General features: G+C 57.6%; 45 protein-coding genes and 2 tRNA genes (2 of these 47 only partly in view). 21 read left to right on the forward strand and 26 right to left on the reverse strand.

Going from position 1 to position 57,671, the window contains the following annotated elements; all coding sequences use genetic code 11:
* The 3 genes in view from HDF09_RS00500 to HDF09_RS00510 are tightly spaced (each overlapping or abutting the next) and all read left to right on the forward strand, a layout consistent with a single transcriptional unit that may run on beyond the window.
* Positions 1 to 227 carry the final stretch of a DoxX family protein gene (locus HDF09_RS00500; protein ID WP_183760238.1) on the forward strand. The gene continues 247 nt to the left of window position 1, outside the view, so 227 of the gene's 474 nt are visible here — the last part of the coding sequence; its start codon lies off the left edge, out of view; the stop codon is at positions 225 to 227.
* Positions 224 to 847, forward strand: coding sequence for a sigma-70 family RNA polymerase sigma factor (locus HDF09_RS00505; RefSeq protein WP_183760240.1), 624 nt, complete (start codon positions 224 to 226; stop codon positions 845 to 847). Before HDF09_RS00500 ends, HDF09_RS00505 begins: the two co-directional genes overlap by 4 nt.
* The gene (locus HDF09_RS00510) at positions 838 to 1,116 is read left to right on the forward strand and encodes an anti-sigma factor family protein (RefSeq protein ID WP_183760242.1); all 279 of its coding nucleotides are present in this window, start codon (positions 838 to 840) and stop codon (positions 1,114 to 1,116) included. Before HDF09_RS00505 ends, HDF09_RS00510 begins: the two co-directional genes overlap by 10 nt.
* On the opposite strand, the gene HDF09_RS00515 is transcribed toward HDF09_RS00510, so the two are convergent.
* Together HDF09_RS00515 and HDF09_RS00520 are read right to left on the reverse strand one after the other, a co-directional pair.
* The gene (locus HDF09_RS00515) at positions 1,113 to 1,577 is read right to left on the reverse strand and encodes a hypothetical protein (RefSeq protein ID WP_260180838.1); all 465 of its coding nucleotides are present in this window, start codon (positions 1,575 to 1,577) and stop codon (positions 1,113 to 1,115) included. The two genes, HDF09_RS00510 and HDF09_RS00515, sit on opposite strands and share 4 nt — an antisense overlap.
* Positions 1,578 to 1,666: 89 nt before the next feature.
* Positions 1,667 to 2,419: a 4'-phosphopantetheinyl transferase family protein gene (locus tag HDF09_RS00520; RefSeq protein ID WP_183760244.1), complete on the reverse strand. Its 753-nt coding sequence runs from the start codon at positions 2,417 to 2,419 to the stop codon at positions 1,667 to 1,669.
* Between the two features lie 409 nt (positions 2,420 to 2,828).
* On the opposite strand from HDF09_RS00520, the gene HDF09_RS00525 reads away from it, so the two are divergent.
* The 3 genes from HDF09_RS00525 to HDF09_RS00535 are packed head-to-tail and all read left to right on the forward strand — an operon-like array spanning position 2,829 to position 15,507.
* Positions 2,829 to 4,799 carry an amino acid adenylation domain-containing protein gene (locus tag HDF09_RS00525; protein ID WP_183760246.1) on the forward strand — a complete coding sequence of 657 codons (1,971 nt, stop codon included), beginning with the start codon at positions 2,829 to 2,831 and terminating at the stop codon, positions 4,797 to 4,799.
* Positions 4,796 to 12,895: a hybrid non-ribosomal peptide synthetase/type I polyketide synthase gene (locus HDF09_RS00530; RefSeq protein WP_183760248.1), complete on the forward strand. Its 8,100-nt coding sequence runs from the start codon at positions 4,796 to 4,798 to the stop codon at positions 12,893 to 12,895. Before HDF09_RS00525 ends, HDF09_RS00530 begins: the two co-directional genes overlap by 4 nt.
* A complete protein-coding gene (locus HDF09_RS00535; RefSeq protein WP_183760250.1) occupies positions 12,892 to 15,507 on the forward strand; it encodes a condensation domain-containing protein in 2,616 nt (871 codons plus the stop codon). Before HDF09_RS00530 ends, HDF09_RS00535 begins: the two co-directional genes overlap by 4 nt.
* 22 nt (positions 15,508 to 15,529) lie before the next feature.
* Here the strand turns inward: HDF09_RS00535 and HDF09_RS00540 are convergent, their stop codons facing one another.
* From HDF09_RS00540 to HDF09_RS20575, 4 genes are all read right to left on the reverse strand, one after another.
* On the reverse strand, positions 15,530 to 17,005 hold the full coding sequence (locus tag HDF09_RS00540) for an alpha/beta hydrolase family protein (protein WP_183760252.1): 1,476 nt from the start codon (positions 17,003 to 17,005) through the stop codon (positions 15,530 to 15,532).
* Positions 17,006 to 17,255: 250 nt separating this feature from the next.
* A complete protein-coding gene (locus HDF09_RS00545; RefSeq protein ID WP_183760254.1) occupies positions 17,256 to 18,359 on the reverse strand; it encodes a transcriptional regulator in 1,104 nt (367 codons plus the stop codon).
* Positions 18,360 to 18,835: 476 nt separating this feature from the next.
* Positions 18,836 to 19,036: a hypothetical protein gene (locus HDF09_RS20570; RefSeq protein WP_260180839.1), complete on the reverse strand. Its 201-nt coding sequence runs from the start codon at positions 19,034 to 19,036 to the stop codon at positions 18,836 to 18,838.
* Between the two features lie 38 nt (positions 19,037 to 19,074).
* Positions 19,075 to 19,341 (reverse strand): TetR/AcrR family transcriptional regulator, encoded by a 267-nt coding sequence (locus tag HDF09_RS20575; RefSeq protein WP_260180840.1) that lies wholly within the window; start codon positions 19,339 to 19,341, stop codon positions 19,075 to 19,077.
* 181 nt (positions 19,342 to 19,522) lie between these two features.
* Between HDF09_RS20575 and HDF09_RS00555 the strand changes: the two genes are divergently transcribed.
* From HDF09_RS00555 to HDF09_RS00570, 4 genes are all read left to right on the forward strand, one after another.
* Positions 19,523 to 20,626, forward strand: a complete 1,104-nt coding sequence (locus HDF09_RS00555; RefSeq protein ID WP_183760256.1) for an alkene reductase — start codon at positions 19,523 to 19,525, stop codon at positions 20,624 to 20,626.
* Positions 20,627 to 20,645: 19 nt separating this feature from the next.
* Positions 20,646 to 21,047, forward strand: coding sequence for a nuclear transport factor 2 family protein (locus HDF09_RS00560; protein ID WP_183760258.1), 402 nt, complete (start codon positions 20,646 to 20,648; stop codon positions 21,045 to 21,047).
* A gap of 46 nt (positions 21,048 to 21,093) precedes the next feature.
* Positions 21,094 to 21,855 (forward strand): SDR family oxidoreductase, encoded by a 762-nt coding sequence (locus HDF09_RS00565; protein ID WP_183760260.1) that lies wholly within the window; start codon positions 21,094 to 21,096, stop codon positions 21,853 to 21,855.
* Positions 21,856 to 21,917: 62 nt separating this feature from the next.
* Entirely contained in the window at positions 21,918 to 22,655 is a 738-nt protein-coding gene (locus HDF09_RS00570) for an SDR family oxidoreductase (RefSeq protein ID WP_183760262.1), read from the forward strand.
* A gap of 424 nt (positions 22,656 to 23,079) precedes the next feature.
* On the opposite strand, the gene HDF09_RS00575 is transcribed toward HDF09_RS00570, so the two are convergent.
* From HDF09_RS00575 to HDF09_RS00590, 4 genes are all read right to left on the reverse strand, one after another.
* Positions 23,080 to 23,156, reverse strand: a tRNA-Asp gene (locus HDF09_RS00575).
* Positions 23,157 to 23,335: 179 nt separating this feature from the next.
* Positions 23,336 to 23,704 carry a metal-sensitive transcriptional regulator gene (locus HDF09_RS21465; RefSeq protein WP_183760264.1) on the reverse strand — a complete coding sequence of 123 codons (369 nt, stop codon included), beginning with the start codon at positions 23,702 to 23,704 and terminating at the stop codon, positions 23,336 to 23,338.
* A gap of 8 nt (positions 23,705 to 23,712) precedes the next feature.
* A complete protein-coding gene (locus HDF09_RS00585) occupies positions 23,713 to 26,160 on the reverse strand; it encodes a heavy metal translocating P-type ATPase (RefSeq protein ID WP_183760266.1) in 2,448 nt (815 codons plus the stop codon).
* Positions 26,161 to 26,174: 14 nt separating this feature from the next.
* A complete protein-coding gene (locus tag HDF09_RS00590; protein WP_183760268.1) occupies positions 26,175 to 26,387 on the reverse strand; it encodes a heavy-metal-associated domain-containing protein in 213 nt (70 codons plus the stop codon).
* A 154-nt stretch (positions 26,388 to 26,541) separates the two neighbouring features.
* Here HDF09_RS00590 and HDF09_RS00595 point away from each other — a divergent pair.
* Positions 26,542 to 26,618 (forward strand) — tRNA-Val (locus tag HDF09_RS00595).
* Between the two features lie 472 nt (positions 26,619 to 27,090).
* On the opposite strand, the gene HDF09_RS00600 is transcribed toward HDF09_RS00595, so the two are convergent.
* The 3 genes from HDF09_RS00600 to HDF09_RS00610 form a co-directional block, all read right to left on the reverse strand.
* Complete coding sequence (locus HDF09_RS00600; RefSeq protein WP_183760270.1) at positions 27,091 to 27,837, reverse strand: copper homeostasis protein CutC; 747 nt, start codon at positions 27,835 to 27,837, stop codon at positions 27,091 to 27,093.
* A 214-nt stretch (positions 27,838 to 28,051) separates the two neighbouring features.
* Positions 28,052 to 28,987, reverse strand: coding sequence for an N-acetylglucosamine kinase (locus HDF09_RS00605; protein ID WP_183760271.1), 936 nt, complete (start codon positions 28,985 to 28,987; stop codon positions 28,052 to 28,054).
* 203 nt (positions 28,988 to 29,190) lie between these two features.
* On the reverse strand, positions 29,191 to 32,643 hold the full coding sequence (locus HDF09_RS00610; protein ID WP_183760273.1) for a TonB-dependent receptor: 3,453 nt from the start codon (positions 32,641 to 32,643) through the stop codon (positions 29,191 to 29,193).
* A gap of 252 nt (positions 32,644 to 32,895) precedes the next feature.
* On the opposite strand from HDF09_RS00610, the gene HDF09_RS00615 reads away from it, so the two are divergent.
* The 3 genes from HDF09_RS00615 (at position 32,896) to HDF09_RS00625 (ending at position 35,214) form a co-directional block, all read left to right on the forward strand.
* Positions 32,896 to 33,681, forward strand: a complete 786-nt coding sequence (locus HDF09_RS00615) for a DeoR/GlpR family DNA-binding transcription regulator (protein WP_183760276.1) — start codon at positions 32,896 to 32,898, stop codon at positions 33,679 to 33,681.
* A gap of 192 nt (positions 33,682 to 33,873) precedes the next feature.
* Positions 33,874 to 34,107, forward strand: coding sequence for a TonB family protein (locus HDF09_RS00620; protein ID WP_183760278.1), 234 nt, complete (start codon positions 33,874 to 33,876; stop codon positions 34,105 to 34,107).
* Positions 34,108 to 34,239: 132 nt separating this feature from the next.
* The gene (locus tag HDF09_RS00625) at positions 34,240 to 35,214 is read left to right on the forward strand and encodes a glycosyltransferase family 2 protein (protein WP_183760280.1); all 975 of its coding nucleotides are present in this window, start codon (positions 34,240 to 34,242) and stop codon (positions 35,212 to 35,214) included.
* Positions 35,215 to 35,248: 34 nt separating this feature from the next.
* Here the strand turns inward: HDF09_RS00625 and HDF09_RS00630 are convergent, their stop codons facing one another.
* The 5 genes from HDF09_RS00630 to HDF09_RS00650 form a co-directional block, all read right to left on the reverse strand.
* Positions 35,249 to 36,394 carry an acyltransferase family protein gene (locus tag HDF09_RS00630; RefSeq protein ID WP_183760282.1) on the reverse strand — a complete coding sequence of 382 codons (1,146 nt, stop codon included), beginning with the start codon at positions 36,392 to 36,394 and terminating at the stop codon, positions 35,249 to 35,251.
* 88 nt (positions 36,395 to 36,482) lie between these two features.
* Complete coding sequence (locus tag HDF09_RS00635) at positions 36,483 to 36,926, reverse strand: hypothetical protein (protein ID WP_183760284.1); 444 nt, start codon at positions 36,924 to 36,926, stop codon at positions 36,483 to 36,485.
* A gap of 243 nt (positions 36,927 to 37,169) precedes the next feature.
* Positions 37,170 to 38,027, reverse strand: a complete 858-nt coding sequence (gene bla / locus HDF09_RS00640; RefSeq protein WP_183760286.1) for a subclass B3 metallo-beta-lactamase — start codon at positions 38,025 to 38,027, stop codon at positions 37,170 to 37,172.
* Positions 38,028 to 38,123: 96 nt separating this feature from the next.
* A complete protein-coding gene (locus HDF09_RS00645; RefSeq protein ID WP_183763011.1) occupies positions 38,124 to 39,161 on the reverse strand; it encodes an LLM class flavin-dependent oxidoreductase in 1,038 nt (345 codons plus the stop codon).
* Between the two features lie 86 nt (positions 39,162 to 39,247).
* Positions 39,248 to 40,267, reverse strand: a complete 1,020-nt coding sequence (locus tag HDF09_RS00650; protein WP_183763014.1) for an ATP-grasp domain-containing protein — start codon at positions 40,265 to 40,267, stop codon at positions 39,248 to 39,250.
* A 209-nt stretch (positions 40,268 to 40,476) separates the two neighbouring features.
* Here HDF09_RS00650 and HDF09_RS21480 point away from each other — a divergent pair, with 209 nt between their 5' ends.
* The 4 genes from HDF09_RS21480 (at position 40,477) to HDF09_RS00665 (ending at position 45,604) form a co-directional block, all read left to right on the forward strand.
* Entirely contained in the window at positions 40,477 to 40,710 is a 234-nt protein-coding gene (locus HDF09_RS21480; RefSeq protein ID WP_465245926.1) for a DUF7336 domain-containing protein, read from the forward strand.
* Between the two features lie 43 nt (positions 40,711 to 40,753).
* Positions 40,754 to 41,746, forward strand: coding sequence for a quinone oxidoreductase family protein (locus HDF09_RS00655; protein WP_260180841.1), 993 nt, complete (start codon positions 40,754 to 40,756; stop codon positions 41,744 to 41,746).
* 135 nt (positions 41,747 to 41,881) lie between these two features.
* Entirely contained in the window at positions 41,882 to 44,314 is a 2,433-nt protein-coding gene (locus HDF09_RS00660) for a TonB-dependent receptor plug domain-containing protein (protein ID WP_183760288.1), read from the forward strand.
* 321 nt (positions 44,315 to 44,635) lie between these two features.
* Complete coding sequence (locus HDF09_RS00665; protein WP_183760290.1) at positions 44,636 to 45,604, forward strand: vWA domain-containing protein; 969 nt, start codon at positions 44,636 to 44,638, stop codon at positions 45,602 to 45,604.
* Positions 45,605 to 46,012: 408 nt separating this feature from the next.
* Here the strand turns inward: HDF09_RS00665 and groL are convergent, their stop codons facing one another.
* Both groL and HDF09_RS00675 read right to left on the reverse strand, forming a co-directional pair.
* Positions 46,013 to 47,683, reverse strand: a complete 1,671-nt coding sequence (gene groL, locus HDF09_RS00670) for a chaperonin GroEL (RefSeq protein ID WP_183760292.1) — start codon at positions 47,681 to 47,683, stop codon at positions 46,013 to 46,015.
* Positions 47,684 to 47,779: 96 nt separating this feature from the next.
* A complete protein-coding gene (locus HDF09_RS00675) occupies positions 47,780 to 48,079 on the reverse strand; it encodes a co-chaperone GroES (protein ID WP_020713919.1) in 300 nt (99 codons plus the stop codon).
* Positions 48,080 to 48,380: 301 nt separating this feature from the next.
* Here HDF09_RS00675 and HDF09_RS00680 point away from each other — a divergent pair, with 301 nt between their 5' ends.
* Together HDF09_RS00680 and HDF09_RS00685 are read left to right on the forward strand one after the other, a co-directional pair.
* On the forward strand, positions 48,381 to 48,950 hold the full coding sequence (locus tag HDF09_RS00680) for a hypothetical protein (RefSeq protein ID WP_183760294.1): 570 nt from the start codon (positions 48,381 to 48,383) through the stop codon (positions 48,948 to 48,950).
* An 18-nt stretch (positions 48,951 to 48,968) separates the two neighbouring features.
* On the forward strand, positions 48,969 to 49,697 hold the full coding sequence (locus HDF09_RS00685) for an SDR family NAD(P)-dependent oxidoreductase (protein WP_183760296.1): 729 nt from the start codon (positions 48,969 to 48,971) through the stop codon (positions 49,695 to 49,697).
* 35 nt (positions 49,698 to 49,732) lie between these two features.
* On the opposite strand, the gene HDF09_RS00690 is transcribed toward HDF09_RS00685, so the two are convergent.
* The 3 genes from HDF09_RS00690 to HDF09_RS00700 all read right to left on the reverse strand — a co-directional run bounded on the left by HDF09_RS00690 (position 49,733) and on the right by HDF09_RS00700 (position 53,039).
* Positions 49,733 to 50,524, reverse strand: coding sequence for a tyrosine-protein phosphatase (locus HDF09_RS00690; RefSeq protein WP_183760298.1), 792 nt, complete (start codon positions 50,522 to 50,524; stop codon positions 49,733 to 49,735).
* Positions 50,525 to 50,564: 40 nt separating this feature from the next.
* Positions 50,565 to 51,263, reverse strand: coding sequence for a phosphoribosylformylglycinamidine synthase subunit PurQ (gene purQ, locus HDF09_RS00695; protein ID WP_183760299.1), 699 nt, complete (start codon positions 51,261 to 51,263; stop codon positions 50,565 to 50,567).
* Positions 51,264 to 51,701: 438 nt separating this feature from the next.
* Entirely contained in the window at positions 51,702 to 53,039 is a 1,338-nt protein-coding gene (locus HDF09_RS00700) for an alpha-amylase family glycosyl hydrolase (protein ID WP_183760301.1), read from the reverse strand.
* A gap of 136 nt (positions 53,040 to 53,175) precedes the next feature.
* On the opposite strand from HDF09_RS00700, the gene HDF09_RS00705 reads away from it, so the two are divergent.
* Entirely contained in the window at positions 53,176 to 53,652 is a 477-nt protein-coding gene (locus tag HDF09_RS00705) for an AI-2E family transporter (protein ID WP_183760303.1), read from the forward strand.
* An 82-nt stretch (positions 53,653 to 53,734) separates the two neighbouring features.
* Here the strand turns inward: HDF09_RS00705 and HDF09_RS00710 are convergent, their stop codons facing one another.
* The 3 genes from HDF09_RS00710 to HDF09_RS00720 form a co-directional block, all read right to left on the reverse strand.
* A complete protein-coding gene (locus HDF09_RS00710) occupies positions 53,735 to 54,643 on the reverse strand; it encodes an NADP-dependent oxidoreductase (protein ID WP_183760305.1) in 909 nt (302 codons plus the stop codon).
* Positions 54,644 to 54,797: 154 nt separating this feature from the next.
* Positions 54,798 to 56,588 (reverse strand): ABC transporter permease, encoded by a 1,791-nt coding sequence (locus tag HDF09_RS00715; RefSeq protein ID WP_183760307.1) that lies wholly within the window; start codon positions 56,586 to 56,588, stop codon positions 54,798 to 54,800.
* Positions 56,585 to 57,671 carry the 3' portion of an ABC transporter ATP-binding protein gene (locus HDF09_RS00720; protein WP_183760309.1) on the reverse strand. The gene runs 266 nt beyond the window's last position, so only the last 1,087 of its 1,353 coding nucleotides appear in the window; its start codon lies off the right edge, out of view — the gene reads right to left on this strand; its stop codon occupies positions 56,585 to 56,587. The genes HDF09_RS00715 and HDF09_RS00720 overlap by 4 nt, the downstream gene beginning before the upstream one ends.

Here is a 57,671-nt window from a genome sequence, read left to right on the forward strand (position 1 = left end):
GATCACGTCTGATTGGATTGCTGCTGACGATCAATTTGCTGGTGGCGTATTGGACTGCAGATCGAGAGGCGCTGTTTGCCGTATTCTCGGATCCTGGCAAGTTCTATAACGCCGATCCGTACACGTTTCTATTCGCGGCTGCGATGGTTCTGGTGTTTGGGGCGGGGCTGTTCTCTGTCGATGCGTTGTTGAAGAGGCGTTATCGAGAATGGATCGAGAAGCAATGACTGCAACCTCCGAGAACAGGAATGAAGCTCAAATGATCGCCTCAATTCTTGCGGGGGGCAATACGCATGAGTTTCATGACCTGATTCAGCCGTACGAGCGCAGCGTGTACAGCATGGCTTTGTCGATGTTGCAGAACGAGGCGGATGCAGAGGACGCGGCGCAGGAGGCGTTTCTCAAGGCGTTTCGCAATCTGGAGAAGTTTCGCGGCGAGGCGAAGTTCAGCACATGGCTGATCAGCATTACTCTGAACGAGGCCCGGAGCCGGCTGCGGCGGAAGAAGACCGCTAAGACGGAGTCGCTGGATGAGTTGCAGGAAGGCGGGCATGTGTCGCCGGCGCTGCTGCGGGACTGGCGGGAGATTCCCTCCGAGGCCCTGGAGCGGCAGGAGGTACGGCTGTTGCTGCAGGATGCGATTGGCGATCTGCCGTTGATCTATCGCGAGGTTTTTGTGCTGCGTGATATGGAGGATTTGAGCGTCAACCAGTCGGCGGAGGCGCTTGGCATCAGTGTTGCGGCAGCAAAAGTGAGATTGCACCGGGCACGGCTGATGCTGCAAAAGCGGCTGGCTCCGCAGTTGAAACAGGTGATGCCGAAGCGGAGGTGGTTCCCATGGTTCTAGAGTGCAAGCATGTGTGGGAGCATATCTCCGGCTATCTGGATGGGACTCTGGATGCGGCGGTGCTGGAGGATGTGCAGAAGCATCTGGAGCACTGCGAGATCTGTTCGGCGATTCTGGATTCGACGCGCAATATTCTGATCCTGACCGCGGATGAGAGGGTCTTCGAGCTGCCGCTGGGCTTTAGCGAGCGGCTCCATGCGAGGCTGGAGGCGGAGATGCGGGGACCTCGCGGGACTGGGGAAGAGATTGGGGAAGAGGGCGATAGCTAAGTGGCGTGGTGGAGGAGGGAGTGGAGGATACCCTCGGCGGCTACCAGGAGGAGGGTGGCGATGGCGAGCGTGATCTGGAGGAACTCCGATCGACGCTGGCTGGGAGTGGCAGGCTGGGTGCGCCACTGCGACGAAGGGCGGGTGCGCAGGGAGCGAATGCGCCAGAGGACGTAGAGGTTGATGAGGGAGCCGAGGGTGGCGGCGATCATCATGGGGATTCGGATGGCGTCGCTGTGGAAGCCGGTGGGAGGCGGGTGGATGCCGAAGGTTGCCGAGGCCAGGGCGCTGAGACCGATGGCAACACGAACTCCACTGAGGGCGATGACGGCGGTGCAGGCGCTCTGCAGAACGATGAAGACGAGGCTGGTGGCGGTGACGAGCCAGGTCTTTCTGCTCTCTGGAGCTGGAGCAGCGGGTGGTGCCGGGGGCATAGCTATAGAGGAGCGTGTTTGAAGGGCCATCTGTTCCTCTAGTTATAGACGTATCAGACGGCTTGTCGAGGGATCAGGAGAATTTGTCGGCTACATTTTTTTGGAGAGCTCGGGATAGCTCACCACGGGTGGCTAAGCGGAAAGATGAGCTGTCGTACGGGCGATTCAGGCGACTCGAATGCTATTGCTGCGGCGGCTTCGATGTTCAGGGTCAAATCGCTGACGAAGAACAACTTCCCTTGATCGTCTGTGGACTGGCCGATGCGAACGGGGTGCCGGTGCACTGACTCGAAGGATATGTCGAAGGACGCGAGGGAGGCGATGAGTCCGCGGCCGTCTGCTTTGAGAACTGCTTCCTTCCGGGTCCAGTAGCGATAGAAGGTCTTGATGCGGGAGCGGGGATCGGCGATCGCTGCCAGGCACTGGTTTTCGCTTGCCGTGAAGTTGTACTGGGCGACCTCCATGATGTCGGTCGAGCGGTCGAAGTACTCCACATCCACTCCGACGGAACCGGTGCGGGTAAGCGCGATGAGGATGGTGTCTTCGGAGTGAGCTACGTTGAAGGCTATGCTGTCTCCGTTGATGGGAGAGAGTTTAGGTTTTCCATGAACTCCGGTCGAGATTGGCAGAGAGCGGGAGTCCAGGCCGGAGGCGTTTCCGAGAAGGATTCTCAGGCATGCTCGTCCAATGGAGAAATGGTCCTGCACCCGCCCGGGCCGACAACGGTTTGAATGGAGTTGTTCGGGCGGAGCGAGAAACGGGGCGAAGCGGTTGTGCAGCCCCGTGGCACCGGCCAGATCGATCCGCCAGAGTTGCACTTCGCCGGTCTCGAGTGGCGGAAGGATATCGACCTGTTTCCAATCACTCGACATAAGAGACAACCGGGGGCGCGGTGCAACTGTACTGCAATCATAGCCACTCCTGGGTACTTAAGTTCTTCCCCGTCTGGAGGGCGTCGAAATGCTGGGAAATCTACAACTTTCCGGTATTTCCGGGCACGATTGTTTTAATCCATCTTTCGAATTGTGCGTACAATTAGGCAACATGAACGGGTTGACTTCGAGAGCTTCTGGCAGTACCTTTCGCTCAAGTTGCATCCATCAGTTGAATGGATAGATCGATTAGTTAATTGATGGAGCGATGTAAGCGAAGTTGCGATCGATTAGCCAATGCCGGCGGGCACTCTGAATCAATTCGTCTTTGCTGCGGTTCTGATCTGCGTGGGGCTCAATGGAGAACAATGGGCATGTTAAGAATTCGGCCATTGAGGGCGAGCGACTGATGGATCTACGTCCCCAGGCTTCCGAGGTTCCGGGGAAGAGCGGATTCGACGGAAGGGCTCTCGACACGATCGTCAGTGTCTTTGAGCGGGTGGCTGCGGCAAAATCGGACCAGGTTGCGATCGTCTGCGGAGAGGTTCGTTGGACCTACGGCCTGCTGAATGCGAGGGCGAACCACCTTGCCAGGCGGTTGCAGGAGCTTGGGGTTCGAACGGACTCGTTTGTTGCGATCTATCTGGACCGCTCGCCTGAGATGATCGTGGCAATACTCGGCATCCTGAAGGCTGGCGGCGCGTATCTGCCCATCGACTTTGGGTATCCTAAGACCAGGGTTCTGGAGATGCTGGAGGACGCGAGGCCGGTGGCTATCGTAACGACCGCAGCTCTTGCTTCGGGGGTGTCGGGAGAGTTAACTAGCTTATCTGTGTCGGTTGTGGAGATGGAGGGTGGGTCTTCTATTCCGAACTCTGCGACGCTGAACTCTTCGGAGCCGGACAGTCCTCCGTGTGCACCAAGGGGAGAAGATTTAGCGTATCTGATGTACACCTCGGGATCGACGGGCAAGCCGAAGGGCGTGATGGTGACGCACAGGAATGTGCTTCGTCTTCTGGAGCAGACCGACGCGTGGTTTCACTTTGGAGCGAACGATGTCTGGACGATGTTTCACTCCATCGCGTTCGATTTTTCGGTGTGGGAGATATGGGGACCGTTGTTGACGGGCGGGAGGCTGGTGATCGTGCCGTTCGTCGTGAGCCGTTCGCCGCAAGAGTTCTACGAGCTTCTCTCGAGGGAGCGGGTGACGGTGCTCAATCAGACGCCGTCGGCATTTTTTATGTTGATCCAGGTGGAGCAGGACAGTGCGGTTTTGCCCCTGTCACTGCGTGTGGTGATCTTCGGCGGGGAGGCTCTGCAGTATCGCAAGCTGGCTCCGTGGTTCCAGCGTCATGGGGATACGGCTCCGCGGCTGGTGAATATGTATGGGATTACCGAGACGACAGTCCACGTGACGTACCGGCCGATCACTGCGGGAGAGGCGGAGTCGGTGCAGGAGAGTCTGATTGGGACGCCGATACCCGATATGCAGCTTTATCTGCTCGATGAAGCAAAGAAGCCAGTGCAAGAGGGTGAAGTGGGCGAGCTCTATGTAGGCGGAGGCGGGGTGACGCGCGGCTATCTGAATCGTCCGCAGCTGAACGCGGAACGGTTTATCGACGATTGCTTCAGGCGGGTGCCTGGTGACCGGCTCTATCGTACCGGCGATCTTGCGCGTATTCGTCCTGATGGCGAGATTGTGTATCTCGGCCGGAACGATAGCCAGGTGAAGATCAACGGGTTTCGCATCGAGCTGGGAGAGGTCGAGGCTGCGCTGGCTGAAGCGCCGGGGGTCAAGCAATCGTGCGTGGTGGCGCATACGGATAAGACGGGAACTCAACGGCTGGCGGCTTACTTTGTTGCGGCTCCGGGTATTGAACTGACCGCCAGGATGCTTGGCGAGTTTTTTGTTTCGAAGATGCCTGCGCAGATGAGGCCTTCTTCGTACACCGCCTTGCAGGAACTTCCCTTGACGGTGAACGGCAAGCTGGATGTAGCCGCATTGCCTGCTCCTTCTGTGGGGTCCGCTGGCGTCGTTCCAGCGGGTTCGACGCAACAGTCGCTGTCTGACACCGAGGAGCGGGTGTCGCGAGTGTTTACCGATGTACTCGATCTGCGAGGGATTGGGTTGGACGATAATTTTTTTGATTCGGGGGGGACGTCCCTGCTGCTGATCAGCGCTCATCTGCGGCTGCAGGCGCAGTTCGAGCGGCTGATTCCGATTACGTTGATGTTCGAGTGCCCGACGGTGCGGTCGTTAGCGAAGCGCCTCTCGACCAATGGATCTTCGGCTTCGGATAAAGACGCAATTCAGCAGCAGGCTCAGAAGGCCAGAGGTGCGTTCGCGCGGGCTCGGGCGACGAAGGGCGTGGCGTCATGAGTGAGCGATTGAATCAAGAGACGCGTAGGACTGACGCGGATGCGGGCGACGAGCAGATGCTGGACTGCGTCGCAATCATCGGCATGTCGGGACGGTTTCCGGGCGCGCCGGATGTGGAGACGTTCTGGCAGAACATCGCTGCCGGGAAGGTCACGATCTCTCACTTCTCTCCGTCCGAACTGGAGGCGAGAAACAGCGCAGGGCTCGAGTATGGCTCGGACTATGTTGCTGCACGCGGTGTGCTTGATGACCCCGGCATGTTCGACGCTGAGTTCTTTGGCATATCGCCTCGCGATGCCGAGAGCATGGATCCTCAACATCGGATCTTTCTGGAGACGTGCTGGAATACGCTGGAAGATGCGGGCTATGATCAATCGACCTATGCGGGGCAGATCGGACTCTTCGGTGGCTGCAGTCTCAACACATATTTGCTGGCGAATCTTTGCCGCGATCGAGCGTTTATCGATGAGGTGACGGGGAACTATCAGGTTGGCGAGTTTCGGTCGTTTATGGGGAACGACAAAGACTTCCTGACGACACGGGTTGCCTACAAGTTAAATTTGCGTGGGCCGTGCATCAGCGTGGCTTCGGCGTGTGCCACTTCGCTGGTTGCAGTCGCGCAGGCGAGCCAGAGCCTGCTGAACTACCAGTGCGATATGGCGTTGGCGGGTGGTGTTTCGGTGACGTTTCCGCAGAGACGCGGGCACCTGTATTCGGAAGGAAGCATTGGATCGAAGGATGGCTTCTGCAGGCCCTTCGATGCTGCCGCGACTGGTACGGTCTTTAGCCATGGTGCGGGTGCGCTTCTGCTGAAGCGGTTGGAGGATGCTATCGCAGACCGCGACCATATCACGGCTGTGATTCGTGGGTTTGGAGTGAATAACGACGGCTCCATGAAGGCTGGATACATGGCTCCGGGTGTGGACGGTCAGTCGGGCGTGATTGCTGCCGCGCAGGCGATGTCTGGGGTCGATGCGCGCACCATTACTTACATTGAAGCTCATGGAACGGCGACGCCGTTGGGTGATCCGATTGAGGTTGCGGCGTTGACGAAGGCTTTTCGCTTGAACACGGCGGCGTCAGGCTTCTGCGCGATTGGTACCGCAAAGGCAAACGTTGGGCATCTGGACGCTGCCGCGGGAGTGGCGGGGGTGATTAAGACGGCGCTCTCTTTGAAGAAAGCGACGCTGCCTCCTTTGGCCAACTTTGAGAGTGCTAATCCGAACATCGACTTTGAAGATTCGCCGTTCTATGTCAATCGTGAGTTGAGTCCATGGCGATCTGATGGGCCGCGACGCGCCGGGGTGAGCGCCTTCGGAGTTGGTGGCGTAAATGCGCATGTGGTGTTGGAAGAGGCGCCTGCACTGCAGCCTTTGGCAGCTACCTTGCGTTCGGCGCAGTTGCTCTGTGTTTCGGCGAGATCGCAGTCTGCGCTGCCGGTTGCTATCGGCAATCTTGCTCGATACATCAAAGAGCACCCTGAAGTTCCGCTCGAAGATGTTGGCTACACGCTTGCGGTCGGAAGAAAGGCGTTTGATCACCGTGCTGCGTTTGTGTTTGCAGGCGCTGAAGATGCCATTGCGAAACTTTCGTCAGCCAAGCCGGAGGCGAATCGAGTTGTGCCGGCCAAGCGGCCAGAGGTTGTGTTCCTGTTTCCAGGGCAGGGGGCGCAGTTTGCGGGCATGGGTAGCTCGTTGTATAAGAGCGAACCGTTGTACCGTCGTGAGGTAGAGGAGTGCTGCGAGATTCTGCGACCTTTGCTTGGCCTCGACCTCCGCGAGATTCTCTTTCCGGTGGATGTGGCGACGCCGGAGGCTGCGGAGAGGATTCAGCAGACGCAGTTCGCGCAGACGGGAATCTTCGTGACGGAGTTCGCGATGGCGAAGCTCTGGCAGGCGTGGGGGATTGAACCGCGAGCCAGTGCGGGCCACAGCATCGGGGAGTATGTGGCGGCTGTTCTTGCAGGGGTTATGAGTCGCGAAGATGCTCTGCGACTGGTGAGCATTCGCGGACGGATGATGCAGGAGATGCCGCGCGGAGCCATGGTGGGCGTGCGGCTCAGCGAGTCGGAGCTTCAGCCGTATCTTGCCGCTGATATTTCGATTGCTGCGTTGAATGCTCCGAAGCTGAGCGTCCTGGCAGGGCCGCTTGAGGCCGTTGAGAGGTTGGAGAAGAGGCTGACGGCGGATGGGGCGCTCTTTCGCAGGCTGCGTACCTCGCACGCATTTCATTCGTCGATGATGGATCCGATGCTGGCGGGGTTTGAGGCGGAGGTTGCCAAGGTCACGCTGCACCGTCCCGTTCGCCCGTATGTTTCGAGCTTCACTGGGACATGGATCGAACCGGAACAGGCGACTAGTCCGCGCTTCTGGGCCGATCAGGTTCGTAACCCTGTTCGCTTCGCCGATGCGCTGAAGACGCTGATGTCGACTCCGCAGATATTGTTGGAGGTTGGACCGGGAAATACGCTGGCTACGCTCGCGCGTCAACAGCCCAATAGCAGTACGGCCGTTATCGTCTCGTCACTTGCGCAGCGGGATGAACAGTCTCCCGTGGAGGCAGGTTCGCTCCAGGAGGCGCTTGGGCAACTCTGGCTTGCGGGGGCGACGCCTGACTGGACGAAGGTATATGCAGAGGAGAGGCGGCAACGAGTCTCGCTGCCAACCTATCCATTTGAACGCAAGCTGTACTGGGTGGAGCCGCCACCATTTACGGTGGGCTCGCAACCTATCGAATCGCCAATCATTTCTAGAGCAGAGATGCTCGATATAGAACGCGGAGGTGAAGTTATTCCCGCCGCAATGGAACCGTTGAAAGAGGCACCAATGCAAGAACGCAAGCTGCGTCTGCAGCCGATTGTTTCAGAGGTCTTTACTCAGCTGAGCGGGATCGAAGTGACCCCCGATCAGGTGGATCATCAGTTTCTGGAGCTTGGGCTTGACTCGCTGTTTCTCACCCAGGCGACTCAAGGCATTCAGAAGAAGTTCGGCGTGAAGCTGACCTTCCGCCAGATCATGGAGCAGTACTCCACGATTGCGAGTCTTTCCGGCTATCTGGACAGCGTGCTTCCGCCGGATGCGTTTCCGGCAGCGGTGCAGGTTCAGGCTGCCCCTGTCCAGATGGTGGCTACTCCTTCCAGCGTCTCCGCGCCGGTTGCGAACTTCTCGGGTTCGGCCTCGTCGGCCCCTGCCGGGTCTGCTGCGGAGCGGCTTTTTAGTGAGCAGATGGCGATGATGTCGAAGGTCTTTGAGCAGCAGATGGCAGCGTTGCGCGCAACGACGGGATTGCCGGCGGCTGTCTCATCGGCGGCCTCAGCAGCGGTGACGGCGGCTACGCCTGGTGTGGCCACTGCTGCGTCATCATCATCAGCGGCACCGGCATCGACGGGAGAAACGGCTGAGGTCAAGCACGGATCTTACAGGCCGCTGCAACCGCGGGTTCAGCAGGATCTTGACAGCGATCAGCAACAGTATCTCGACGCGCTTATTGCGAAGTACGAGAAGAAGACGCCAGGGTCCAAGCGTCTGACAGACAAGGCGCGGGTTCATCTTGCCGACCCTCGTGCGGTTGCCGGTTTTAGGCCGCAGTGGAAGGAGATGGTGTATCCCCTTGTGACCGAGCGCGCCAAAGGTTCGCGGATCTGGGATGTCGATGGCAATGAGTACATCGACATCGTGAATGGTTACGGGGCGATCATGTTCGGGCACTCTCCGCAGTTTGTGTTGGACGCTGTCCATAAACAGATTGAAGAAGGCGTTGCCATCGGACCGCAGTCTCCGCTGGCGGGTGAGGTTGCGGCACAGATATGCGAGCTGACGGGAAACGATCGGGTGACCTTCTGCAACACTGGGTCGGAGGCGGTGATGGCGGCCATTCGCGTGGCCCGCACGGTTACGGGACGCGATCGCATCATTTACTTTGCCGGCGACTATCACGGAACGTTTGACGAGGTTCTTGTTCGCAATACGCCACGGGGAACGGTGCCGCTTGCGCCGGGCATTCCGATTGCGAATACAGGAAATGTGGTTGTGCTGGAGTATGGGGCCGACGCTTCGCTTGAGTACATTCGCAAGAATGCGAGTGAGATTGCGGCGGTTCTGATTGAACCGGTGCAGACGCGCAACCCTGGTCTGCAACCCATTGCTTTCATCAAGACCGTGAGACAGATTACGGAGCAGGCAGAGATTGCGCTGATTATCGACGAAGTGGTTACCGGCTTCAGACTTGCCCCCGGGGGGGTGCAGGAGACCTTCGGGGTGAGAGCCGATCTTGCGACGTACGGCAAGGTGATCGGCGGCGGGTATCCGATTGGAGTGCTCTCGGGCAAGGCGCAGTTTATGGATGCGCTCGATGGCGGCGCGTGGCAGTACGGCGATGCTTCGATCCCTGAGGTTGGCGTGACCTTCTTCGCGGGGACGTTCGTTCGACATCCACAGGCGCTCGCGGCGGCACGTGCGGTTCTCAATCATCTGAAGGCTGCTGGGCCGCAGCTTCAACTTGATCTGAATCGAAAGACCGCTGAGATGGCGACGCGGCTGGATAACTTTTTTGTTGAGCGCGGCGTTCCGAGCCGGATCAATCACTTCGCGTCGTGGTTTTACTTCACCTTCCACGGTGACGCTCGGCTTGGCAGTCTGCTGTACTACGCGATGCGGGAGAAGGGAATTCACATTCAGGAAGGTTATCCCTGTTTCCTTACGACGGCGCACACCGACGCGGATCTGCAAACCGTTGAGGACGTATTCCGTGAGACGGTCGAAGAGATGCAGTCCAGCAACGCACTTCCCAGCCACGGGGAGCACCAGAGTCATGCGGTTGTAGCGCCGGTGTCTGCGATGCATCCTGCGGCTCTGAAGGATTCTCCTGTAAAGGTTCCGATCACTGAGGCGCAACGGGAGATCTACTTTGCGGCTGCGTTGGGCGATGAGATGAACTGTGCGTTCAATGAGTCGGTGACGCTTCGTCTGCGCGGCAATGTTGATGAAAGAGCATTGAAGCAGGCGCTCGAATCCGTGTTTGCTCGACACGATGCGCTGCGCAGCACTATCAGTGAGGATGGCGAATCGATAATGATCGCTCCGGCCTTTCACGGCGCTGTCGAACAGGTGGATCTTTCTTCTGCGGCAGATGCCTCTCGGGAGCAGACGGTGCACGAGGCGATTGAGAGGGAGGGGAGGATACCCTTCTCGCTTACGGAGGGGCCGCTTGCACGCGCAACGATCTTTAAGATGTCCGCCGATGAAACTGTGCTGCTCTTTACGGGGCATCATATTGTTCTGGATGGATGGTCTGTGAACCAACTATTCGAAGAGATCAGCAAGTTCTACAGTGCGAAGGGGAGCGCGAGCGAAAAACTGCTTCCTCTGCTTCCGTTCAGTAGTTATGCGGTTCAGGAGCAGACCCGTCAGACGTCGGGTGAGTTTGCGGACAATGAAGCTTACTGGGTTAATAAGTTTTCCGGCCTGGCACCGGTGCTCGATCTGCCGACCGACAGACCTCGCCCGGTGAATAAGACTTATCATGGAGCAACGTTGAAGGGCAGTCTTGGGCCCGCTCTGTATACGGATTTGAAGGGTGCAAGCGCTCGGCTGGGTTGCACGCTTTATGTCACTCTGCTCTCGGGCTTTCAACTTTTGCTGCATCGTTTGACCCGTCAGCCGGAGGTAGTGGTTGGCATCTCTACGGCAGGGCAGGCTCTGTTTCAGAATGCTAGCCTCGTCGGACATTGCGTTCACTTTCTGCCGATGCTGAGCCAGTTGACAGAGGCGGAGACGGCGAAGAGTCATCTTGCTGCGACTCGCAATGTGCTCTTCGATGCGTTCGATCATCAGGAGTTTACTTACGGCAGCCTGCTTCACAAGCTTTCGATTCCGCGAGATGCGGGGCGGCTACCGCTGATCGAGGTTCAATTTAACCTTGAAAAGATCGGAGCACGTATTGGCTTTGATGGCCTGTCAGCGGAGATCAAGGCAAACCCGAAGCAGTTTGTAAATACCGATATGTTCCTGAATGTGATCGAGACCGAAGACGATCTCAAATTCGACTGCGACTTCAATACTGACCTCTTTGACGAAGAGACAGTTCGCCGCTGGATGCACCAGTATGCCAATCTGCTGAGTAGTGTTGTGCGGGATGCGACGTTGCGGGTGGATGAGCTTGAACTGCTGGACGAGAAAGACCAGCGGGAGATAGTGGAGGGTTGGAACCGGACCGAGGTGGAGTTCGGCCGCGAGTTTGTTCCGATCCATCGGATTGCGGAGTTGCGAGCCCAGAAACAAGCCGATCAGGTAGTGGTAGAGTGCGGTTCGAAGAGATGGACGGGAAGGGAACTGGATCAATATTCGAATCGTGTTGCGCATCGATTGCAGCAAGAGGGGCTGAAGGCGGGAGATCTGGTTGGGCTCTGTGTAGAGCGGTCGGTGGAGATGCTTGGGGCGCTGCTTGGAGTATTAAAAGCCGGGGGGGCGTATGTGCCGCTGGATCCGCGGCATCCAAAGGATCGGCTGGAGATGGTGCTCGAGGATGCGGGCGCTGCGTTGCTGCTAGTGGGAGGTTCGTTCTCTACCGCACAGCCGGGATTCAAAACCTCGGCGAAGGTAGTGGTACTGGATACGAAGATAGCCGAGGAGAGCGATGCGCCGCTTGAAGTGCCAGCTGCGGCGGATTCGCTGGCGTACGTCATCTATACCTCTGGTACAACTGGCAGACCGAAGGGTGTAGCCGTTGAACAGGGCGCTCTGATGAACTTGTTGCAATCGATGGAGCGGGAGCCTGGCCTGAATCGTGCGGATGTTCTGGTAGCGGTGACCACACTGGCCTTCGACATCGCGGGACTCGAATTGTTGTTGCCCTTGTTGACGGGAGCGCGATTGGTGATCGCGAACGAAGAGGAGGTTGCGGACGGCTACCTGTTGCTGCAGCTGCTGCAACGTAGTAAAGCGACCGTGCTGCAGGCCACTCCCGGCACCTGGAGAATGCTGATCGACGCGGGATGGAGCCGCGAGTTGCCGCTGAAGGTTCTTTGCGGTGGCGAAGCGCTGCCGCGAGACCTGGCGGATCAGTTGGTGGAGAGAAGCGAGCAGGTGTGGAACGTCTATGGGCCGACTGAGACGACCATCTGGTCATCCGCTACACGGGTCACCGCTGGCACGGGACCGTTACTGATTGGGCCTCCGATTGCGAATACACAATTTTATGTGCTCGATCATCGGCTGCACCCGGTGCCCGTAGGAGTTGTGGGAGAACTGTACATAGGAGGCACGGGGCTGGCGCGTGGATATTGGAAGCGTCCCGATCTGACTGCCGAACGGTTCCTGCCTAATCCATTTGCCAAGGGGCGCGTTTACAAGACGGGAGATTTGGGTCGCTGGCATGTCAATGCGGAGGGACAAGGACAAGTAGAGTTGCTCGGCCGCACCGACTTCCAGGTCAAGATTCGCGGCTATCGAATTGAGTTGGGAGAGATTGAGGTTGCACTGAACAGGCACCCCGCAGTGCGCGAGGCTGTGGTGGTCGCGCATACGAGCAAGAGCGCCGGAGCAGCGATCACTCGGCTGGTGGCCTATGTCGATGCCGGCAACTCCGCTGAACACGCTACGGCGCTAACAGCAGATCTGCTCACGATGCTTGCTGGCACACTGCCGGAATACATGATTCCTGCGGCAATCTTGCCGCTGCCTCAGCTTCCACGATCTCCGAACGGAAAGATAGACCGCAAGAGACTGCCGGATGCGGAGACTTTTCTGAAGGCAGGTCTTCACTCTGCGCAGCGGCCTTTCACTGCCCCTGCGACGGCAGAACAAAAGAAACTCGCGGAGATTTGGGCTGAGGTGCTTATGCTTGACCGCGTTAGCATTACAGATAGTATCTTTGAGCTTGGCGCGGACTCGTTGCTCATCTTCCGAATCGCCGCACGCTCGCAGAAGGAAGGTTTGAACGTAACGGCAGCGCAGATATTCAAGCATCGGACGATTCTGGCATTGTCCGATAGGTTGGGGGAGCAAGCGGAGACAAGATCCAACACGATCAAAGCAGCGCCGCGAATTACTGTCGCTCCGCGAAAGACTTATCGTGGTGAGAGTGGGACGCGCGGATGAAGCAACATTTCCAATCTGCGACGGGGGTCACTACGAATACACCTGACGAAACGCCTGTCGTAAGCTCGACGGCGCCGCAGGCGGACGAAGTATACGTCATGCCTGCTACGCAAGGACAGGTTCGCTTCTGGTCGCTGGATCAGATGCATCCCGGCAATCCCGCGTTGAATATGCCGCTGATGTGGCAGTGCCTTGGCGAATTGAATGTGGATCTGCTGGCGAAGGCTTTTACCCTGGCGGTACGACGACATGAGATGTTGCGAACGACTTTCGCGATGGTGGATGAAAGACTATCGCAGATCATCGGGGTACCCTACAGCGTTGCACTGCCGGTCAAGGATCTGCAGCACTTGCCCGACGCGGCGAACTCGCCTGAGGCAGGCAGACTAATCCGTGAACACGCGGCTTACCGCATGGACTTGTTCAACGGACCGCTTCTTGCTCTCAAGCTGCTGAAGTTTGCTCCGCAGCATCATTTGCTGCTCGTCACGATGCACCACATCATTTGCGATGGCATCTCTCTTGGCATTCTGCTGCGCGACATTGCGGTCTTTTATGAAGCTCTGATGGAAGAGAAGGAACCTGTTCTGTCAGACCTGCCGATTCAGTTTGCTGACTTCGCTGTCTGGCAGGAGGAGTGGCGAAAGAGTGAAGCTGCAGAGATGTCGCTGAACTTCTGGCGAAAGACTTTGGGGACAAACTTTGGGCGACTTGAACTTCCTCACGATGCGACCCCTGAAGGCCGGAGAGACGTCCGTACGGACTCCGAATCAGGAGACATCGAGACGCTTCTCATTTCACCGGAGCTCACCGCGCTGGCTCACAAGTTCTGCAAAAATCAAAACGTAACGTTGAATATCCTGTTGTTCAGCATCTTCTGCGCTCTGTTGCACCGGATGACCGGGCAGCGGGATATTGTCATTGGATCTCCGTGCGCGAACCGGAACGAAGATACGGAAGAGCTGATCGGGCTCTTTATGAATATTCAGGTGCTTCGAGTGGGGATCGAACCACAGGAGACCTTTCGATCGCTGCTTACGAAGGTGCAGGACTGGACGCTGGGCGCATACGAAAATCAGGAGCTTCCGTTTGAAGAGCTGATCTACGACTCACATTTCTCGCACAACAATACTTCGTTTGAAATCCCGATCTTCTTTTTGTATCAGAAGTCTTTTATGGTGATCCAGCGGGTTGCCGGACTTGAGATCACACCACTGAGGTCGATGAGTCCAGGGGCCGTCTTCGAGTGGATGTTCGCCATCGTCGACCGGCCGGAAGAAGGGCCGCGGCTGCAGCTTGAATACAATCCGAACTATTTTCGCCCAGGGACTATTCAACGATATCTGAAGAGTTTCATAGCTCTGCTGGAGTCTGCTGTGCAGGAATCATCGATCCAGTTGGAGAAGATGGCTCCGGCAGACGATTTCCTTCCTGCCAAACTTCCTGATACCCAGAGCCAAGGTGTGCCTCGCAGAAACATGCGGTCAGTCCATGAGAAGCAATTTGATGGTGGCGCCGCGATCATGGAGAAGTTGGACGAACAGGTTGCGACGATCAGTGATCCGATCGAGATTCAACTGCTCGAGCTCTGGCGTTCGATGCTGGGCGTCGAGGAGATATCGGCCGATACCAACGTGTTTTCGCTTGGAGTCAGTTCGCTTTCCATCCTTCGCCTGGTTACACGCATGAACAGCCTGTATTCCATGGGGTTCGGCCTGGCCAGTCTGATCTCCGCACCGACGATCAAGATGGTTGCGGACCTCGTCCGCAGACGCTACGCGCCAAACACGGTGACATCGCTGGTGCCGATTCAACCTGTAGGTACGAAGCGGCCTCTCTTTATTGTTCATGGGGCGGGAGGCAACGTAGTCAACTTCTATGGCATTTCGACAAGAATCGGTGCAGACCAACCAGTTTACGGAGTGCAGGCGCAGGCGCTTGAGCTAAATCAGCCTGCGCTGCTCCACCTCGAGGATATGGCCGCTCACTACCTGAAAGAGATTCGACGGGTCCAGCCAAAGGGGCCTTATCATCTGCTCGGTTACTCCTTCGGTGGAATCATGGTACTCGAGATGGCCCATCAACTCCTAGCGGCGGGCGAAACAATTGGCCTGCTGGGGATGCTTGATTCGCGAGCAAGAGATTACATCCAAGGATTGTCCGCCGAACCATCCTCAAGCAATGGGCCGGGCCAACCCGCCGGTCTTGTTGGTTTTTTTCACAGTCAAAGAGGGCATGGGGGCGCCAAAGGGTGGTGGGATTTTTTTCTCAAAGATTTTACGGAACGTAGAGTGCGCTACACCATTACGATCGCCGCACGAATGTTCTCAACATTGCCAGCTTTTCTTAAGAATACTCACGAGATTAACGCAGTAGCTGCACGAAACTATAGAGTGAAATCAGTCTCACAAAAGTTGACTCTTTTTCGGGCCGCGAAGCAGGCGGATAGCAGCATTCCTTCTGACAACGGCTGGTCGCCAATCTTCAAAGGCGGCGTCGAAGTTCATGAGGTTCCCGGCGATCACTGGCAGGTTCTATCTGTACCTGGAATCGATGTGTTAGCGAAGTCGATCCATGGGTGCCTGAGTCGATTTGATGAACCAACAGGGTAGAAGTGCCCGTCTGCAGGGTGCTCTATTGAAGCAGGTGCGGCGGCTTCAGAGCTGTCTCGACTGAGGCTGCTTTAGACTCTGGACTCCAATGCTCTATCTTGACTTCGCGAAACGGACTCGACGTTCCCGATTCGAGCAGAGGCGGTTTTGTTTCTCGAATGGTCTGATCGAAGAAGGCCAGTACGTAGGCGCGGACGATAGTTTCTATACGCGCCGGCGAAATATGGTCGGGTTGTGTCCATCTGCGCCACGGACTAACAAGAGGATGATCTGTAAAGTCCATATGTGCGGTGTTGCTGATGGACACCTTATACCCGCCAAACTGCCTGAGACTTGTATCGACCTCGTTGCGATCGGTTGCGTTTAGTTCCGCTTCGGCGTGTGCGGCAGCCCCCATCGTTCCTGGATCTGGTGGGAGCGAGCCGCCTGCTGCTACTCCGTAAAGGAACATCGTCGGCTGGTTGGCCGGGCGCTGGCGGAGATCTCCGAATGTCCACCCGTCCATATTTACTGCGGATTGGATTCGGGCGTCTACGGAACACATCTGCACGGCTGCAGCACCGCCGAAGGAATGGCCTAAGGCGCCGGCTCGCTGAGTATCGAGTCGACCATACCAAGGGCTCTTTTGATCTAGATTGTCGCTCTGCAGCGTGTTGAGGATAAAGACCTCGTCGGCCACCCATTTATTTAGCTCTTTATTCCACGTCTCGGTAATTTCACCAACCGAATGAAGATTGGTATCAATTGGGTCGCTTCCATCGATGTCATCGACGATACGATCTCCGGGCAACTCAACTCTGCTGGAGTTGTAGGTGTGATCAATTGAGGCGACTACATAGCCATGACTGGCAAGGTCCTCGGTCAGAAACGTATCCTGTGTTCGTCTTCCTGCCCAGCCATGGTTGAACAGCAAGACGGGAAACGGGCCGCCCTGAGCTGCCACGGGGGCATCTTCTCTGGAGTTAGTCCAAAGGACGCTTCGATAAGAGGTGAGTGGAATTGTCTCGGACTTCCTCTCGTAGGCTGCCAGATGATTGTTCGACGGATCGGCTGGGTACCATAGCTGCACCACTAATTCTCTGGCGGTTCCGGGTTTCTCTGCTTTGTCCTCCGTGCGACTCGAATCTTTTAGATAAATGATCCGTGTTCCTACGGGATAGGGCCCCGTTGGTTTAGGAAGAGTAAACATGGGCACGATCAGGAGGAGACCGAACGTAGTGACGGAAAGCAGCGCGACAGCAATGGCCACGGGGTTTCTCATCGATGGATAGCGTGAAGCTCGACGAGATGCTGGTATCAGTAGCCAGGCCACGAGCAGGACGAGACCCGCCAGGGCTGGGAACATCTGCCAATGTGTTCCTTCATGGAGGACATGCCAGATCGCGACGAGGACTCCGAGCACCGCAAAGGTCCTCGACCAACTTGCGGCGGATTTCGTCATCTGCGCCGCGGCGGCAGCAATCAGGGTCGCAATTAAAATAACTTCGAATAGTCGCATAACCTGTCGAGAATACTCATCCGGCGACACGATGGAGCAGCTCGGATAACTCCTGAATCGAACTCGAGTGCTACCAGCCGGCTGAAGCCAATCACAATAGTGGCAGGTCGAAGCTCAGAACGATCTTCTATTAAATTGGGAAATGCATAGTGCAAACCACGTTGACTTAGGATCTTCTATCCGTCCCGAAGTACGTTCTTTAGAGATATCCAACAATAAAAACCACGCCTGTTAAGTTACTCGGATGCATTTAAGAAGACTTTCTCAAGGAAGACAGCTTATGCAAGGCGGCCTTTGCAGCAGCTGCAGCAGCCACGGAGTGAGATTTGAGGTAGTCCATGGTAGGAGATTGGCCGGGCGGCCGCGGAGTCAGACCGAGCGTTCGAAGAGCGTGGTTTGCGCGGTAGGTGTTCGCGCGAAGGGTGTCTTTAAACTGAACGTTGACATTGAGCGAAACAGAGACGTTGTCGTCGTTTTCGACCCAGTGAGGACAGTTCACCGGAATGTGCACACCGTTTCCGGGGCGCAATTTATACGAAGTAGCGCGGGCCTGAAATTGTGGTTTGTAGACAGGGGCGTTGTTATCCACCGTCCAGAAGCGTTCGATCTCCTCTTCAGGAAGAACCTCTCGATCCGCACGATCGAAGATGTGAATTGTCTTTGTTCCTTTGATCTGGAGCAGGAAGCTACACTCTCGATCGATGTGGTAGGTTGCGATGCGCTTCGGAGAGGTGACGAAGATCAGCGCATCTTCACGGAGAATTCGAGACTTCAGATCCTGATCAATTTTTGATTTGATCTTTTCCCACCCACTGCCTAGAAATATCTTGTATTTTGGGTCTTTCTGAACGTCTTTGAATAAGAGCCAGGCTCCACAGGTCTCGATACGTTCCATGGTCTCGACGACTGAGAACTGTTTTGCAGGCATCTGATCCCATCGTTGGTCGACCCGGATATTACCGGCATCGTAGTAGATGCCTCCTGGTCTGTCCCTTTTCGTGCGATCCGCTAGCTCCATGAGCTCGGGAATCTGCAATAACGGATGTTCCGCAAGCGAATGAGTGATCTCGAAGTGCTCGCGATCAAATCCGCGGCTCAGCTGATCCGGGTCGGTTGTAATCCAGCACTCTTCAAGAAGGTCGTTCGAGATGGTTTGAGTTGACATAGCTAACACGTGCTCCCAGGCCAGAAATTTCACGCAAAGTCTATTCTCTAGATTTGCGTCCGCACAATGAAAATGTAAGTTCAGTCTCAGTAACTTACCAAAGTAATTTCCGAAAACTTCAAACCTTGCATCGGTCTGTCTGCCGAGATCTCTGGGGTACAGGGTATAGCTTTTTCTCAGGAGAATCACTCAAAATCTTCAATTGACCCGAGGTTTATGAGGACTGGTACCGGACTTGTTCGAGTTAATTCCAGCCAGGAACTTCAGGTTGGCCGCAAATCTCTCTGGAACAACTCGGGAATAGACATTAGACCATCCTTGCGTTGCTGGAGACCGAAATGTGGATCGTACGACTGGGTGCGAGGTCGGCGACCCGTGGGGTCGGATGATGTTTACTCGTTGCGATGACACCGCGTTCCGATGACTGCGAGTCGGCTTTGGTCTAAGAGACCGGCGAGAAATGGCAGCATCGACTCTCCTCTCGAACCTCAACCGGCACCGAGCCAGCTTCGTGAAAGGCTCTTCAAGAGTGCGAATAGAAACACGGTGGAGAGCAACGTGCCGCACAACAAACAACAGCAAAGTCAAAGACGTTGATTGAGGAAAAAACACGTTGACACCAGTGACCTGCTCATAGAAAGCCGACATATCGGTGCCAATCGTGATTAGAGACTGCGAAGGGCAGTCATGAAATTTTCGATCTTGCGGGTCGGCGAGGTTTTGCCGGATTTGAGGTTGCGCTCAATGCATAATCCGGAGAAGAAGGACAGCACCATCTCCGTAATGGCAGAAGGAGCCATCCTGGGCTTTTCTGCCTCGATATTCATGGCGAGAAGGCGCTCTAACAGGGCTCGATTCTCAGCCACGGCACCGTAAGCTTCATCCGGAAGGATAGCGAACTCCCTCATAGAGTTGACGGAAAAACATCCCTGCCGGTCCCCCTTGTTGAGGGGCCATTCTTGAGAAAAGTCTCGACGTTCTTCCAGCCAAGAGGCTCCTTGGTGAGAAGCCCTCTCTTCTCCTGGCTTTCGAGGTAGTGCCGAAGGCACGCCACAAAAAGATCTTCCTTGTCTCGGAACTCGGTGTACAGCACTGACTTGTTCACGCCTGTGGCTCGTTCCAATTCCTGGAGGCTCGTGTCCGCAAACCCGTACTTCCAGAAGACGGTCATAGCCTTCTCCAGCACTTCCTCTCGGCTAAAGCTCTTCGGGCGTCCCATAGACATATTATTCGATAAAGAACTAAATAGTTCAATATCTCTGCATCCTCGCTACGCCCCCATCATCGTATAGAACTGAATGGTTCAAAACGGCTTTGACAGGCCCAACAAGACCCATGCAGGAGCACATGTGATGTCGAATCAGCCGCTTTCCACACCGTATCGAATGGGAGAGCTCGATCTTTCTAACCGCATCGTCATGGCGCCTCTCACTCGTATGCGTGCCCATCCCCACGATCATGTGCCTACAGCATTGCAGGCGGAGTATTACGTGCAACGCGCTTCGGCCGGACTGATCATCGCCGAGGCCACTGCGATTAGCCCCGAAGGATTTGGCTGGGCCGACACACCAGGCCTCTGGACGAAGGAGCAGGTCCGCGGATGGCGACGCGTCACGGACGCCGTCCATGCGGCTGGTGGTCGCATCATTGCACAACTCTGGCACACCGGCGCAATCTCGCATCCTGAACTACTGGACGGCGCGCAGCCCGTGTCCGCATCGAACGTCGATCCAGGCCAGATCTCGGTCACGCGGACGGGAAGGAAGCCCACGGTAACACCCCGGCCTCTGACGAAGCAGGAGATTCAAGTCACGGTTACGGACTTCGCGCGAGCTGCACGAAACGCGATGGAAGCCGGCTTCGATGGTGTCCAGATCCTCGCCAACTATCTCTATTTGATCTCGCAGTTTCTGAACGCCACCACCAATCTGCGTAAGGACGAATATGGAGGGAGCCTGGAGAATCGCTCGCGTTTTCTCTTCGAGGTCGTCGAGTCGGTCCTGGGTGAGGTTGATGCACAACGGGTTGGAGTCAAGATCAGCCCGATGCACGAAGGCGGTGCATTTCAAGCCAATGACGAAACCCTGCCCGTCACCGAATACGCAATTCAGAAGCTGAGCTCTTACAATCTCTCGCACTTGTTGCTCATGGGCAATACCACTGACTTCTCCGGTACTCCACTCGAGAAATTGGCAGACGATGGCATGTTCCAGCATTTCCGTCCTCTCTACAAAGGCACACTGATCGCGAACGTGAATATGGACCGTGATCGCGGGAATCGTCTGATCGCGGAAGGGTTGGCAGATCTGGTAGCGTTCGGCCGTCCTTACATCGCAAATCCTGACCTGGTCCAGAGGTTTGCCTCGAATGCCCCTCTTGCTGAGGTTGATTGGGAAACCGTGTATGGCTCGGGGCCGCACGGCTATTCCGATTACCCAACCTACCAATCATCGTAAGAAAACCCAGGAGCTGAACATGCCAAAGACAACACCCGAACAGAACAAGGCGATTGTTCTCGAAGCCTTCGACACTCTCTTCAACAAACGCGACTACGCAGCAGCAGAACGCTTCTGGTCGCCGAAGTACATCCAGCATAGCGCGCACATCGCGCCGGGACGCGAAGGACTGTTCGCTTTGGTCCGTTCGTCGCCAGATACGTTGCGCTATGAGAATCAACTCATTGTTGCAGAAAGTGACTATGTCATAGCGCACGGCCGTTTCACAGGGAATGGACGGCCCGCCGCCTGGATTGCCGCTGACGTTGTCCGATTCGAAGACGGACTTCTTAGAGAGCATTGGGATGTTCTGCAGGACGAGGCGACCAAGGCCGAATCCATCAGCGGCCTTCCCATGTTTGGCGACAGGTTCCCTTCATAAGGGTTCGACATCCACGCAACATTTGCTCACACAGATCGGAGACATCATGAATCTCACTGGAAACACTATCTTCATTACCGGCGGCGGATCGGGCATTGGCCGTGGGCTCGCAGAGGAACTGCACAAGCGCGGAAACATAGTGATCATTTCAGGCCGACGGAAGAGCCATCTGGACTCCGTTGCCAAGGCCAATCCAGGCATTGAAGCCATAGAACTCGACATCGCAGACCCGGACAGCATCAAAGGTGTGGCGAAGAAGCTGATCGCAGAACACCCGGATTTGAATGTTCTCATCAATAACGCCGGAATCATGGAACCGGATCAGGCGACGGGCGTCATCGACGACAGGCTGCTTGTGTCGACCGTCACGACCAATCTTCTGGGACCTATCCGCTTGACATCTGCCCTGATGGAGCAGATGAAGAGCCGTCGCGGTGTGATTGCGTACAACACATCGGTCCTCGCCTTCGTGCCGTTGGCTGTGACGGCTGTCTACTCCGCCACAAAAGCTGCGCTCCACTCCTATGTATTGTCGCAACGCTTCCTGCTTCGAGACAGCGGTGTTCGCGTTCTTGAGATAGCGCCGCCGTGGGTGCGCACGGAACTCATGAACAGCCGGGAAGCGGAGCAGGCAATGCCTCTCGACCAGTTCATTAACGAAACGTTGGACGTGCTTGGAACAGATGCTGATGAAATTCTGGTTCAAGCGGCGAAGCCTCTGCGAGCCAATCCTGGCCCTGAGGAACATGCCTTGGTGAACGGGTTCAATCAGCAAATGCTGAAGCTATTCGGTTCAACCCAAGCGTAATCGAGGCCAGGCCGCGCATCTTTTAGGGGGATTGAGACCGGGGAGCAAGAGGAAAACTACCAATGTTCGGAACTAAGAAGCTGCAAGGAAAAGTGGCAGTCATTACCGGTGGCACGACGGGGATAGGGTTGGCTGCAGCAAAGCTCTTCGTCACGGAGGGGGCTTACGTCTTCATCACAGGCCGTCGTCAAAAGGAGCTCGACGAGGCCGTGAAAGCAATTGGCACCAACGTTACTGGCGTTCAAGGAGACATCGCCAAATTGACCGACCTTGATCGTCTCTATGAGGCCGTCACGACCAAGGGGAGAATTGATGTAGTTTTCGCTAACGCCGGTGTCGCCGAATTTGCTCCCCTAGGCAAAATCACAGTGGAGCATTTTGACAAGCTCTTCGACATCAACGTCAAAGGAACGCTCTTCACTGTGCAGAAAGCCTTACCGCTGCTGAACGATGGTGGCTCGATTATCCTCAACGGCTCGGTGGCGAGCGTAAAAGGCACGCCCGCCTTCGGCGTCTATGGTGCGACGAAAGCCGCTCTCCGTTCCTTTGTCCGAACCTGGACCTCGGATCTCAAGGACCGTCATATTCGTTCCAACGTTATTAGTCCGGGGCCGACCGATACGCCGGTTATCGATGGACAACCTGCAGACGCCATCGCACGAATCGTGTCCACCATCCCAATGGGACGGATGGGTGATCCCGACGAAATTGCAAAAGCGGCGCTGTTTCTGGCGTCGGACGACTCCAGTTTCGTCACGGGTATCGAACTGTTCGTTGATGGTGGCAGAGGGCAGGTCTGATCGGGAGCAGCTGCGGTGCTTTGATATTTAAGCAGGTTGCATGAACCTGCCCATGATAAAAAGACCAATATTAGGTCCGGGTAGGCTGCCACGAGTGCGGGGAATTTTGGGGACGACGAATCGCGCGGCTAGAGTGACTGGTATGGTACTCGCACTATCCCGGACGCCATTTAATGCTCCTCACGAGTTCCCACAACAATTGTCCCCGTGTCACTGTTCTATACCGAACATACGTGATGATCTCGACGTTGGCATGGTGATGAAGACCGAATCCGGAATGAGAAGCAATCTTGTCATCGTTAAGAACGTACAGATTTCCAATCGACAAATGCGCTGGACTTCCGTACTGGCCGATTGCAAATTGTGGATCGGATTGCAAGTTGTCACTATAGGTCCATACGTTCCGTAGGTCTTTTGGAATATATGGCGGGGACGACGGGGCTCGAACCCGCGACCTCTGCCGTGACAGGGCAGCGCTCTAACCAACTGAGCTACGTCCCCACATTTCACCTTCGATAGCGATTATATCTTACTCAGAACGGGCAGACATACCATCGCCAAAAAACCTGATTCGCTGTCTTTGAGTTCGGCTACGGTCCTTTTCGAAGACCAGTACGTCCAACTCAACGACAGTTGTAAGTCTATCAGATCAAGCAAGATTTTAATGGACCGATTCGTCGTTAGCGGGCGTTTTTATAGATGAGTTCGAGCAACTCATCGTACATCGCCTGCCTCTCCTCCACCGATCCGCTGCGAATGGCTTGAGTCGCACAGTGAGAGAGGTGATTCCGCATCAAGGCCCGAGCCACGGAGCGAAGTGCCTCCTGCACCGACGACACCTGGGTCAGAATGTCGGCGCAGTAGCGGTCCTCCTCGACCATGCGCTGCAAACCCCGAATCTGTCCTTCGAGACGCCGCAGACGGCGCAGGTTGGAGGCCTTGATCTCAGGATCCACCCCAGTAGCCTTGCGTTCCGATTCGCCTATCTCGCAGGCGCAGGAATCGACTACCGCGTTTTTAGATGGAAGATTTGTCTTTTTCGTAGCCATGGTTTTCCTTATTCAAGCCTCAGCCGTCGCAATCGGAGGCTGTTGGTGACAACACTGAAAGAACTGAGCGCCATCGCCGCGCTGGCAATCACCGGGCTCAGCAGCAAACCAAACGCCGGATAAAGTGCACCAGCCGCTACCGGAATCCCGATCACGTTATAGACGAAGGCCCAAAACAGATTCTGCCGCATCACGCGCATCGTGCCCCGCGACAGGGTTATCGCTGCTGCGACGCCAGTAAGATCGCTCCGCATCAGCGTTACATCTCCGGCTTCCATCGCGATGTCCGCGCCACTGGCCATCGTAAGCCCCACATCAGCCTGTGCGAGTGCAGGAGCATCGTTAACCCCATCTCCGACCATCGCGACAACTCGACCTTCCGCTTGAAGACGCTTAACGGCCTCCACCTTACCAGCAGGGAGCACTCCCGCAAGGACCTCATCGACGCCAACTCTCTGTGCAATGGCGTGAGCTGTGCGTTCGTTGTCGCCGGTAAGCATCACCACGCGAAGCCCCTCGTCGTGCATCTTGCGAACAGCGTCGATGGAGCCAGGTTTGATCGTATCCGCAACCGCGAGAACAGCGGCCAGTCTGCCCTCGATCGCAATCCATAGCGGAGTCTTTCCTTCCTCCGACATTCGCTCTGCGGTAGAAACCATCGGCTCAACGAGAACCCCGTTCTTGTTCATCAATGCGGTATTGCCAATCAATAGAGTCTCGCCATCCACGACTCCCACCACGCCGAGTCCGGGAAGCGATTCAAACTCCTCAGCCTGAGGCAGATTCAAACCTCGTGCTACGGCGTATTGAACGATGGCTTCAGCGAGAGGGTGTTCACTGGCACGTTCCAGTGCGGCCGTAACGAGCAGGACATGATCCTCGACGGCACTCGGGCTCTGCGTTCTTGCCGCATCGTCATCGCTAGCAGCGAGAAAAAAATCAGTGACCTCGGGACGCCCGGCCGTAATGGTTCCAGTTTTGTCCAGCACGATGGTATCGATCTTCTCCAATCGCTGAAGAGCCTCTCCACCCTTGATGAGAATTCCATAGTTGGCTCCCCGTCCCGTCGCCACCATCACGGCTGTCGGAACAGCCAGACCCATCGCGCAAGGACAGGCAATCACCAGTACAGTGACGGCAGCCGCAAACGCCTGCATCACGCCGGAGTGCGGAGCGAACAACCGCCACGCCGCGAAGGTAACGATCGCAATTGCCAGCACCGTCGGAACAAACACGGCGCTGATGCGATCCGCGATGCGTTGAATTGGAGCACGAGATCCCTGGGCCTCGCGCAGGAGGCGCACTATCTGTGCCAATGTGCTGGCCGCCCCCAGGCTGGTCGCCCTGTACTGTAGCGATCCCCGCTGATTCAGCGTTCCTCCCATCACCCTGTCTCGAGCCGTCTTCTCAATCGGCAATGACTCGCCTGTCAGCATCGACTCGTCCACGCTGCTCCTGCCCGCGATCACCTCTCCATCCGTAGGTATTCGCTCGCCAGGCCGCACCAGCACAACATCGCCACTCCGGATCGACTCCAACGGCACGCTGCTCTCCATACCGTCTCGCAGAACAGTCGCAGTCTTCGGTTGAAGCTGCACAAGCTTTCGCAGAGCGCTTGCTGTCTGTCCCTTCGCCCTGCTCTCCAGCGCATTCCCAACCAACACCAACCCAATGATCAGAGAGACCGCTTCAAAATAAACATCAGGGGCGATGCCGCGCGCCACAAAAAATCCGGGAGCGATCGTACTGGCAGCCGAGTAGAGATACGCGGCGCCGGTACCAAGCGCCACCAGCGTATTCATATCCGCCGTCTTATGCCGAAGAGCAGACCATGCCTTGGTATAAAACCGTCGTCCTGCCCAGCTCAGAATGAATGTCGCAAGCGCAAAGAGGAACCAGCGAATCAGGTCAGCATCAATTCGATACATCCAGGGAAGCGCGCTGCGCAACAGTGGATCGATCACCCGCATGTTCCAACTCATCAGCGGATCTTTCATCCGCTCCATCCCGCCTATGCCGTCGATCGTCATCAGTGGCATAGACAAGAGCATGGCCACGCCACCGGCGATCAAGCTTGCCACGGCCTTCACTCGCAGTTGCCGATACTCCCTCAGCTGCGCCTCGTCGTGCTGCTCCTGTTCTTCGAGGGCGGACCGGTGTTCGAGAGGGAACTCTGCGCCGTAGCCTGTGCTTCGAATCGCATCTACCAGTGCGGAGGTCGAAGTCGCACCTGGATCGAACGTCACCGTCGCGTTGTGCAGCATCAGGTTGACCGTCGCATCCCGCACCCCAGCCTGATTGCCAAGCTCTCGCTGAAGAAAGGACTGACACGCCGCGCAGGTCATCCCGGAGACAGGAATGGTGACATGCTCTACCGGTGTCGTGACTACGGCTGAAGCTGAGGCCAACGATCCCTTGGCGTCAACTCCGTCTTTGATCTTCAAACTACCCGACATCGCTTCCTCCACAGTTACTTTTCACTGCGTACCGTAAAGCCGATCCGGTTGACCGCACCGGCGATCTTCTCCGCCGATACCCGCTTCGGATCGAACGCCACCCTGGCCGATCCAACCTCGACCGAACTCACCTCAACCCCTTCGATCTTTCCGAGTGCGTCCGTCACCCTGCGAACACAAGCTCCGCAATGCATTCCTTCAATCGACAACCCGAGCGCTTCCTGCATGAAATCTCTCCTCTTCAGGGTTAGATGCAAAATACCCCCTGGGGGTATCAAAAATTATAACCTGCGCCAGAAGTGAAATGAAGTGTCAGGCAGCCACACATTGCATCCAGCCCGCCGCTCCCATACACTGACTCAGGTTCTAAAGAAATTTAATGGGCGGTTAGCTCAGTTGGTTAGAGCATCTCGTTTACACCGAGAGGGTCGGGGGTTCGAATCCCTCACTGCCCACCATGATTTCAATAAGTTAGTAGACCTCCAAACATTCGTGTTCTACATGAGTGCAATCAAGAAATGAAGAAAAGCCTCCTCAGCAGTCTGGGAGGCTTTTGAATTAAGTGGAGAGATGGTCTGTTATAGTCCGGCAGTGCCAGTAAATCGGATCGTTGTGCTTCATCTTCTTGTGAGGGCTTTCCTGCCATGTCAAACCCAGAATGCTACAGGACCGAACGCCAGTATGAAGAAGCCACAAGGACGCGGTTAGCAGCCGAAAATGATTTAGAGAGCTCTTCTCCAAACGCATCGCCGTTTGCCGTGCGCAGCGCAAGGTTTCAGACAGCAAAGCGTGAACAGGCTGCAGCCATGGAGATTCTTAGAGAGCACCGGCGCACCTGCTCCATCTGCAACGCGAAGGGCATACCAGACTAAGACCTGTTGGAAGTGACTTGCAATTCAGCTTCAATGCACGTCGAACGTGGTCCGGAAGTCAGGAGCTTCGCAGGTTCTCGATCATGGCCAGCACATCAGCCGAGTCCACCACAAAGCGCGAGGTGCCGTCGAGTGAATCTGCGTCCTCCAGAACCCAGCGACGCTCGTGTTGCATCCTGCTGGCTTCGCTCCGACGCAGAGAGCCATGAAAGTGGCTGGCGCCAGTCGCACGAGCCAGGGCCTTTGCATCCTTAATACGCAGACCGCCGCCGACGGCGACATCAATTCTTCCGTCAGCTAGTTTCACCAGCCGCGCCAGCTTGTCCACTCCCGAGAGCACATCAGGTTCGCCCCCGGAGGTGAGAACACGCCTGCAGCCAGTCGCAATCACGTCTTCCAAAGCCTGTTCCAGCGAGTTGGTGTAATCGAAGGCGCGATGAAAGGTGATCTCGAGCGGGGCAGCCAGTTCTACAAGCTCGCGCGTCCGTTCCGCGTCCACCGTGCCGTCGATGCGAAGTATGCCGAGCACAAAGCCGCTCGCTCCGAGACTGCGCGCATGAAGTAGATCCTCTCGCATCAGGGCGAACTCATCGTCCGTATAGTCGAAGTCGCCGCTTCGAGGCCGCAAGAGAACATGAACGGGAAGTCCGCTGCGGAGAACCGCGGCGCGTGTAAGACCGTGACTCGGGGTAAGACCACCTTCGCTGAGGGCGGTGCACAGTTCAATGCGATCAGCCCCGCCTTCGCGCGCGGCGAGACAAGCCTGAATACTCTCGGCACAGAGTTCGAAGATAATCTTGCGCATCAACTCACACGAACCACGGGAGCTTTCCGATCCTTGAATTTAGTTAGCCTGGCCATCCTGCAGAGAGGTATCCGACAAAGAGGCCCTTACTTATATACAGGAAAAATTCATAAAGTGGAAATTTTAGTCTCAAATAATCAAAATTATGAGAGATGTGGATCGAGAAAGTCAATGCATCGGCTTTAGCGTCGAGTCAAAGAGTGTCTGACGCTATTCATCCAGCTTTCGGCAGTTCTCCAATCCGCGCCCGCCAGAGAGCACCCAGGATGGGATCGACAGTGCCGGGCAGAACCTTCAGGGAGGGGTACCGGCGTAGCAGAGCTTGAACGATTCCGTCCCGGATCGGCGCGACATGTTCAAGGATGCTCCCGGTGAACGCAAGGTCGGGAACCCATCCCGAACGGCTCTCGGATGCGTCACGCCGCAGCCGCTCGATGACCAGATGCGCAAGGTGGGCCAGCTCTTCTGCTTCGCGCTGAAGAACGTTCTGCGCCACAGCGTCTCCCTCCACCGCGCACCTCACCACCAGGGGAGCAAGGCGGGTAAAGTCCGGAGCAGGGATCTGGTTGGCATACCCGATAAGCGAATCGAGATCGGGAAGCTGCCACAGATCAAGAATCGCCGGCAGCAAAGTGGTCGTACGCTCTTCATCGATGGCAAAAAAAGTATCGCGCAGCGCCTGATGCCCGATTCTGTTGCCGGAGCCCTGATCGGCCAGCGCAGGTCCCCAACCGCCGGCAGTTGTCAGATCCCCAGATAGAAAGCGCCCGGCGACGTTCGAGCCCGTACCGGCCATCACAAGCACTCCCGGCCCGCCGAAGAACGCGGCATCGAGCGCGATCTCCACATCCCCAACGAGGACCAGCGAGCCCCCAACGCGCTCCGCAAAAGCTTCGCGTATCCAGTCGGTCACCAACGCCACCGTGATGCCTGCCGCGCCAACACAACTGCGTGTAACCGATCTCATCGACACGCCGGTCAACGCGGTCAACTCGGCAAGTGCCTTATCAAGATTCTGCGCCGCAGTGTTCGCGTCGGTACGCATGCGTTTGATGGTGCCGCCCCGCACTCGCGCCAGTTCGCGGGTCTCATCTGCCAGTACATACTCCGTCTTCGTGCCGCCCAGATCCAGTGCCAGATAAAACGCCAAGCCTATTCCTCTTCTCTCTCACTTCAAAAAAATAGTAACAACAGAAGACAGCAAATTTGTTTCTATCTGAGACGGTGTTGCAATAAAGTGTGCGAGCCCCCAGGAGAGCCGCCCATCAAGAGGCAAGGGCAGAGCCGAAGCCCTGCCCTTGTGGTGAAGAATTACTGTCGCCGACACTCCAGAAAACTGCTCCGCAGACCGTGTTAGAACCTGTAGTTTGCTGAGAACTGCAGATGCCGTTCCGTGGATCGTACGGCTTGCTGAATTCCAAACGCGGTTCCTTGGTTTGAGATATTGCCGAAGTTGCTGTCACCGATATTGGTATCAGGGTTGCCATAGCTGACGATGTTGAAGGCATTGAAGGCATCGAACCGAAAGCCCAGAGTCTGCTCACGGAAGGTAACGAAGTCCTTGAAGACCGACATGTCAACGTTGAGATAACGCGGACTGCGGGTGTTGCCATTTCTCGCGTCCCCAAAGGTATTGGGGGCAGGTGCTCCAAAGGCGCACAGGCCGTTGTCTACTCCAGGGGTGGTGCAGGGAATAGCTGAAGGATCGGTGCCATACCAGTTGGCGATGCTACGGTTCACGATCTTCAGCGCACGGTACTGGTTGGGACGCGAATTCCCGAAGCTGTTGGAGTTGTTCCCAGGCCCAAGGATCGTCTCTGGAAACCCGCTGTAGACGACGGCGGCGGTCGAGATCTTCCAACCACCGATCGCCTCGTCTACCAGGCGATTGACTCCAGAGAGATACTGCTTCCCATGACCGACGGGCAAGGCATAGACACCCGTGCCGCTAAGGTTGTGGCGTACATCGTAGGCAGCAGGGCCCCAGTCCGCAGCACTGTCGTAGTAGTTCTGAAACGCACCCTGCCCCCCGAAGGTTGCACCTGAGGTATTCACCGAATAGTTGCCTGCGCTGTTGGTCAGTGCCTTTCCATAGGAGTAGTTCACGGTGAACTCCAACCCATGACTGGTGCGCTCACGGAGAACGGTTTGGAGCGCCTGGTAGTTCGATGCTGCACGCGATTCCGTGATCAGCAGGGAATTGGAGCCGATGCTCACCGAAGGATCGATCGCATTAACCCCGATAAACGGGTTGTTGTAGTACGGAGCCGACGTAGGATCTCCGTTAACCAGATACTGGTTGAGATTGCCGTAGTCTTCAATATGCTGGCCCAGTTCACCGACGTACCCGATCTGCAGCGACAGCGAGCGTGTGATCGCATACTCCGTTGTCAGGTTGAACTCCTGCACATAAGCTGGTTGAATGTGCTGCGGATACACGTTGAACGTGCCGCCCGCACTCACAGTCCCCCCAGTAAACCCTTGCTCGGCTGTTCGTGGAACCCCCGGGTTGCCCGGCGTCGGCGTGACGACCGTCACATTGACGGCCTGGATGAACGGTGTGATGGAGGTCAGACGCTGATTGGACGAGTTGCCCTCAAAGAAGCTGGTCGCGCCATAGCCGCCGCGAATGACAAGACGATCACTTGCCTGATACGCAAAGCCGAGGCGAGGCATGATCTGGCTATAGTTGGCCTGATAGCAGGCCCGCGTGCTGCATAGGCCCGATCCAACAGGCGCACCCGCGGGTATCTTGCCCGCGTAGATCACCTGACCGGTGGCGACATTGATGTTGCCCGTCTTGTTATTGGACTCCACCCACGGCTGGTCATACTCGTAACGCAGGCCCACGTTCAGGGTCAGGTGAGGCGTGGCCTTGTAGTCGTCGTTGATGAATCCGGAGGCGCGCCACTGCCGCTGACCCACGTTGATGCTGGTCAGGGTGGCGGCGGCGGAGCTCACACGGTCCAGCACAAAGTCCGCGCCCCCGTACCCACCTGCGTTTGTAAGCGAAGGATTGCCGCTAAAGGCGCCGCTGTAGTTCAACGATCCCAGGAAGCCGTTGTTATTGCTGGTCGGATAGTTGTTCTGGTAGCGGAGGGCCTGCACGCCAAGGCTCAACGTGCTCTTGCCGTGCTGCCACGTCAGGTTATCAATGTAGCTGTAGGTATTGTCAGTCAGGCTGCCATTGTCTTGCGCACTGTTGCCTAAACTGCTCAAACCGCCGCTAATGCCTTGTGAGGTGAAGCCCTGGTAGGCCTGGTTGGGAAAGGTGATCCCTACAACGGAGTTTCCTTTGTTGCCGAACACGCCGGTCTGATCCACCGGCAGTCCCTGGTTCCAATTGATGCGTGTGAAACCGATGCGTGCGGAGTTGACGATCGCCGGCGAGAAGATGTGAACCCAGCTGAGGCCGCCAAGCTGCGACGGATAGATGCTGCCATTCGGAAACGAGACCGGCAGAACCGAGGTAGCTCCATCATAGGCAGTCGACTTCGAGTAGAACGCACTGATCCTATCCGCATTGTTCGGGGTGTACTCGATCTTGACATCTCCCTGGTTGTTCGCTCTGAAGGTCCGCAGCGCTCCCTGGTAATCATTGTTGACGATGCCGTCCGTCGGTGTGGCGTTTGGCAGCGGGTACAGCTCCGGATGAGCGAAGAGATACCTCGCAACCGGGTTGACGATAGGGACGCCCTTGTTTCCGACATACGGAGCGAACCCGTTCAACGGATCGTAGAGTTGAATCGGATTGGAGCCCGTGAGAAGCGCGGAGAAATCTCCGTTCCGCATGGCCTGGGTAAAGACGCTTGCCGGAGAGGTTCCTCCCTGGTGGTAACGAGAACCCAGGTAGTCGACAAAGAAGAAAAGTTTGTCGCGCTTGATCGGACCGCCAAAGGTGCCCCCAAACTGAGACTGGGAGAATGGGTTGATGCGGATGGGCGGGCTCTGGTGATTATTCACCCAGGAGTTTGCGTTGAGTCTGTAGTCCTGAACGTAGCCATACGCCGAGCCATGAAATTGGTTCGTTCCGCTCTTGAGAATGCTGACCACACCGGCACCATTGACGTTGCCGTAGTCGGCCGGAGAGTTGGCCGTCAGTACCTTGATCTCCTGCAGAGACTCGGGGGCAGGGCTATACGCGATCAGGTTATTGAACGTCTCATTCAGGTCGATGCCCTCCAGCGTGTAGTTGTTCGCCTGGGCGCGGTTGCCATTCAAGTTGATCGAGTCCGTGTACTGAGTGCTGCGCTCGATACTCGTCGTGCCCGAGGTGCCCACCGTGCTTACGGAGCCAGGAACGTAGAGCGTCAAAGCCGAGAAGTCGAGACCATTCAAAGGAAAGTTCTGGATCGTATTCGTAGTAAACGTACCGCTGAGCGTCGCGTCATTGGTGTTCAGAATTGGCGCAGCCTCCGAGACGTTGACCACCGTCGAGCTCGCGCCTATCGTAAGCTTCACATTGAACGTGACCGTCTGCAGAACCTCCAGTTGAAATGCAGGAATGGTCTCCTTGTCGAAGCCCTTCGCATCAATCGTCACCTCATAGCTGCCGATCGGCAGAAACTGAACTCGATACAGTCCAGCCGAATTTGTTGTCGCAGTCGAGTCCACACCTGTATCCGTGTTGTGCGCCACTACGCTCGCTCCCCCAACGAGAGCGCCACTCGGGTCTGTCACCACGCCGGTGATCGTTCCGGTGACGGTCTGAGCCAGCAGGGTCTGCGTGCAGAAGAGTGCCACCATGGCAATCACGACCCAGGAGATACGGTTGAGAAACTTCATCTTTTGCGCTGCTTTCATCATTTGAACGACTCCAGGGTGACTGTAGGACATGGGAGGATCCGCGCAGGGGACAACGGCTGGCCGATGCCGAAGATCCGCTTGATGCGGTCATGAAAATCAAATTGTTGCTAGAGCATAGAAATCTATGTAAACATTTGTCAACACAACTTTTCATAATTCTGAAGAAAACTAGTTCATATACGCAAAATGGAACCGCCAATCTGCCGAAATTTAGCCATATGTAGATTTAAGCGTGATTAGAATGGACGAGACATGGCCCAGAAGACACAGGATCGCGCAAACCAGATACTTCACCTCCTGCTACAGAAAGGCCAGAGCTGCGTTGAGGATCTGGCCGTCACCATTGACGCCTCCCCGGCGAGCGTCCGTCGCGACCTGATCAAACTTGCCCAGCGCGGTCTGGTGAACCGCACCCACGGCAGCGTCGAGCTGGCCGGCAAGATGACCTACGAGCCGTTCCGGTTCGATGCCGCCTTCCCCCTGCGCGAAGAGCGTTTTGCGAACGAGAAACGCCGCATCGCCATCGCCGCCGCCGAGATGGTCAACGAGGGCGACACCATCGCGCTCTCGCCCGGCACCACCACCACCCAGGTAGCCCGCAGCCTCAGGCATCGTGAGGGCATCCACATCGTCACCAACGCGGTCAATATCGGCATGGAGTTTTCCAGCCTCCCCAACGCCCGCGTCACCCTTACGGGAGGTTCCATCCGCTGGCCAGGCGCGTTCTCAATGGTCGGTGCAACCGCCTTCGACTCACTGCAGCGGCTCTTCTTCGACAAGGTCTTCATGGGCGCATGCGGAATTCACCCCGACCACGGCCTGACCGTCATCGAATCCGACGAAGCGCTGGTTCTGGGCGAGATGGTCAGACACGCCAAGCAGGTCATTGCAGTCGCGGATGCGAGCAAACTCGGCATCTTCACCCCCGTCAAAGTCTGCGCTACAAGCGACCTGCACACCATCATCACGGACGATAGCGTCGATCCGGAGCTGGTCGAGGCCTTCCACCGAAAGCAGGTCCGCGTGATCATCGTCTAACGGGCGTTCATCGTCCAGATGCGAAGCAAGCCTGATATTCAAAAAGATTGCGGTTACCCTCCCACCAACTCATGAGACTATGAGTTCATGCGTGCAGCCTGGGCCCTTTTCCCCCTTTTTCTAGGAGCGCCGGCGCTCCTGCAGCTCCACGCTCAAAGCAGACCCTCGATGGTACCGCCCAGGCTGATCAGTATGCCAACCCCGGATTGCCGGGCAGGGAAGCCCTGCCACAGAACTCACGGCCAGGTCCGTCTGATCGTCGATGTCCTCGAGGATGGCAAAGTGGGCGAGATCAGGGTAGAGATCGGCGACGACGCTAGGCTGGCTGATGCAGCCACCGCGGCTGCTCAACAGGCCGAGTTCGTCGCTGGCTCCTTTCTAGGCAAGCCGCAGAGTATGGATTACGTCATGAACTTTCACTTTTAGCGGGTCTCGGCGTCTTTCGGGCATCTGTCGGTCTTCGATCTTCGCGCCGATCGACAAAAAAACTAGCATATTCAGATCTTTTGTCCTCCGATCGTCATCCAAAGAACGCAACCCCGGGAGTATCATAATAAAGTGCCAAAATATTCCATCGTCGTCCCCTTCCATAACGAGGAAGAGAATGTCACCACTCTCTACGACCGCCTGAAGGCTGTCATGGAGCACGTCAACGACACCTTCGAGTTGGTCTTCGTCGACGACGGCTCCCGCGATCGCACCTACCGCCTGCTCGAAGAGATTGCCGCCGTAGACAGCCGCGTCCTGGTCATCAAGCTCCGCCGCAACTTCGGTCAGACCTCCGCCCTCGCCGCCGGCTTCGATCACGCCCAGGGCGACTTCATCCTCGCCATGGACGGCGACCTACAGCACGACCCCGACGAGATCCCTGGCTTCCTCGCAAAACTCGAGGAGGGCTACGACGTAGTAAGCGGCTGGCGCTCCCAGCGCGGCGACAACTTCATCATGCGCCGCATCCCCTCTCGCGCTGCAAACTGGCTCATGGCCGCACTCAGCGGCGTCGACATCCACGACTTCGGCACCACCTTCAAGGCCTACCGCCGCGAGGTCATCCAGAACATCCCCCTCTACGGCGAGATGCATCGGTTCATCCCCGCCCTCGCCTCCTGGTATGGCGCAAGCATCTGCGAGATCCCCATCTCCAATCCCGCCCGCGAGTTCGGAGAGAGTCACTACGGAATCTCCCGCACCTTCCGCGTCTTCTTCGATCTCCTCACCATCCGGTTCCTGCTCCGCTATATGACGCGTCCGCTGCACTTCTTCGGGACCATTGGAGCCTTCGGCATGGTAGCCGGCTTTGGCATGGCCGCCTGGCTTCTCATCCTCAAGATCGTCACTGGCCAGCACATCATGAGCCTCCACGGCCCCCTCTTCGTCATCGCCGGCGTTCTCATCCTCGCCGGAATCCAGATGATGGGTATCGGTCTGCTCGGAGAGCTCCAGGTACGCCACTTTCATACCGCCGCCCACCGCGCACCCTACGCCGTAGACCGCATCCTGCGCCTGCGCTCCGAAGAGAGCCTCATCCAGTAGCCCGCGTCGTCAAGACAAACCTTCGCAGCACCCGTCAGACTCTGACGACAGGGGCTGTTGCCGCAACTCGTCGACGGAAAATCGACTTGTATCTGCCATTCAACCACCTGAGTAGCGGCGTTTCCACGAACCAGAAACAGACCATACCTGTCAGAATCACGCACACCAGCGCGATCCCTTCTCTCAAGACAAGGGGACCGCTCCTCAGGAACCCTATCGGAATCCTGGCCATGAGTCGCGAGATCATCTCGGTCGAAATCGCAGAGGTTAAATAGATGGAGTAAGACCCATTCCCCACTTCCACCAGCATCTTGCCAAGTCGAGACCTCACCTGCGGCCCCCAGAAAACCATTCCGCTAACCAGCAGCCAGGCCGCAACTCCCCAGGTCCCTACTCGAGGAAGCATATCTACCCCCACCAGAACGTTCTGTTCCAGTGCGACGTTCGTCGTAGTGTAGAAAGTGACCAGTCCTGCCGCAAGGACTCCGGCAACCAGCATCGCAATGCCTGTCCTGCGCTGTCTTCCGAATCTCTGAAACCCAAGTGCCGTAATGTTTCCCATCACAAACTCAAGCAGAATTGGATTCATGACAATCACTAGGCCCGATCGGCGGATGCCCAGAAACTCCCCCACCACCACCAGAAGAACCAGTGCAGCGATCGTATTCCGAACCGCATCTCGTATCGTGATCCGCAGAAACACAGTCAGGACGTAATAGAAGAACATCTCGAAGATCAGCGTCCACGCCAGGCCAATGATCAAGTGGACCCGTGGATAAGAGAGGCCGGGAAGCAGAAACCAGAAGTCCAGGAAGGTGAATCCCGACACCTCACTCGAACGAAGCCATCGAGTCAAAGGGAAGAGAATCACGATCCAGTAGATCGGCAAGATTCGCAGGATGCGCCGGGCGATGAAGTGGAGTGATTCGAATCGGGGCTCTCCCGACCCAGCCCTTAACGCGGTCAGCCCTAAAATAAATCCGCTGATGACAAAAAAAATGTCAACGCCGAACATCCCAAGATTTCCAAATCGCACCATCGCCAAGCTACCGCTTCCGCCCATCATCTGCATCAGATGGAGCGCAGCCACTAGGATGACGGCAATTGCTCGCCATATTTGAAGGCCTTCGATTTGATGATGTGTCTTTGAAAGCTGCATGGCGCTGAAGTTGATCGGCAAATGGATCCAGTTCGGCGGGGGAGGTGCTAGGGGGAGTACGCGCGTAACCGATCTTGATCCATCACCATCTTACCAAAGTACCTAAGCCTCAGTCTCTTCCAGACGGTGTAGGCGCTGCCTTCTGCTGCTCTCTTTTCAGCTCTTCTTGCGCTTCCCTGGTCGAGTCCTTGAACGCCGCCGCGTCCAGATCCTTGGCCAGTTTGTCCTGCTCCACCATCGGATCGGTCAGCGTCTCCAGGTATCCCACAAACTGCTGAACACACTCCCGCTCCTCCGGCGGCTGCTGGTTTTCGTTCAACTCCTTCCGCAGCACATCCTCAAGCCTCAGCGCATCGTCCAGGCCAAATGCGATAGAGGCGTACGACGTACGACTACGCAGAGCAAACACGTCCTCATGCAATCCCGTCTGGCTCACGATCAAGCCGTTGCGCGCATTTTCGAAGGATTGCTTCCCACACGTCTCCGTAATTGCTTCCGAACCTTCAGCCGCTAAATGAATCGGCCCCAGCGTTGCCGTCTTCGGCTGAGTCAATCTTGAAAGATCGTTCAGAACATCGCTTCGGTGGCCCGAGTGACAACCAGCAATCAGTATCACCATCCCGGCGAGGAGCACACCTCGCCCTATTGTGGCCCTTTTTAGGCCCTGCACCCATTCACTCACTGTTGGCCCTCAACCGTCCCTCTGATCCACTCGTCACGCAATCAACGAAATAGATCTAAGCTATTCTATGCCTTGATTTACGCAGGGTATATCACCTTTCGGACGCGCTACACTTCAGAAGCCGTCTCCCAACTGCTTTGCCAAATCCTTCCGAAACGCCTGCTCTCGCTCTGACACATAGGCTTTGTACCCCTCCGCATCAACAAATGGGTTGACGGCTCCAGCCTTCATCCTCGCGAACTTCTCCTCCAGATCAAAGTAGCTCCCATGCGCCCCCAGAAACACATCGCAAGGCAGTGACTTCAATGTCCGAAACGTCAACTCATAGTCCTGCGCCATTGTCGGATAGACCACGCTCCTCACCAACTTATATCCGGGGTTCACATTAGGGCTGCCTACAATCACGACGTTATAAACCGCACCGCCGTCGCGTACCTTCAAACTCCAGGTCGTACATCCCTTCGTATGCCCGGGCGTCAAATGCGCAACCAACACGACGTCTCCCAACCGAACCTCATCCCCATCATGCAGCACGCGGTCAACCTTCGTTGCGGGATACCAGTTGCCCGACGACTTGCCATATTGAAAATCAGTCTTGCCGCCCGACTCCACCACCGGGACATCCCGGTCCATCACCATATACTTCGCGCCAGTCAACTGCTTCAACACCTTGCTTCCCGAGCAGTGATCGCGATGCGCATGACTTATGAGCAAAATCTTCACATCGCTGAACTTGAACCCAAGCGCTTCAATATTCTTCCTAATCTGCGGAACGCTGCTCGGCAGATTGCTGTTGATGAGAATGTGTCCCTGCGGTGTCGTAACTAAGTAAGAACCCAGATCCTTACTCCCCACGTAGTACACATTACCGACCACACGAAAAGGCTCATGATTCGTCGTCCAGTCAGGATCGTTTTGTGCGAAGAGACCGCAGACAAAGACGAAGGTCAGCAAGAGGGAGCGAAGCAGCATGGCAAAGCATAACTCTCCCTCGAAGACGCCGCCAACGCTCCCAACCCTGGCTCCATTAACCTGAGTGGTACATCCTCCTCAACGCAAAGGGAAGAACTAGACTGCAGCGACAGTCTTGCTGCGAATCACCTGAGCCCCAAAACGCTCCATCTCCTCCGCCTGCGGACTCGATTGCAGCAGCACCAGATCCACCCCCACCGCGGCAAACTCCTCCATCCGCTCCGCCACCTGCTCCGGCGTTCCCACAAACCCGCACCGCAGCCCGCGATTCGACACCGAGTAGTCCTTCAACGAGATCTCCGTCTGCAGGTTCGACCCCGTCACCCACTGCTCATAGTTCGCATACCCACGCGCCGACTGCTTCACATCCGTAATCCGCTCCACCTCGCCGAGCGCCTCCGCCTCCGAGTCCCGCACCACCGCATACCCCGCAACGCCAAACGTCATAGGCCCCAGCCCCAACTTCTCGCGCCGCTCCCGCATGTCGACGATCTTCTTCCCCACAGCCTCCGGAGCATCGCCATGCATCAGGTACGCATCGCACTTCGCCGCAATCAGATTCTTCGCCGTCTCCGACTCGCCACCCGCATACAACGTAGGCCGCGGCTTGCTCACCGGCTTCGGCGAAAGCACATTCTCCCGCACGTCATAGTAGTTGCCTTTATAAGAAAACCCCTGCGTCTTCCAGCATCCATCCACCACATCGAGCCACTCCGACGTCCGCGCATACCGATCGTCATGCTCGTCGAAGTGAACCCCATACTTCGTAGCCTCATCCTTCCACCAGCTCGAAACCACATTCAACGTCAGCCGCCCATGCGACATCTGATCGATCGAAGCCGCCTGCTTTGCCAGCAGCGCCGGGTTATGAAACGTAGGCCGCACCGCAACCATCAGCTCCAGCCGCTCCGTCACCGCAGCCAGTGCCGCAGCCGTCGACCACGCATCGAGCGAAGGAGCATCCACACCCTTGATGTCATTCAGATTCAACTCCGCAATCAGAGTCAGATCGTATCCAATCGTCTCCGCCTTCTTCGCCAGGTCGCGCACATACTCCCAGCTCGCAACCATCTTCTCGTCCTCGACGTTGCGCAGCCAGCCCCCAAAGACCGGCAACCAGAAGCCGTATCGCATCCCAGTCTTTGCGATCGAAGCCTTTGTGATCCCCGTCGTTGCGATCGAAGACGTTGTGCTCCCTGTCGTTGTGCTCCCCAACGTGCTCAAAGCCGCGCCCCCGCCATCTCCCCCACACCCGCCCGTCGCTCATTCACCATCCGAGCCTCCTCCTCCAGCCAGTCCGCCAGCTTCACAAACGGGTCAAAGCCCACAACCTTCTGCCCATCGGCCACAAAGTTCGAGAGCGCATTGATGTCGTAGTACATCCTCACTCCGTCGCGGTCGTCCACCATAAACTCCACGCCGCCCAGTTCGATCCCCGCAGCAGCCATCAGCCGCTCCACCTCTTCGATCACCTCAGGCGGCGCCTCAAAAGCCTCTACCGCCAGCCCATCCTTGGCCGCATCAATCGGGCAAGCCGCACGTTCCAGCTCCACGCCCAACGGTGTCTTGCAGATATCCGCCGGGCAAAGGTCAAACGTCTCGCCGGTGATATGTATCTTAATCGCGTACAAATACTTCCCGTTCAAAACTTCAACGCGAACGATGAACGACCCGCGCGCCGGTACAAACTCCTGCACCAGCCCCGTCGAATCCATCCCCAGAGTCAGCCCGTTCTCGGTAGCCGAAGCCTCCGCCAGATGCTCCTTTGTCTGGAACTTCACCACACCGCTTCCACTGCCACCAATATTCGGCTTCACCACAACAGGGAAGCGCAAACCCTCCGCCGCCGCACTCGCCTGCGAAGCCCGGTGCATCACACGCGCCTTCGGATACCCAAGCCCCAGCGCCTCCAGCATCGAAAGCTGAGCCGCCTTCGACAGCTCGCTCCGAAAAGCCTTCACGCCATTCACCACGCGAACGCCTCTGCTCTCCAGGTGCTCCAGAAACCCCAGCGTGTAAAAGATCTGATCCCCATGCCCGCGATTCCACGCCGAAGGGCTCATCTTGTTCAGCACCACCGCATACTTGTCCTCCGGATGATCCTCCGGCCCATAGCTGTGCTCCACCGCACTCAGCTTCACATAGTTCGCCCCACGTCGATCCAACTCCTCAAACAACAGCCTGAACCAGATCGGCTGCTCATAATAAATCGCAATAGGCAAAGACTGACGGCTGGACATAATCTTCTTCACATCCCCTTCAAACGTTCGACTCAAAACTCGCCCCACAGTTACAACAGAGGACTGAACGGTAGCCTCTCGAATCTAATATCTCAATTTTAGATGAAGAAATTACCTGCACGCTTCAGTGAATGACTCTGCGACTTGTGAACCTGCGTGATTTATCTATTTAGTGTTCAGGGGAAGATGGCGAAAGTATAGGTGTGGAAATGGATATAGTCTATTTACTTTGGTATGTCAGTGAGCGGGAAAATGAAGAGGACACAGAGCTTTTGATCGGAGTGTATCTGTCTGAAGCAAACGCGAGAGACGCTATTAGTCGATTGAATGTGCAACCGGGGTTCGTTGACTATCCCGAAGGCTTTGAGATCCATCCATACAAAATCGGACAGGATCACTGGACTGAGGGTTTTGTGAGAATAGCGGAAGATCAAGTCCCATAAACAAACCGTTTTTGATTCGGCAACTGCGCACAGAGAATTCAGCATGTTGTACCCTGCATTCACGACCATGCAAGCCATTCAGATCCACACCACCGGCTCCGCCGACGTCCTCACCCTCACCGACCTCCCCACGCCAACCCCCGGCCCCGGCGAAGCCCTCCTCCGCATCGAAGCCTCCGGCGTCAACTTCATCGACACCTACTTTCGCGAGGGCCGCTACCCCGCTAAGCTCCCCTACACCCTCGGCCAGGAGGCCGCCGGCACCATCGTCTCCGTCGCCCCCGACGTCACCACCTTCAAGCCCGGCGACCGCGTAGCCTGGTGCCTCATCCCCGGCACCTACGCCCAGTTCGCCGTAGCTCCCGCCGCCCGCCTCGTAGCCATCCCCGAAGGCGTCACCACCCAGCAAGCCGCCGCCGCCATCCTCCAGGGCATGACTGCCCACTATCTCCTCCACTCCGCCTACCCCGTCCAACCGGGCGACGAGATCCTCATCCACGCCGGCGCGGGCGGCACCGGCCTCCTCTTCATCCAGATGGCCAAATCCCTCGGCGCCCGCGTCTTCACCACCGTCTCCAGCGAAGAAAAGGCCACTCTCGCCCGCGCCGCCGGAGCCGACGAGGTCATCTTCTACACCAAAGAGGACTTCGCCGCGAAGGTCAAATCCCTAACCGGCAACAAAGGCCTCCCCGTGGTCTACGACTCCGTTGGCAAATCCACCTTCGAGCAATCCCTCCAGTGTCTCCGCCCCCGTGGCATCGTCGTACTCTTCGGCGGAGCCAGCGGCCCCGTCCCACCCTTCGACCTCATCCGTCTCTCCACCATGGGCTCCCTCTACGTCACCCGCCCCACCCTCAAGGACTACATCGCCACCCGCGCCGAACTCGATCACCGCGCCAAAGACGTCTTCGACGCTATCGCCAACGGCACCCTCAGGCTCCGCGTCGAGCACGTCTATCCCCTCGCCGACGCCGCGCAAGCCCACCGCGAGCTGGAGTCCCGCGCCACTACCGGCAAACTCCTCCTAATCCCGTAGCCTAATCCCATAGCCTCCGACCAACGGGAGGACCGAAGCCGCCAGCCTTGCCCAAACAAGGTATACAAGTCACGAAGTGACCGCCCCACGCGCAGTGGGCCCGTCCGGCAGGACAAGGCAACTTACAATCGAAGCATGCAAACCCCGGCGCCCCGCAGCGCGATCAGCCTCCTCCTCGCCCTCGCCGCCGCTCTCCTCCTCACCCTACCCGCCCGAGCCGTAGTAGTAAGAGGCACTGTTACCACGCCCCTAGGCACTCCACTCGGCAACGCCCGCATCCAGCTCATCCAGGGCCGCCGCGTCGTCGCCTTCACCTTCACCCTCATGGACGGCACCTATGAGCTCCGCAGCGGACTCCCCGGCCGCTTCGTCCTCCTCACCTCCGCCTCGCCCTTTACCCCCAGCATCGGCGACGCCTTCTACGGCGGCCGCACCGCCATCGTCACCCGCAACCTCGTCCTCGAGTACGCCACCGTCACCCCACAACTCGCCACCACCTCCACCGCCATCCCCACCCCAATCCAGCAAGTCCCCGCAGCCATCACGCTCATCCCCGCGCAGTCCCTCGAAACCCAAATCAATCTCCTCAACGACCTCCGTCAAGCCCCCGGCACCAACGCCATCCAGACCGGCCAGGCCGGCGGCCCCATCAGCCTCTACCTCCGCGGCGGCAGTCCCGACGCCAACAAAATCCTCATCGACGGAATCCCCGCCACCAACATCGGCGGCCCCTTCGACTTCACGCCCCTCGCCACCACCGCCCTCACCGGCCCCGAGATCTATCGCGGAGCCAACAGCGCCCTCCAAGGTACCGGCGCCGAAGCCTCCATCGTCAGCCTCGCCACCACCCGCAGCAACTTCCTCCACCCCACACTCGACTACACCGGCGACGCCGGAAACCTCCACACCTACCGCAACGAAGCCATCCTCTCCGGCACCTTCAAAAGGCTCGACTATCAGGCCGCCTTCAGCCGCCTCAACACCTCCAACGCCCTCCCGCGCGACCAGTTCCACCTCATCACCAGCACCGCCAACATCGGCTACACCATCTTCACCAACACCACCGCCCGCTTCACCCTCCGCAACGCCGACTCGGCCGCCGGCCTTCCACAAGCGCACGACCTCTACGGCATCTCCGCCTCCGGCAAGCAATCCGATCAGGATCTCTACTCCGGCATCACCGTCGAAAACGTCTTAGCAGGGAACTGGCACAACCTCGCCCGCTACGGCGTCAGTCGCAAGCGCGAACAGGAGCAGCAGTTCGATCGAACCGGCAACGCCACCATCAACGGCATCCTCGTACCACACGTCACCTACGGCAACGTCGTCATCCTCCGCGGAGCCAACGGCTACTCCGCAACCGGACAAGCCGCCTTCCTCTCACCCACCCTCGACAACGTCCACAACCGCGACGAGCTCTACTACCAGACCGACTACACCTTCCCCTACCGCATCTCCGCTCTCTTCAGCTTCCACTACGAAGACGAGCGCGGCCGCCTCTACAACCCCACCACCGGCTTCAACCAGCAAGCCCAGCGCACCAACTTCCAATACACCCTCCAACTCCAGGGCGACCTCCACCACCGCATCTTTTACTCCTTCGGCGGAGCCATCGAGCGCAACCACCTCTACGGCACCGCCGGAACCCCACGCCTCGGCCTCACCTATGTCCCAGTCCTCCCCGGCCATCGTGCCTTCCACGGCACCAGCCTCCGCGCCAACATCGCCACCGGTGTACAGGAGCCGACCCTCGAAGATCAGTTCACCAGCCTCGACACGCTTCTCGCGCAAACCGCCAACCAGTCCGCAATCGCCACCTACAACATCCACCCCATCGCCGCCCAGCGCTCACGCACCTTCGACGTAGCCGTCGACCAGAACATCCTCAACCAGAAGCTCATCCTCAAAGCCGGCTACTTCCACAACCAGTTCAGCCATCAGCTAGAGCGCCTCGCCCCCAACGGTCTCGAGCAGTACTTCAACATCCCCGCCAACATCGCGCTACAAGTACCAGCCGCCTCGCTGAACTCCCTCGCCTACCGCACCCAGGGCCTCGAGCTCGAGCTCCAGTACCAGCCCCTCACGCACCTCTTCCTCCGCGCCGGCTACACCTACCTCGCCTCACTGGTCGAGCAGTCCTTCACCTCTGACAACGTCTCTCCCGCCTTCAACCCCGACCTGCCCGGCATCCCCATCGGAGCGCTATCACCCATCGTCGGTAATCGCCCCTTCAATCGCCCACCCAGCACCGGCTTCTTCGCCGCCCAGTACACGGCCAGCAGATTCTCCGCCGCCATCAAAGGCGCCCTCGCCTCCCGCAGCGACGACTCCACCTTCCAGCTTCACAACGACCGCAACGGAGGCAACACGCTCCTGCTCCCCAACCAGAACCTCGACTTCGGCTACGCCAAGCTCGACCTCAACCTCCTCTTCAGTGCTACTCGCCACGTCACGGCCTTCACCCAGCTCGACAATCTTCTCAGCCAGCAACACATCGGCCCCATCGGCTATCCGGGCCTGCCCTTCACCATCCGCGCAGGCCTGAAGATCCGCATCGGCGGTAACTGAACCGAAAGATAGGTCCTGCCGGACGAGCGCCCTGCGCGGGCAGCGGTCACTTCGTGACGCGTATACCGGTCTTGGCAGGATGAACACTCACGGTCCTCCCGCTGGTCGGCACAAGATTCTACTCGCGACCAACGGGAGCGCCAACGGAAGGGGTACACAAGTCACGAAGTGACCGCTGCCCGCGCAGGGCGCCCGTCCGGCAGGACAGAGCATCTAAAACGCAACGAACCTATCTCCCCCGTGTTTCTATCTTGTATGTTCTCGCCCTCTCCGCATCGCAGAGCCTCACTGCACCGTCTAATCCAACGAAGGGAAACAAAAATGACCCGATCTCTCCTAGCACTAACTCTTCTGGCAGCGACCGCAGCAACCACCACCGCAGCCCACGCCCAGGAGAGCCCTGCCACCACCCAGGCTCTCGTCGCATTCGACAGCAAAGCTCCCGTCAGCCCCACCGCAAAAGATCTCACCCTCAAGGTAGATAACCGCGTCACCCCACTCACCAACCTCGCCGCCATACCCCCCGGCGGAGCCCAGGTCGCCCTCCTCATCGACGACGGCCTCCGCACCAGCGTCGCCCGCGAGATGAACAACCTCCGCGCCTTCATCACCAGCCTCCCCGCAGGCACCGAAGTCTTCGTCGGCTACATGGCGAACGGCACCGTCTTCCCCGGCACCGGAGCCTCAGGCTTCACCTCCAACCTCGCCGCCGCAGCCCAGGGCCTCCGCATTCCCAGCGGCATCCCCGGCGTCAGCGCCAGCCCCTACTTCTGCCTCTCCGAGTTCGTCAAGAACTGGCCCGGCCAAGCCGAAAATCAGGTCAGCCCCGTCCAGCGCGGAGAAGGCCTCGTCCACAAACCACGCTTCGTCCTCATGATCACCAACGGCGTTGACCCCTACAACGGCAGCACCAGCCCGCTCAACCAGAACAGCCCCTACGTCGATGCCTCCGTCACCGACGCCCAGCGCGCCGGCGTACCCGTCTATTCCATCTACTTCAGCGACGCCGGCTTCGCCGGTGGCCGCGGCAGCTTCAGTGGACAAAACTACCTCACCCAGATCGCAGAGGGAACCGGTGGCCTCTCGCTCTACCAAAGCACCGGCCAGAACCCTGTCTCCATGGCACCCTACCTCAAGCAGTTTCAGGAGGCCATTGCCCGAACCTACGTCGCCACCTTCCCCGTAGACGCCAACAAAAAACTCGTCAGCCTGAGAACGTCAACCGACCTCCCCAAGACCAAACTCCGCGCTCCCACCCAGGTCCGCCCCGGAACCGTCGTCGCCAACTAACCCAAGGTATCCTGCCGGACGGGCGCCCTGCGCGGGCAGCGGGCATTCGCACGCCTTTTTAGAGCTTCGCGTGGTCCTCCCGTTGGTCGGCACGAACTTCAGCTTGCGACCAACGGGAGCACCAACCGAAGGGGTATACAAGTCACGAAGTGACCGCTCCACGCGTAGTGGGCCCGTCCGGCAGGACAAAGTCTTTTAACAAAAAAATCTTCAAAACAGTGGCGTATTTTTCAACCCCAAAAAACCACCATCCAAAACACCACGTTCACCACGCAAACCACCACGATTACACCACCAAAAAACCACCATCAACGCACCACTTTTTACAAAACACCCCTCAAAACACCAGCAAAAACAGCAAAGCCCCGGCTCTCACCGGGGCTCCACTTTTTTTCCTGAAACAACTTCCTAGTACATGCCATCCATACCGCCGCCATGGTTGTGTCCGCCGCCCGCAGCTTCCTTCTTCTCCGGGATATCGGCGATCATCGCCTCGGTGGTCAGCATCAATCCAGCGATCGAAGCCGCATTCTGCAACGCAGTACGCGTAACCTTCGTAGGATCGATAACGCCAGCCTTCACCAGGTCCTCGTAGGCGCCCGTTGCGGCGTTGTAGCCGTAGTTGGCCTCCTTCGATTCGTGGATCTTGCCGATCACAACCGCACCCTCTTCGCCGGCGTTCGAGACGATCATGCGCAAAGGCTCTTCAATCGCGCGACGAATGATCGTGGCGCCGATCTTCTCATCGCCTTCTAGCTTCTTGATGACATCCTCAACCGCAGCCGCGCAGCGAACAAACGCCACACCACCGCCCGGGACAATCCCCTCCTCAACAGCCGCGCGCGTCGCATGCATCGCATCCTCAACACGAGCCTTCTTCTCCTTCATCTCGGTCTCTGTCGCCGCGCCAACCTTGATCACTGCAACGCCGCCAACCAGCTTGGCCAAACGCTCCTGCAGCTTCTCACGGTCGTAGTCAGAGGTGGTCTTGTCGATCTGTGCGCGAATCTCCTTCACGCGTCCTTCGACATCGCCATCCTTGCCGCCGCCATCAACGATGGTGGTGTTGTCCTTGTCGATCGTCACGCGCTTCGCAGTGCCAAGGTCCTCGATCTTCACACCCTCAAGCTTGATGCCGAGGTCTTCCGTGATCGCCTTGCCACCGGTCAGGATCGCGATATCCTGCAGCATCGCCTTGCGACGATCGCCGAAGCCAGGAGCCTTCACAGCCGCGACATTCAACGTCCCGCGCAGCTTGTTCACCACGAGAGTCGCAAGCGCCTCGCCGTCCACATCCTCAGCAATGATGACGAGGGGCTTGGCGGTGCGGGCAATCTGCTCGAGCAGGGGAAGCAGGTCCTTCATCGACGAGATCTTCTTCTCGTAGATCAGGATGTAGGGATTCTCAAGAGCAACCTCCATCCGCTCCGCATCGGTCACGAAGTAAGGCGAGAGATAGCCACGATCGAACTGCATCCCTTCGACGACCTCAAGTTGCGTCTCCATCGTGCGCGACTCTTCGACGGTGATGACGCCGTCCTTGCCAACCTTGTTCATTGCCTCTGCAATAATGCCGCCGATCTGCGAGTCAGAGTTTGCCGAGATCGTTCCAACCTGAGCAATCATGTCGCCCGAAACCGGCTTCGAGAACGTCGACAACGCACCACCAACCGAGACGCCATTCTCATCGCGTTTGCCGATGATGGCCTCAACAGCCTTATCGATACCGCGCTTCAACGCCATCGGGTTCGCACCGGCAGCAACCGTCTTTACACCCTCGCGATAGATCGCCTGGGCAAGAACAGTAGCAGTAGTGGTACCGTCACCGGCGACGTCCGAGGTCTTCGAAGCTACTTCGCGAACCATCTGCGCGCCCATGTTCTCGAGCGAGTTCGAAAGCTCGATCTCCTTGGCAACGGTCACGCCGTCCTTGGTGATCGTCGGCGAACCGAACTTCTTCTCGATAACGACATTGCGACCCTTCGGTCCAAGCGTCACCTTCACTGCGTCGGCCAAAATATTGACACCACGCAGGATAGCCTGACGCGAATCTTCTCCATGCAGAATCTGTTTTGCCATTGTGTTGCTCCTGTCACCGGCTTTCACCGGTCAAAGTTTTAATGAGGCGCCCGAGCGCCGATTGTGCGGCGAAGCCGCGGTATACGGCACGAAGTGCTACTTCTTGAGGATTCCGAGGACTTCTTCTTCGCGCATGATCAGCAACTCTTCGCCGTCGATCTTGATCTCGGTGCCCGAGTACTTGCCAAACAGAATGCTGTCGCCGGCCTTTACATCCAGCGGGAAAACCTTACCTTCGTCGTTCGACTTGCCCTTGCCGACGGAGATCACTTCGCCTTGCTGTGGCTTCTCTTTTGCCGAATCCGGGATGATGATCCCGCCACGAATGCTTTCGCCCTCTTCAATGCGCCGAACCAGAATCCGGTCGTGCAGCGGTGTAAATGATGTTGTCGCCATTGCTTACATCTCCTTGGTGCGATTTGGCGAACGGCTATCCGTCCGCGTTGTAGAACACAGCTTCAGCCATCAAGTACTGGCCCGAGCTGCAAATAAAAGAGTGGAATAGGCAAATAGGCCCCGCTCCCAGGCAAACCCGAGAGCCGTTAGCACTCAAGCCTTCCGATTGCTAACGATAGTCAGCCCGCTTCCAGTTGTCAACCCGGCTACGTGAAATGTGAGTGAAACCCACGCAAGCGTTTACCGACCGCAGGCGGCACCATATCCAACAATCAGAGCTCAAAAGTCGTAGAATGAGGCCATGTCGTCACGTCGCACCGTCTGGTCGCTATCGTTTCTCGTTCTCCTCTTTGCTTTCGCATCCAGCCTTCCCGCCAAGGCCCAGGATCAGGACGCCCCCGTAAAGCGCGGCCGCAAGTACAAGGCGCCCCCGGCCACCTCCCACATCGAGGTCACTGTCGTCAAGAAGTTCAACGGCAAGCCCATCATGAACGCCGCCGTTATCTTCAACCCGTCGATGGACGGCAAGGACGAGGGCAACCTCGAGGTCAAAACCGATCCCGACGGCAAAGCCATCATCGACGTTATCCCCACAGGCAGCACGGTTCGCGTGCAGGTTATCGCGCCGGGCTTTGCGACCTTTGCCGAAGAGTATGAAGTCACCGGGGCCACCAAAGAGATCGCCGTCGCAATGATTCGTCCCAGGGCACAGGTCTCCTCCTACGAGAACAATGACGGCAAAGACGCAACCAGGAAGCCAGGTGTCCAGGAGCCCATAAGGCCGACTACGCCGACAACCAAACCTGTGCCTACCACTCCGCCCGCAACTTCGCAGCAGCCTGCCACTCCGAATTCAACACCCCAGCAATAACGTAGCAAGAAGGAGTTTATGGACAGGCCGCTAACAGGGAAGACCGTGCTTGTAACTGGGGCGGCCAAGCGTATCGGACGGTCTATCGCTCTGGCTCTCGCCGAACGCGGGGCAAACGTAGCCATCACCTATCTTGCCTCTCAAACCGAGGCGGAGGAGGCCGTGCACGCGCTCGCGGCCCACGACGTCGACGCTTTGGCCATCCGCTGCGATCTACGCAATCCAGAAGACATCGAGCAGACCGTAGCCGCAGTCGTCAACGATCTGGGCCGCATCGACCTCCTCGTCAACAACGCCGGAATCTTTGCCTCCGAAGCGCTCGAGAACATCTCGGTCGACCAGTGGGACGCGATGTTCACCACCAACACCCGCGCGCCTTTCCTCGTGGCCAAGGCTGCGCACCCGCACCTGCGCGCCGTCAAAGGGCGCATCCTCAACATAGGCTCGCTTGGAGGCCTGCATCCCTGGGCCACCCACGGGCACTACTGCACCTCCAAGGCTGCCCTGCACATGCTCTCGAAGACCATGGCGAAGGCCTGGGCGCCTGAGATCAGCGTCAACTGCATCGCCCCCGGCATGATCGTTCAGGGAGAGGTCGACGATGCCTATGAGCACTTCGCCCGCAAAACACCCATGCAGCGCAACGGCACCGCCGAAGATGTAGCCGCAGCAGCCGTCTTCTTTGCCACGGCGCCCCACTTCATTACCGGCCAGCTCATCGCCGTCGACGGCGGCCTCGGACTGTAAAAGATATGTCCGCAGGACCTATCTTCTAAGCGAATCTACCGTCCCAGCAGTCTCCGCCACCAGCTCTTTTCCTGCATGTCCTCATAGAGGTTCAGCGGCTCCAACTGCGGCGGCATCGGCTTCCCCATAAATACCGCTAGAGGATTGGATACGCAGAGCAGGTGTGCGTAGTCCGGGCCATACTTCGTCGCCACCAGCTCCAACGCCTCCCGCATCTTCGGCGCACGCGAGCTCGTATTGTGCGCATCGGTTGCCAGAAAGTGCACCCACCGATTCTCGAGCAGCTCATGCGCCATCCGTTCCGCATGCTTGCCCATCCGGCCTAGCACAGACCCCGCCGTCACCTGCACCAGCACCCCACGCTGCAGCCACTCCGCGATTCGATCCTGATCGTTCTGCAGGGTAGGGTTTCTCTCCGGATGCGTCAGGATCGGTGTCAAACCGGCAAGCTGCAGTTGATAGAAGATCTCCGTCAACCCGCGCGGCAGCCCGTAGTCCGGCACTTCGACCAGCAGATAACCCAGGCCGTTGATGCTGAACTTCGCCGGGTCAACCTTGGCTTCCTGGATATTTTCATAGGACATATGGAAGTCGCATCCGCGGCCCAGCTTCACGCCGACCGAGTCGCGATCTAACCGCTCCTGCAACTCTGCAATCTTTGCGTCAACGATTGTAGGGGCGTAGAAGTATTGCCCGTTCGAATGCGGCGAACACACGATATGGGTGATCCCATCCGCTGCAGCCATCTTCGCCATAGCCACTGAGGCTTCGAGGGTCGAAGCACCATCGTCCATGCCCCACAGAAGGTGATGGTGAATGTCAATCATTGCGTGATCAGCTTACCACCGCGTCAGCAGGCTGGCTGCGTTATCGCGCCGCGGCCAAAGACTCTGCCATCGCCTGAAATAGCAGCAAGCCGTCGGCTGAGCCAAGCAGTGTCTCGCTGGAACGGTCAGGATGCGGCATCAGACCCAGCACATTGCGTCCCTCGTTCAGCACTCCAGCGATGTTCTCGAGCGATCCATTCGGGTTCGCCGCAGCAGTCACCGCGCCCTCGCGCGTGGCGTAGCGAAAGGCAATGCGATCCTGTTTCTTCAGCGTTTCCAGCGTGTCGGAGTCGCAGAAGTAGTTGCCTTCCATGTGGCCAATCGGCATCTGCAGCACGTGTCCGCGAGACAGTCCATGCGTAAAGGGAGAGTGGTTCGTCTCGGTTCGCAGAAAGGTTTGTTTGCAGATGTAGTTCTGGCTGGCGTTGCGCATCAGCGCACCTGGAAGAAGTCCGGCCTCGCACAGAATCTGAAAGCCGTTGCAGATCCCCATCACCAGTCCGCCGTCTTGCGCGAACTTCTTCACTGATTGCATGACTGGCGCAAAGCGTGCGATGGCGCCGGTTCTGAGGTAGTCGCCGTAGGCGAATCCACCGGGGACGAGGATGGCGTCGCAGCCCTGAAGGTCCTCTGAGGCGTGCCAGAGGTAGGTCACGGGCTGGTGCGCGATTGCGTCCACTACGTGGTGTGTGTCATGGTCGCAGTTGGACCCGGGGAAGACCAGAACGCCAAATTTCATACCTTAAGGATAGCATTCGCCTCTCCGGGACTCGAAAAATGAGCGCGAACACGGAAAAAAATCTGGTTGTGGTGGCGGGTGCGGTTTTATTGGGGGTTTGTGGTTTTCCACCGTGCAAAATGATGGTTTTTTGCTGGTGAGAACGTGGTGTTTTGCGTGGCTAACGTGGTGTTTTAGCACCGTGTTTTTTGCTTGCTAAAAATGCGCCATGGTTTAGAAGTTTATTTTTGGGTATCGTGTCCTGCCGGACGGGCCCACTGCGCGTGGGGCGGTCACTTCGTGACTTGTATACCGCTTCGCTTGGTGCTCCCGTTGGTCGCAAGCCAGAAACTCGTGCCGACCAACGGGAGGACCCAGGGTGTTCCTGGTGCCCCGACCGGTACACACGTCACGAAGTGACCGCTGCCCGCGTAGGGCGCCCGTCCGGCAGGACATCTCTTACACAGGAGCGTAGATAGCAAAGCCACGAGGAGGAGCAGGGAACTCGGAGTTGCCCTCAGCGTCGGTCGTCCGCTCGTCCGGGTGGGCGGTGTCGTGGCCGTCCCATGCGATGGGAGCGAACTTCTGATTAGGCCACTTGGTCTTGACCGAGGTGCCCGACCACTTGTCACCAAGATTGTTCAGCACGTAGATCAGTCCCGGCTGGTCCACGCTGTCATCCTTGTAGCCGACGCGCTGCATGATGTAGAGATCGGGATCGGCGTGAAGGATCTGCGAGTCGCCGCCTGCGTACTTGTGGTGAGCGATGATCAGGGCGTCGATTCCGTTTGGTGTCAGCGGCCGCGCCAACCCGTTGTTGTAGTAGTCGTACCAGAAGATGCTGGGATACCCCTCATGCACCATGATGAACGAGTAGGCCATCATCTTGTCGTTGACGATCGCGTTGTCGCCCATGTCGTGGTTGTCGACAAACGTAGCCGCGTGCATAGGCCGCTTCATCACTACCGCGCCGCCGTCGGTCAGGTTGCGCAGATCGTAGCTCGGCTTGTCGCAGACATCCTTCAGCTTGTAGCGAAGCGGAAAGTCGAACGCAGCAATCTGCGTGTCCGTAAGTTTGTTCACCTTGTCCAGCCACTGTTCGATATCTTCGCCGCCCGACCACATTTCACCGACTACGTAAGGGGTAAACTCCTTGTCATTCTTGACGTAGCGATATTTGGCCAGCAGGCCGATGATCCACGCTCCGAAGCCCTTTACGAAGTCGAAGCGGAAGCCGTCGAATCCAAGCTCCTCGATGAGAAAGCGTGCGTACTCAAACATCGCCGTGTAGACGACAGGGTTGCGATGGCAGAGGTGGGGGAAGCCCGCGAAGTTCTCGCCCTCCATCATCACCTGCTCATAGCGGCTGGGATGAAAGCAGTTCCAGTCGCGGGGAAACTTGCCGCTCTTGGGGTTGAACTTGGTCCAGCGCTTCTGTCCGTCGAGAGGGTTGACCTCCTCCTCGTCCGCGCCGGAGTTGTGATTGAGCACCATGTCGGCATACAGGCCCATACCGTTCTTGTGCGCCTTCGCGATCAGCGCTTCAAGCTCCGCGCGGTTGCCGTAGAAGGTCTTGGTGCCACCCTTCTGGTCGAAGTCGCCGAGGTCGAAGTAGTCGTAGGGGTCATAGCCCATCGAGTTGTGGTCGGAGGCCTTCGAGACGGGAGGCAGCCAGAGCGCGCTGAAGCCGGCCTTGCCTAAATCTTCCACCTTTTCAGCGACGAAGTTCCACCATTCACCCTCTTTGTTGTCGTGCTTGGGAGCGTCCCAGTAAAACGCCTGCATCATGACGGCCATGTTGATCGTGCTCCATTCCAGTGCAGTTCGCGCGAGCGTCTCCCTCGAGAGCTGCAAGGTCCGCATCGAAGGAAAGTGGCTTGAGTTATAGTTCTGCTTCAGCAGGTCAGATGCGCGTGAGGACGGTCAGGTTGGTATGGACATCCGAAACAACAATACGACGACTCATCTCAAAACCGCTGGCGGTGCGCTGGTCAACTGGTGGCGCGCCGCCACGCTCGATGGTCTGATCGTTGGAGTTTTATGGCTGATCGGGCTGGAGCTGATCCGCGTTCCCTTCGCGCCCCTCTGGGCGATCCTCGGAGGCATACTCCAGATCATCCCAACCTTCGGCGGCATGGTCGCGCTTATCGGCCCTGTGCTGGCCGTCGCTTTTAGCGGTCATGACGAGTGGCGCTTAGGCCTGGTCCTGGGCCTCTATGGGTTGATCGTCATTCTTGAAGGCCTCGTCATCGCCCCTTACGTTCTGCACCGCACCACCAAAGTGCCCTGGTGGGCCGCGTTCCTCGGACCGATTTTGCTGGGCATCATTATTCCGTTCTGGGGAGTGCTGCTGGCTCCTCCGGTGCTGGCCATTATTTTCGCCTTCCGCAAGCCAAGTTCTCCCGCCTAGGCAGATAATTTGGCCGCGAAACAAAGGGCGACATTTGGTCGGGCGACTTAGAATTACGAAGTACTTGAGGTCGCCGGGGTGGTTACGTTAAAAGGACAACTTTGCCGATGCCGCCTTTCTCCGCTTCAGCGTGTGCCTTCGCTGCGTCGGCGAGCGGAAAGGTGCGATCGACAGAGATCTTGAACTTTCCGTTTGCGATATCTTCTGCGAGCGAACGCATGCTCGCTGCGTCAGGGTGGGAGCCGAAAGCCTCCACTCTCACGGTGGGGTGAAGGTTGGCATTTGGGGGAGGCCCTACGACGGAGGCGAAGGTTCCGCCCGGCTTGACCTTAGCCATGAGCGCGTCGCCGACGCTGCCGCCAATCGTATCCGCGACGACCTCGACGAGGCCTAGTGAGTCCATCTCCTGGCGGCTATCGAGCGCAAGAAGAGCATCGGCCCCGAGCTCCTCTGCCGCCTTCTTCTGTGAGCTGCGGACGCCGGCGATGACGTGAGCACCGAGCTTCTTCGCTACCCAGACGGCGGTGCGGCCTACGCTGCCCAGTGCGCCGGTGATGATGACTGTCTGTCCAGCCTGAACTTTACCAGCTTGAACGATGAGTTGTTCCCCAGTATTCAAGACCACCGGGAGTGCGGCGGCCTGGATGTGATCGAGACCCTTTGGAAGCTTCGACAAGCCTGTGAGATCAGCCAAAAGGAACTCGGCATAGGTCTTGCCAGCGCGGCCGAAGACCTTGTCGCCCTCGGCATATCCCTCGACGCCTTTGCCGACCGAATAAACGACGCCGGAGTAGTCGTAACCGAGGATGGCGGGCAGTTCCAGCGGCATAAAAGCTTTCATGGCGCCGCTGCGGATCTTCCAATCGATGGGGTTGATTCCGGCTGCGGTTACGCGAATAAGGATCTGGCCGTCGCCCCCGTGGGGATCGTCCCAGTCCTCATACTTCAGCTTATCGGGGCCGCCGTACTCATGTAGAACAACTGCCTTCATAGCCACACCTCACTCGCTTTGCGAGTTTAGATGCGGTTGATGGCGGCATGGGTTCGTGGAATGAACCTGGTGTGATGCTAGTCCAATCGCTCTACGACAGAAGAAAGCCGGAGGTGGGTTATGAGCGGGACTGGACAAGGCTTAGTATCGTCGCTTAGCCGCCGAGTTTGTAACGCGTCTCCGCCAGCCTGTAGAGTGGTCGCCATACGAGCCGGTTGATCGTAACCACCATCATCGCCATCACGATGGTGGCGAGCAGCAGAATCTGAAACTGGCCGCTGTCTGTGGCCGCGCTGATCACCGCACCAAGCCCCACCGTCTGCAGCGTCTGGTTCTTCAGACGAAAATACTCCGCGATAATGCTGGCATTCCACGCGCCACCGGACGCCGTCACCATACCCGTAATCAGGAAGGGAAAGATCCCCGGAAGTATGACCGTCTTCCACTTCTGAATGGTGGTGAAGCGGAAGAGCGTTGCGACTTCCTTCAGATCGGACGGAATCGCCATCGCACCCGCGATCACGTTGAACAGGATGTACCACTGCGTTCCTAGCAGCATCAGCGCGATGGAGCCGATCCCCATGCCGCCCCCAATCCGCACCAGCGCGAGCAGCAGAACAGGGAAGAGTGCGGTTGCGGGCACGGAGGCAGCGATCTGCGCTATGGGCTGTGCGATACGCGCCAGCCGGGGATGGAAGCCGATGGCAACGCCTGCGGGAATCGTCCACGCTGCGGCGAGAATCAGTGAGACGTTGACTCGGAGAAAGGTGGCCATCGCGCCTTTTAGGATCGTGGCGAACTCGCTCCCATGGACCTGCCGTAGAAGAGTAAGCGCCTGCCACGCGGCGTAGAGGACAACACCGGCAGCAACCAGAATGATCAGTCCGCGCAGCAGAGTGGACGCGACACCCGTCTTCGTCTCTTCTCCATTGACCGTTGCAATCTTTGTCGTTGTACCGGCAGCGCGTCCCTCTGCGAGTCGCCGATACAGGCTCTCTTCAAATGGAACAATCGTGTGATGGCGCAGGCTTCGAAGTCCGCGAGACTGCTGGAGAAGATGCAGCAGTGGAGAGCGCACTCTCGAGCTGCTCTCAACCTGCTCGAATTTGAACTTGTCGCTCCATGCGATGATGGGCCGCCAGACAAGCTGATCAGTCGCAACGATGATTGCAATCATCGTCAACAGACCCCACGTGATGGCCGCGTAGTTTCCTGTGCCGGCTGCGGTTTGCAGATACGAACCCAGTCCTGGAAGCCTGAAGTCGCGTGTGCCCAGGACGAACATCTCGCAGGCCATCAGGAAGAACCATCCACCTGCGACCGACACCATCGAGTTCCAGACCAGCCCGATGGCTGCGTAGGGAAGTTCTAACTGAATAAGCTTTTGCAGGCGCGAGAACTTGTAGATGTTTGCGGCTTCGGAGAGCTCTCGTGGAATGCTTTTGATGGAGGAGTAAAAGCTGAAGGCCATGTTCCAGACCTGGCCGGTGAAGATCAGCACAATCGCGCCCATCTCCACGCCTATCTGCCGAGTGGGAAAGAGCGCCACCATCGCCAGCATGACGCCGGGAAGAAAACTGAGGACGGGAATCGATTGCAGGATGTCCAGGCCTGCGATCATCAACGGCTCTACGCGCTTGCTGTAGGCCGCAAGGTAGCCGTAGCCGATGGCGAAGACGAGGCTCAGCAGATACGCAAGACCGATTCGTACGACCGAATAGAACGCATACTGCGGCAGCGCGCGCGGACTCTGCGAGATAACGATCTCCGGTTCCGGATGGCCGAACCAGTAACGCGCGATGACGACGACTCCGTAAAAGCACGCCAGTCCGATGCCTGCGACGCAAAGATCCAGCATCACCGGCCAGCTGCGCTGCAGCACCTGCGAGCGCGCAAAGGTCTCACGTCCGCGGATGTTGCTGAAGCTATCCGGCAACTTCATCATGCATCGATCTCCGCTGTGGAGCTTGCATTGGTGTCCTGATGAAGTTTTTCAGACTGGATGAAACGGCGGCGGGAGGCGTCGAAGTCGAAGAGCTCGGCGTAGCGGCCCCAGTTGATGGCCGTCTCCAACTGGCGGAGAGTCTCGTCTTCGCTGAACTGCTCGTCGAGCATGTCGTGGAAGAACTCCTCGGGCACGCTGCGATCGCTCTTGGATTCGATGGCGCGGACGATCTGACGAAGGAGGAGCACGTTTTCGACGGCGGCGGTGCGAAAGAGCTCCTTCTGCCGCAGGATCTCGGAGTTGGCATACTCCGCGCCAGTGGGCGTGATGGCGGCGTCGCCTTCTGTAACCGTGAGGAAACCTAATAGCTGCGCCGCGTCGACGATGGGCAGCAGGTCGTCGATCTGGAAGGCGAGGTCGTCAGCGAGGCGATAGATGTCGTCCTTGCCGTTGTGGTCGAGCACAAGCTCCAGCAGACCTGCGATTCCGCCGGGCCGTGCATGCGGCAGCATCTGATAGTGCATCTGCCTCTGATCGCGCACCTTCTTTCCGGTGGAGGTCTGAGGTAGTGCTGGCGGCTGAGCGTCAGGCTGCGTCAGGACTTTGTAGATGTAGTCGACCAGCTGCGTGAAGGCGTTTGCTTTGCGGTCGCGCGGATGGGGAATCGCGACGCGGAAGTCGGTTCGCACGTGGCCCGGGTTGCGTCCGAGGACGATGATGCGATCGGCCAGCTGGACGGCCTCTTCGATGTTGTGGGTCACGATGAAGATCGACTGCGTCGGGATGGTCTTGTTCTGCCAGAGTTCCAACAGTTCACTACGCAGGTTCTCCGCTGTGAGCACGTCGAGCGCGGAGAAGGGCTCGTCCATGAACAGGACTTCGGGCTCGACGACCAACGCGCGCGCGAAGCCGACCCGCTGCCGCATACCGCCGGAGAGCTCCTTGGGATAGGCGGCCTGGAAGCCGTCGAGTCCAACCGTGTCGAGAATCTTCATGCCATGTTTGCGACGCTCTGCGGCGTCCATGCCGCGAGCCTTCAGCGGTGCTTCGACGTTTTCGAGCACCGTCAGCCACGGGAAGAGG

Origin of the sequence: Edaphobacter lichenicola (genome assembly GCF_014201315.1) — a bacterium.
Lineage (GTDB): Bacteria > Acidobacteriota > Terriglobia > Terriglobales > Acidobacteriaceae > Edaphobacter > Edaphobacter lichenicola_B.

Excerpts from the sequence above, each read along its gene's own strand:
- HDF09_RS00505 (WP_183760240.1), top strand. The coding sequence starts at position 224 with ATGACTGCAACCTCCGAGAACAGGAATGAAGCTCAAATGATCGCCTCA.
- HDF09_RS00510 (WP_183760242.1), top strand. The coding sequence starts at position 838 with ATGGTTCTAGAGTGCAAGCATGTGTGGGAGCATATCTCCGGCTATCTG.
- HDF09_RS00515 (WP_260180838.1), bottom strand. The coding sequence starts at position 1,577 with ATGGCCCTTCAAACACGCTCCTCTATAGCTATGCCCCCGGCACCACCC.
- HDF09_RS00520 (WP_183760244.1), bottom strand. The coding sequence starts at position 2,419 with ATGTCGAGTGATTGGAAACAGGTCGATATCCTTCCGCCACTCGAGACC.
- HDF09_RS00525 (WP_183760246.1), top strand. The coding sequence starts at position 2,829 with ATGGATCTACGTCCCCAGGCTTCCGAGGTTCCGGGGAAGAGCGGATTC.
- HDF09_RS00530 (WP_183760248.1), top strand. The coding sequence starts at position 4,796 with ATGAGTGAGCGATTGAATCAAGAGACGCGTAGGACTGACGCGGATGCG.
- HDF09_RS00535 (WP_183760250.1), top strand. The coding sequence starts at position 12,892 with ATGAAGCAACATTTCCAATCTGCGACGGGGGTCACTACGAATACACCT.
- HDF09_RS00540 (WP_183760252.1), bottom strand. The coding sequence starts at position 17,005 with ATGCGACTATTCGAAGTTATTTTAATTGCGACCCTGATTGCTGCCGCC.
- HDF09_RS20575 (WP_260180840.1), bottom strand. The coding sequence starts at position 19,341 with ATGACCGTCTTCTGGAAGTACGGGTTTGCGGACACGAGCCTCCAGGAA.
- HDF09_RS00555 (WP_183760256.1), top strand. The coding sequence starts at position 19,523 with ATGTCGAATCAGCCGCTTTCCACACCGTATCGAATGGGAGAGCTCGAT.
- HDF09_RS00560 (WP_183760258.1), top strand. The coding sequence starts at position 20,646 with ATGCCAAAGACAACACCCGAACAGAACAAGGCGATTGTTCTCGAAGCC.
- HDF09_RS00565 (WP_183760260.1), top strand. The coding sequence starts at position 21,094 with ATGAATCTCACTGGAAACACTATCTTCATTACCGGCGGCGGATCGGGC.
- HDF09_RS00570 (WP_183760262.1), top strand. The coding sequence starts at position 21,918 with ATGTTCGGAACTAAGAAGCTGCAAGGAAAAGTGGCAGTCATTACCGGT.
- HDF09_RS21465 (WP_183760264.1), bottom strand. The coding sequence starts at position 23,704 with ATGGCTACGAAAAAGACAAATCTTCCATCTAAAAACGCGGTAGTCGAT.
- HDF09_RS00585 (WP_183760266.1), bottom strand. The coding sequence starts at position 26,160 with ATGTCGGGTAGTTTGAAGATCAAAGACGGAGTTGACGCCAAGGGATCG.
- HDF09_RS00590 (WP_183760268.1), bottom strand. The coding sequence starts at position 26,387 with ATGCAGGAAGCGCTCGGGTTGTCGATTGAAGGAATGCATTGCGGAGCT.
- HDF09_RS00600 (WP_183760270.1), bottom strand. The coding sequence starts at position 27,837 with ATGCGCAAGATTATCTTCGAACTCTGTGCCGAGAGTATTCAGGCTTGT.
- HDF09_RS00610 (WP_183760273.1), bottom strand. The coding sequence starts at position 32,643 with ATGATGAAAGCAGCGCAAAAGATGAAGTTTCTCAACCGTATCTCCTGG.
- HDF09_RS00615 (WP_183760276.1), top strand. The coding sequence starts at position 32,896 with ATGGCCCAGAAGACACAGGATCGCGCAAACCAGATACTTCACCTCCTG.
- HDF09_RS00620 (WP_183760278.1), top strand. The coding sequence starts at position 33,874 with ATGCCAACCCCGGATTGCCGGGCAGGGAAGCCCTGCCACAGAACTCAC.
- bla (WP_183760286.1), bottom strand. The coding sequence starts at position 38,027 with ATGCTGCTTCGCTCCCTCTTGCTGACCTTCGTCTTTGTCTGCGGTCTC.
- HDF09_RS00645 (WP_183763011.1), bottom strand. The coding sequence starts at position 39,161 with ATGCGATACGGCTTCTGGTTGCCGGTCTTTGGGGGCTGGCTGCGCAAC.
- HDF09_RS00650 (WP_183763014.1), bottom strand. The coding sequence starts at position 40,267 with ATGTCCAGCCGTCAGTCTTTGCCTATTGCGATTTATTATGAGCAGCCG.
- HDF09_RS21480 (WP_465245926.1), top strand. The coding sequence starts at position 40,477 with ATGGATATAGTCTATTTACTTTGGTATGTCAGTGAGCGGGAAAATGAA.
- HDF09_RS00655 (WP_260180841.1), top strand. The coding sequence starts at position 40,754 with ATGTTGTACCCTGCATTCACGACCATGCAAGCCATTCAGATCCACACC.
- HDF09_RS00660 (WP_183760288.1), top strand. The coding sequence starts at position 41,882 with ATGCAAACCCCGGCGCCCCGCAGCGCGATCAGCCTCCTCCTCGCCCTC.
- HDF09_RS00665 (WP_183760290.1), top strand. The coding sequence starts at position 44,636 with ATGACCCGATCTCTCCTAGCACTAACTCTTCTGGCAGCGACCGCAGCA.
- groL (WP_183760292.1), bottom strand. The coding sequence starts at position 47,683 with ATGGCAAAACAGATTCTGCATGGAGAAGATTCGCGTCAGGCTATCCTG.
- HDF09_RS00675 (WP_020713919.1), bottom strand. The coding sequence starts at position 48,079 with ATGGCGACAACATCATTTACACCGCTGCACGACCGGATTCTGGTTCGG.
- HDF09_RS00680 (WP_183760294.1), top strand. The coding sequence starts at position 48,381 with ATGTCGTCACGTCGCACCGTCTGGTCGCTATCGTTTCTCGTTCTCCTC.
- HDF09_RS00685 (WP_183760296.1), top strand. The coding sequence starts at position 48,969 with ATGGACAGGCCGCTAACAGGGAAGACCGTGCTTGTAACTGGGGCGGCC.
- HDF09_RS00690 (WP_183760298.1), bottom strand. The coding sequence starts at position 50,524 with ATGATTGACATTCACCATCACCTTCTGTGGGGCATGGACGATGGTGCT.
- purQ (WP_183760299.1), bottom strand. The coding sequence starts at position 51,263 with ATGAAATTTGGCGTTCTGGTCTTCCCCGGGTCCAACTGCGACCATGAC.
- HDF09_RS00700 (WP_183760301.1), bottom strand. The coding sequence starts at position 53,039 with ATGGCCGTCATGATGCAGGCGTTTTACTGGGACGCTCCCAAGCACGAC.
- HDF09_RS00705 (WP_183760303.1), top strand. The coding sequence starts at position 53,176 with ATGGACATCCGAAACAACAATACGACGACTCATCTCAAAACCGCTGGC.
- HDF09_RS00710 (WP_183760305.1), bottom strand. The coding sequence starts at position 54,643 with ATGAAGGCAGTTGTTCTACATGAGTACGGCGGCCCCGATAAGCTGAAG.
- HDF09_RS00715 (WP_183760307.1), bottom strand. The coding sequence starts at position 56,588 with ATGATGAAGTTGCCGGATAGCTTCAGCAACATCCGCGGACGTGAGACC.